This window comes from Candidatus Accumulibacter necessarius (genome assembly GCF_036625085.1).
On record NZ_JAZKUM010000008.1, the window covers coordinates 113,191 to 170,251 of the forward strand.

The 57,061-nt window shown below is 62.0% G+C and carries 53 protein-coding genes (2 of these 53 running past the window's edge); 27 read left to right on the top strand and 26 right to left on the bottom strand.

What is annotated here, in order from left to right; translation table 11 throughout:
* Positions 1–1,002 carry the 5' portion of a M16 family metallopeptidase gene (locus tag V5B44_RS20340; protein ID WP_332360877.1) on the bottom strand. It extends 294 nt beyond the left edge of the window, so 1,002 of the gene's 1,296 nt are visible here — the first part of the coding sequence; the start codon lies at positions 1,000–1,002; its stop codon lies beyond the left edge, outside the window.
* A 10-nt stretch (positions 1,003–1,012) separates the two neighbouring features.
* Positions 1,013–2,428 (bottom strand): M16 family metallopeptidase, encoded by a 1,416-nt coding sequence (locus tag V5B44_RS20345; protein ID WP_332360878.1) that lies wholly within the window; start codon positions 2,426–2,428, stop codon positions 1,013–1,015.
* Between the two features lie 47 nt (positions 2,429–2,475).
* Here V5B44_RS20345 and ftsY point away from each other — a divergent pair, with 47 nt between their 5' ends.
* From ftsY to ftsX, 3 genes are read left to right on the top strand one after another with little or no spacing between them, the layout of a single operon-like run.
* Positions 2,476–3,468, top strand: a complete 993-nt coding sequence (ftsY, locus tag V5B44_RS20350) for a signal recognition particle-docking protein FtsY (RefSeq protein WP_332360879.1) — start codon at positions 2,476–2,478, stop codon at positions 3,466–3,468.
* Entirely contained in the window at positions 3,465–4,154 is a 690-nt protein-coding gene (locus V5B44_RS20355) for a cell division ATP-binding protein FtsE (protein ID WP_332360880.1), read from the top strand. The genes ftsY and V5B44_RS20355 overlap by 4 nt, the downstream gene beginning before the upstream one ends.
* On the top strand, positions 4,151–5,050 hold the full coding sequence (gene ftsX, locus V5B44_RS20360; RefSeq protein ID WP_332360881.1) for a permease-like cell division protein FtsX: 900 nt from the start codon (positions 4,151–4,153) through the stop codon (positions 5,048–5,050). Before V5B44_RS20355 ends, ftsX begins: the two co-directional genes overlap by 4 nt.
* A gap of 90 nt (positions 5,051–5,140) precedes the next feature.
* On the opposite strand, the gene V5B44_RS20365 is transcribed toward ftsX, so the two are convergent.
* Positions 5,141–5,515: a diacylglycerol kinase gene (locus V5B44_RS20365; RefSeq protein WP_332360882.1), complete on the bottom strand. Its 375-nt coding sequence runs from the start codon at positions 5,513–5,515 to the stop codon at positions 5,141–5,143.
* Positions 5,516–5,665: 150 nt separating this feature from the next.
* On the opposite strand from V5B44_RS20365, the gene rpiA reads away from it, so the two are divergent.
* Positions 5,666–6,328, top strand: coding sequence for a ribose-5-phosphate isomerase RpiA (gene rpiA / locus V5B44_RS20370; RefSeq protein WP_332360883.1), 663 nt, complete (start codon positions 5,666–5,668; stop codon positions 6,326–6,328).
* Between the two features lie 28 nt (positions 6,329–6,356).
* On the opposite strand, the gene V5B44_RS20375 is transcribed toward rpiA, so the two are convergent.
* From V5B44_RS20375 to V5B44_RS20390, 4 genes are all read right to left on the bottom strand, one after another.
* Positions 6,357–6,629, bottom strand: coding sequence for an oxidative damage protection protein (locus V5B44_RS20375; RefSeq protein ID WP_332360884.1), 273 nt, complete (start codon positions 6,627–6,629; stop codon positions 6,357–6,359).
* A gap of 96 nt (positions 6,630–6,725) precedes the next feature.
* Entirely contained in the window at positions 6,726–8,045 is a 1,320-nt protein-coding gene (argA, locus tag V5B44_RS20380; RefSeq protein WP_332360885.1) for an amino-acid N-acetyltransferase, read from the bottom strand.
* A 1-nt stretch (position 8,046) separates the two neighbouring features.
* Positions 8,047–9,747, bottom strand: coding sequence for a polyphosphate:AMP phosphotransferase (pap, locus tag V5B44_RS20385; protein WP_332360886.1), 1,701 nt, complete (start codon positions 9,745–9,747; stop codon positions 8,047–8,049).
* Positions 9,740–10,501: a 16S rRNA (uracil(1498)-N(3))-methyltransferase gene (locus tag V5B44_RS20390; protein ID WP_332360887.1), complete on the bottom strand. Its 762-nt coding sequence runs from the start codon at positions 10,499–10,501 to the stop codon at positions 9,740–9,742. The genes pap and V5B44_RS20390 overlap by 8 nt, the downstream gene beginning before the upstream one ends.
* A gap of 56 nt (positions 10,502–10,557) precedes the next feature.
* Between V5B44_RS20390 and V5B44_RS20395 the strand changes: the two genes are divergently transcribed.
* Positions 10,558–11,109, top strand: a complete 552-nt coding sequence (locus tag V5B44_RS20395) for a thioredoxin family protein (RefSeq protein ID WP_332360888.1) — start codon at positions 10,558–10,560, stop codon at positions 11,107–11,109.
* A gap of 63 nt (positions 11,110–11,172) precedes the next feature.
* Complete coding sequence (locus V5B44_RS20400) at positions 11,173–11,967, top strand: inositol monophosphatase family protein (RefSeq protein WP_332361013.1); 795 nt, start codon at positions 11,173–11,175, stop codon at positions 11,965–11,967.
* On the opposite strand, the gene V5B44_RS20405 is transcribed toward V5B44_RS20400, so the two are convergent.
* Positions 11,956–13,101, bottom strand: coding sequence for a PLP-dependent cysteine synthase family protein (locus V5B44_RS20405; protein WP_332360889.1), 1,146 nt, complete (start codon positions 13,099–13,101; stop codon positions 11,956–11,958). The genes V5B44_RS20400 and V5B44_RS20405 overlap by 12 nt on opposite strands.
* Positions 13,102–13,237: 136 nt before the next feature.
* Here V5B44_RS20405 and apbC point away from each other — a divergent pair, with 136 nt between their 5' ends.
* The 3 genes from apbC (at position 13,238) to V5B44_RS20420 (ending at position 17,349) form a co-directional block, all read left to right on the top strand.
* Positions 13,238–14,329 (top strand): iron-sulfur cluster carrier protein ApbC, encoded by a 1,092-nt coding sequence (apbC, locus tag V5B44_RS20410; protein WP_332360890.1) that lies wholly within the window; start codon positions 13,238–13,240, stop codon positions 14,327–14,329.
* Between the two features lie 113 nt (positions 14,330–14,442).
* Positions 14,443–15,009: a dCTP deaminase gene (gene dcd, locus V5B44_RS20415; RefSeq protein WP_332360891.1), complete on the top strand. Its 567-nt coding sequence runs from the start codon at positions 14,443–14,445 to the stop codon at positions 15,007–15,009.
* A 102-nt stretch (positions 15,010–15,111) separates the two neighbouring features.
* Entirely contained in the window at positions 15,112–17,349 is a 2,238-nt protein-coding gene (locus V5B44_RS20420; protein WP_332360892.1) for an arginine/lysine/ornithine decarboxylase, read from the top strand.
* 91 nt (positions 17,350–17,440) lie between these two features.
* Here V5B44_RS20420 and V5B44_RS20425 read toward each other — a convergent pair whose 3' ends face one another.
* A complete protein-coding gene (locus V5B44_RS20425) occupies positions 17,441–18,877 on the bottom strand; it encodes a hemolysin family protein (protein WP_332360893.1) in 1,437 nt (478 codons plus the stop codon).
* A gap of 392 nt (positions 18,878–19,269) precedes the next feature.
* On the opposite strand from V5B44_RS20425, the gene hisG reads away from it, so the two are divergent.
* From hisG to V5B44_RS20440, 3 genes are all read left to right on the top strand, one after another.
* A complete protein-coding gene (gene hisG, locus V5B44_RS20430) occupies positions 19,270–19,914 on the top strand; it encodes an ATP phosphoribosyltransferase (protein ID WP_332360894.1) in 645 nt (214 codons plus the stop codon).
* Positions 19,911–21,224 carry a histidinol dehydrogenase gene (hisD, locus tag V5B44_RS20435; RefSeq protein ID WP_332360895.1) on the top strand — a complete coding sequence of 438 codons (1,314 nt, stop codon included), beginning with the start codon at positions 19,911–19,913 and terminating at the stop codon, positions 21,222–21,224. The genes hisG and hisD overlap by 4 nt, the downstream gene beginning before the upstream one ends.
* Before the next feature lie 439 nt (positions 21,225–21,663).
* A complete protein-coding gene (locus V5B44_RS20440; RefSeq protein ID WP_332360896.1) occupies positions 21,664–23,595 on the top strand; it encodes a methyl-accepting chemotaxis protein in 1,932 nt (643 codons plus the stop codon).
* A gap of 94 nt (positions 23,596–23,689) precedes the next feature.
* Here the strand turns inward: V5B44_RS20440 and V5B44_RS20445 are convergent, their stop codons facing one another.
* The 4 genes from V5B44_RS20445 to V5B44_RS20460 are packed head-to-tail and all read right to left on the bottom strand — an operon-like array spanning position 23,690 to position 28,224.
* The gene (locus tag V5B44_RS20445) at positions 23,690–24,913 is read right to left on the bottom strand and encodes a multifunctional CCA addition/repair protein (RefSeq protein ID WP_332360897.1); all 1,224 of its coding nucleotides are present in this window, start codon (positions 24,911–24,913) and stop codon (positions 23,690–23,692) included.
* Positions 24,914–24,931: 18 nt separating this feature from the next.
* Positions 24,932–25,216 carry a glutathione S-transferase C-terminal domain-containing protein gene (locus tag V5B44_RS20450; RefSeq protein ID WP_332360898.1) on the bottom strand — a complete coding sequence of 95 codons (285 nt, stop codon included), beginning with the start codon at positions 25,214–25,216 and terminating at the stop codon, positions 24,932–24,934.
* Positions 25,217–25,262: 46 nt separating this feature from the next.
* Positions 25,263–26,228, bottom strand: coding sequence for a complex I NDUFA9 subunit family protein (locus V5B44_RS20455; RefSeq protein ID WP_332360899.1), 966 nt, complete (start codon positions 26,226–26,228; stop codon positions 25,263–25,265).
* A 40-nt stretch (positions 26,229–26,268) separates the two neighbouring features.
* Complete coding sequence (locus V5B44_RS20460) at positions 26,269–28,224, bottom strand: lytic transglycosylase domain-containing protein (protein ID WP_332360900.1); 1,956 nt, start codon at positions 28,222–28,224, stop codon at positions 26,269–26,271.
* Positions 28,225–28,269: 45 nt separating this feature from the next.
* Here V5B44_RS20460 and V5B44_RS20465 point away from each other — a divergent pair, with 45 nt between their 5' ends.
* Positions 28,270–28,893, top strand: coding sequence for a 5-formyltetrahydrofolate cyclo-ligase (locus tag V5B44_RS20465; protein WP_332360901.1), 624 nt, complete (start codon positions 28,270–28,272; stop codon positions 28,891–28,893).
* A 97-nt stretch (positions 28,894–28,990) separates the two neighbouring features.
* On the opposite strand, the gene V5B44_RS20470 is transcribed toward V5B44_RS20465, so the two are convergent.
* A complete protein-coding gene (locus V5B44_RS20470; protein ID WP_332360902.1) occupies positions 28,991–29,833 on the bottom strand; it encodes an HDOD domain-containing protein in 843 nt (280 codons plus the stop codon).
* Positions 29,834–30,087: 254 nt separating this feature from the next.
* Here V5B44_RS20470 and V5B44_RS20475 point away from each other — a divergent pair, with 254 nt between their 5' ends.
* The 5 genes from V5B44_RS20475 to dnaE all read left to right on the top strand — a co-directional run bounded on the left by V5B44_RS20475 (position 30,088) and on the right by dnaE (position 39,044).
* A complete protein-coding gene (locus tag V5B44_RS20475) occupies positions 30,088–32,259 on the top strand; it encodes a UvrD-helicase domain-containing protein (RefSeq protein ID WP_332360903.1) in 2,172 nt (723 codons plus the stop codon).
* Positions 32,260–32,467: 208 nt separating this feature from the next.
* A complete protein-coding gene (locus V5B44_RS20480) occupies positions 32,468–33,442 on the top strand; it encodes a quinone oxidoreductase family protein (RefSeq protein WP_332360904.1) in 975 nt (324 codons plus the stop codon).
* A complete protein-coding gene (locus V5B44_RS20485; RefSeq protein ID WP_332360905.1) occupies positions 33,442–34,785 on the top strand; it encodes a TAXI family TRAP transporter solute-binding subunit in 1,344 nt (447 codons plus the stop codon). The genes V5B44_RS20480 and V5B44_RS20485 overlap by 1 nt, the downstream gene beginning before the upstream one ends.
* Positions 34,782–35,405, top strand: a complete 624-nt coding sequence (locus V5B44_RS20490) for a ParA family protein (RefSeq protein WP_332360906.1) — start codon at positions 34,782–34,784, stop codon at positions 35,403–35,405. Before V5B44_RS20485 ends, V5B44_RS20490 begins: the two co-directional genes overlap by 4 nt.
* A gap of 168 nt (positions 35,406–35,573) precedes the next feature.
* A complete protein-coding gene (gene dnaE / locus V5B44_RS20495; protein ID WP_332360907.1) occupies positions 35,574–39,044 on the top strand; it encodes a DNA polymerase III subunit alpha in 3,471 nt (1,156 codons plus the stop codon).
* Between the two features lie 132 nt (positions 39,045–39,176).
* Here dnaE and lysA read toward each other — a convergent pair whose 3' ends face one another.
* Both lysA and V5B44_RS26865 read right to left on the bottom strand, forming a co-directional pair.
* Positions 39,177–40,433 (bottom strand): diaminopimelate decarboxylase, encoded by a 1,257-nt coding sequence (gene lysA / locus V5B44_RS20500; protein ID WP_332360908.1) that lies wholly within the window; start codon positions 40,431–40,433, stop codon positions 39,177–39,179.
* Positions 40,430–40,627 carry a lipoprotein gene (locus tag V5B44_RS26865; protein WP_434735497.1) on the bottom strand — a complete coding sequence of 66 codons (198 nt, stop codon included), beginning with the start codon at positions 40,625–40,627 and terminating at the stop codon, positions 40,430–40,432. The genes lysA and V5B44_RS26865 overlap by 4 nt, the downstream gene beginning before the upstream one ends.
* A gap of 36 nt (positions 40,628–40,663) precedes the next feature.
* On the opposite strand from V5B44_RS26865, the gene cyaY reads away from it, so the two are divergent.
* Positions 40,664–40,987 (top strand): iron donor protein CyaY, encoded by a 324-nt coding sequence (gene cyaY, locus V5B44_RS20505; protein WP_332360909.1) that lies wholly within the window; start codon positions 40,664–40,666, stop codon positions 40,985–40,987.
* 100 nt (positions 40,988–41,087) lie between these two features.
* Here cyaY and V5B44_RS20510 read toward each other — a convergent pair whose 3' ends face one another.
* The 5 genes from V5B44_RS20510 to V5B44_RS20530 all read right to left on the bottom strand — a co-directional run bounded on the left by V5B44_RS20510 (position 41,088) and on the right by V5B44_RS20530 (position 46,165).
* A complete protein-coding gene (locus tag V5B44_RS20510; RefSeq protein WP_332360910.1) occupies positions 41,088–42,449 on the bottom strand; it encodes a carbohydrate porin in 1,362 nt (453 codons plus the stop codon).
* Positions 42,443–42,718 carry a hypothetical protein gene (locus tag V5B44_RS20515; protein WP_332344888.1) on the bottom strand — a complete coding sequence of 92 codons (276 nt, stop codon included), beginning with the start codon at positions 42,716–42,718 and terminating at the stop codon, positions 42,443–42,445. Before V5B44_RS20515 ends, V5B44_RS20510 begins: the two co-directional genes overlap by 7 nt.
* Positions 42,711–44,591 (bottom strand): ferrous iron transporter B, encoded by a 1,881-nt coding sequence (feoB, locus tag V5B44_RS20520; protein WP_332360911.1) that lies wholly within the window; start codon positions 44,589–44,591, stop codon positions 42,711–42,713. Before feoB ends, V5B44_RS20515 begins: the two co-directional genes overlap by 8 nt.
* Positions 44,588–44,869 (bottom strand): FeoA family protein, encoded by a 282-nt coding sequence (locus V5B44_RS20525; RefSeq protein ID WP_332360912.1) that lies wholly within the window; start codon positions 44,867–44,869, stop codon positions 44,588–44,590. The genes feoB and V5B44_RS20525 overlap by 4 nt, the downstream gene beginning before the upstream one ends.
* A gap of 303 nt (positions 44,870–45,172) precedes the next feature.
* Positions 45,173–46,165: a cytochrome-c peroxidase gene (locus V5B44_RS20530; RefSeq protein WP_287631822.1), complete on the bottom strand. Its 993-nt coding sequence runs from the start codon at positions 46,163–46,165 to the stop codon at positions 45,173–45,175.
* Between the two features lie 362 nt (positions 46,166–46,527).
* Here V5B44_RS20530 and V5B44_RS20535 point away from each other — a divergent pair, with 362 nt between their 5' ends.
* The 4 genes from V5B44_RS20535 (at position 46,528) to V5B44_RS20550 (ending at position 49,345) form a co-directional block, all read left to right on the top strand.
* Positions 46,528–47,889, top strand: a complete 1,362-nt coding sequence (locus tag V5B44_RS20535; protein ID WP_332360913.1) for an ATP-binding protein — start codon at positions 46,528–46,530, stop codon at positions 47,887–47,889.
* 5 nt (positions 47,890–47,894) lie between these two features.
* Positions 47,895–48,461: a response regulator transcription factor gene (locus V5B44_RS20540; RefSeq protein ID WP_332360914.1), complete on the top strand. Its 567-nt coding sequence runs from the start codon at positions 47,895–47,897 to the stop codon at positions 48,459–48,461.
* 2 nt (positions 48,462–48,463) lie between these two features.
* Entirely contained in the window at positions 48,464–48,868 is a 405-nt protein-coding gene (locus tag V5B44_RS20545) for an RNA-binding S4 domain-containing protein (protein WP_434735498.1), read from the top strand.
* 69 nt (positions 48,869–48,937) lie between these two features.
* Positions 48,938–49,345: a DUF2784 domain-containing protein gene (locus V5B44_RS20550; protein WP_332360915.1), complete on the top strand. Its 408-nt coding sequence runs from the start codon at positions 48,938–48,940 to the stop codon at positions 49,343–49,345.
* A 90-nt stretch (positions 49,346–49,435) separates the two neighbouring features.
* Here the strand turns inward: V5B44_RS20550 and xerC are convergent, their stop codons facing one another.
* The 5 genes from xerC to pyk form a co-directional block, all read right to left on the bottom strand.
* Positions 49,436–50,350, bottom strand: coding sequence for a tyrosine recombinase XerC (gene xerC, locus V5B44_RS20555; protein WP_332360916.1), 915 nt, complete (start codon positions 50,348–50,350; stop codon positions 49,436–49,438).
* 10 nt (positions 50,351–50,360) lie between these two features.
* A complete protein-coding gene (locus V5B44_RS20560) occupies positions 50,361–51,014 on the bottom strand; it encodes a DUF484 family protein (protein WP_332360917.1) in 654 nt (217 codons plus the stop codon).
* Positions 51,011–51,841 (bottom strand): diaminopimelate epimerase, encoded by an 831-nt coding sequence (dapF, locus tag V5B44_RS20565; protein ID WP_332360918.1) that lies wholly within the window; start codon positions 51,839–51,841, stop codon positions 51,011–51,013. The genes V5B44_RS20560 and dapF overlap by 4 nt, the downstream gene beginning before the upstream one ends.
* Before the next feature lie 6 nt (positions 51,842–51,847).
* A complete protein-coding gene (locus V5B44_RS20570; RefSeq protein ID WP_332360919.1) occupies positions 51,848–52,357 on the bottom strand; it encodes a GNAT family N-acetyltransferase in 510 nt (169 codons plus the stop codon).
* A gap of 101 nt (positions 52,358–52,458) precedes the next feature.
* Positions 52,459–53,871: a pyruvate kinase gene (gene pyk, locus V5B44_RS20575; protein ID WP_332360920.1), complete on the bottom strand. Its 1,413-nt coding sequence runs from the start codon at positions 53,869–53,871 to the stop codon at positions 52,459–52,461.
* Positions 53,872–54,732: 861 nt separating this feature from the next.
* Between pyk and V5B44_RS20580 the strand changes: the two genes are divergently transcribed.
* The 4 genes from V5B44_RS20580 to V5B44_RS20595 form a co-directional block, all read left to right on the top strand.
* Positions 54,733–54,951, top strand: coding sequence for a DUF6116 family protein (locus tag V5B44_RS20580; protein WP_332360921.1), 219 nt, complete (start codon positions 54,733–54,735; stop codon positions 54,949–54,951).
* A 398-nt stretch (positions 54,952–55,349) separates the two neighbouring features.
* The gene (locus tag V5B44_RS20585; protein ID WP_332360922.1) at positions 55,350–55,862 is read left to right on the top strand and encodes a MarR family winged helix-turn-helix transcriptional regulator; all 513 of its coding nucleotides are present in this window, start codon (positions 55,350–55,352) and stop codon (positions 55,860–55,862) included.
* On the top strand, positions 55,859–56,032 hold the full coding sequence (locus tag V5B44_RS20590) for a hypothetical protein (protein WP_332360923.1): 174 nt from the start codon (positions 55,859–55,861) through the stop codon (positions 56,030–56,032). The genes V5B44_RS20585 and V5B44_RS20590 overlap by 4 nt, the downstream gene beginning before the upstream one ends.
* Positions 56,001–57,061, top strand: the 5' end (the start) of a protein-coding gene (locus tag V5B44_RS20595; protein ID WP_332360924.1) for a molybdopterin-dependent oxidoreductase. It continues 1,264 nt past the right edge of the window; only the first 1,061 of its 2,325 coding nucleotides appear in the window; the start codon lies at positions 56,001–56,003; its stop codon lies beyond the right edge, outside the window. Before V5B44_RS20590 ends, V5B44_RS20595 begins: the two co-directional genes overlap by 32 nt.

The window sequence follows — 57,061 nt, forward strand, 5'->3', positions numbered from 1 at the left end:
GCTGGCCTGCGTCTTCTTGGTCTGCAACCCGATCTGAAAGGGCCCCAACTGCTGCAGCGGCAGAAAGTAGCTGTGCGCGCTGTAGGCCAGACCGCGTTTGTCACGTACCTCCTTCATCAGACGCGAGACAAAACCGCCCCCGCCGAGCGAATAATTGCCAACCGCCAACGCGAAGAAATCCGGATCGCCGCGCCTGAGTGCCGGCAAGCCGAGCAAAAGGTGCGCCTGCAGCGCCGGGTGAGCAATTCGCTGCTCGCCACCGGCCGGCAATTGGACAATGGGGATGCCCGCCATGGCACCCCCGGACGGCAAACCGGCAGTCAGTTGCTCTGCCACCGACGCCGCCTGTGCGCGCGACAGATCGCCGACGATGGCAACGGTAGCCTGGTTTCCCGAGTAGTTCGCGCGATGAAAGGCAATGACATCGTCGCGCAGGATGGCCTTCACCGAGTCCGGGGTCGCCTGTCGCCCATACGGATGAGCGGGATAGAGCGCCGCCCAGAAGGCTCTGCTGGCGATCACATCCGGACGTGTCAGGCTCTCCTTGAGAGCGGCCACCGTACGAGCCTTCTCACGTTCGAGAACCTCCGCCGGAAATATCGGCCGACTCAGGATGGCAGTCAGCATATCCAGCGCCGGACCACGCTTGTCAGCCATCGACAGCGTACGTAGCCTCAGCGAAGCCCGGTCCGTGTCCACCCCGCCCGATAGCTGGGCACCCAGATCGGCCATGCGGTTCGCAATCTGCGTCTCATCCATACCGCTGACACCGAGGTCGACGAGTGCTTGCGTCAAGGACGCCACGCCCGCCTTGCCTTCCGCCTCATGCGCGGTTCCGGCGGCAAAGTCGACCTGGACGTCGACAATCGGCAAGCTGTGGTTCTCGACAAACAGCACGCGTGCACCCGAAGACGTTTGCCAACTTTCAATCGTCGGTCCGGCATGGGTGAGTGCGGCGGCCAGGAAGAGGCAGAGACAAGTCAGAAGCTTGGCGGGATTCATCGGCAGGCTCTCAGTGCCGAGGTGCGAAGGGCGAACGCGGACGCAGTACCTGTGGTAATGGCTGCGGGTCGAGTTCGGCTAGCGTCAACTGCTCGTCACGGAAATACTTTTTCGCAACCGCCTGGACCTGCTCGGCAGTAACTTTCTGCAGTTTTTCGATCATGCGCCGGTTCATCGTGTGATGAATGCCCACCGATTCCAGTTGGCCGATCTCCATTGCCTGCGCAAACATCGAGTCCAGTTTGTAGATCTGCCCGGCAATCAGTTGTGCCTTGGCGCGCGCCAGTTCGTCAGCAGCCACGCCCCGGTCTTGTACCGCGGCGATTTCGGCACGCAGACCGGCCTCGAGTTGGGGCCGACTTTTCCCTTCGCTGGGCGAGCCGTACAGGTAGAAGATTCCTGGACCACGTGCAGTCGAATCATAGCTGGCCGCCGCATTCACCGCCAGACGCTGCTCCCGCACCAGATGCCTGGTGAAGCGGGCTGCTTCGTGGCCAGCGAGAACTGCCGACAGCATTTCAAGCGCATAAGGGTCTACATCCTCGTCCACATTGCGGATCACCGGCGCCTTGTAAGCCATCATTACCATCGGCAAGTCTGCCGGCGCTTTCAGCGTCAGCCGACGAATTCCTGCCTGGACGGGCTCGTCCTGCGGCTTCCTAACGGGCAACGAGCGTGCTGACAAGGCTCCGTAGTGTCGTTCGGCAAGCTGAAACACGGTCTGGTGATCGACGTCACCGACCACCACCACGTAAGCGTTGTTCGGGGTATACCATTGTTCGTACCAGAAGCGTGCATCCGCTACGGTCATGTTTTCAAGGTCGCTCATCCAGCCGATCACCGGCACGCGATAGGGGTGCGCCTGAAAAGCAACGGCAGCCAGGTGCTCGAAAAGCAGCGATTGCGGCTGATCGTCGGTGCGCAACCGCCGCTCTTCCATAACCACCCGGATCTCCTGCGCAAACTCATTGGCATCGAGCGTCAGATGGCGCATGCGATCCGCCTCCAGCTGCATCATCTCGGACAGCTTCTCCTTCGGCACCTGTTGAAAATACGCGGTGTAGTCGCGGCTGGTAAAAGCGTTGTCACGCCCGCCAGCGGCGGCGACCCGACGATTGAACTCACCTGGGCCGACGCTTGGCGTCCCCTTGAACATCATGTGCTCAAGCACGTGAGCAACACCGGTGGTGCCATTGGTCTCGTCCATGCCACCGGCCCGGTACCAGACCATATGGGCGACAGTGGGCGCCCGACGGTCCTCCTTGACGATGACGCGCAAGCCGTTTGCCAGCTGCCGCTCATGGGTGCTGGCCATTGCTGCCGCTGGTGCTACCAGCAGCAGCAGTAGGACAATCGATCTCGGGTGACGCATGGGCCGCAGTCGCTTCTGATAGAATTCCGGGGTGTCGGGCGTTTGGGCCGGCATCTTACCACTGCCGACGTACCCGAGCGTCTTTGAGACACGGAAGCACCATGTTTGGTTTCCTCAAGAAGTCCCCCGGTCAGCAGCCAACGCCTGCCGGTTCATTGATCGTCGACAGCGTTACCCCCATGGCGCCGGCACCTTGGCGGCAACGACTGAAGGCCGGCCTGGCGCGGACGAGGGCACAGTTCGGCGGCAGGCTGAGAACGCTTTTTTCCCGCGGCAAGGTCGACGACGAGCTGCTCGAAGATCTGGAAGCGCTGCTGCTGAGTAGCGATGTCGGCCTCGATGCCACCCAGCACCTGCTCTACCATCTCAAGATGCGCGCCAAACGGGACGGGCTGGATACGCCGGAAGCGATTCAGCGAGCGCTATCGGAAATCTTCTACGAACTCCTGCAGCCACTCGAGGAAGTACTGGATCTCGCCGCTCATCGTCCCTTCATCATCATGCTTGCCGGCGTCAACGGCGCCGGCAAGACAACCTCGATCGGCAAGCTGGCCAAGCACTTTCAGGCGCAGGGCCTGTCGGTCCTGCTGGCCGCTGGCGACACCTTCCGCGCCGCGGCGCGTGAGCAGTTGCAGACCTGGGGCGAGCGCAACAATGTAACGGTCATCTCACAGCAGTCCGGCGACCCGGCGGCGGTGATCTTTGACGCCATTGCTGCAGCCAAAGCGCGCGGCATCGACATCGTCCTGGCCGACACTGCCGGCCGCCTGCCGACGCAGTTGCACCTCATGGACGAAATTGCCAAGGTCCGGCGCGTCATCCAGAAGGCCGATCCGTCCGGCCCGCATGAAACCCTGCTGGTCCTCGACGCCACTTTTGGCCAGAACGCACTGCAACAGGTGATGGCTTTCGACAAGGCGATCCAGGTCTCCGGCCTGGTACTGACCAAGCTCGACGGTTCAGCCAAAGGGGGAGTGGTCGCCGCGATCGCCCGCCAATGCCCTAAGCCCGTTCGCTTCATCGGCGTCGGCGAAGGCATCGACGATCTCCGGCCGTTCAATGCCCGCGATTTTGTAGACGCACTGTTCGAGTGATTGCTGCCAACGAGGTCACCAAGCGCTACCCGGAAGGCCGCGAAGCGCTCCGCAATGTCAGCTTCGCGATCACTGCCGGCGAAATGGTCTTTCTCACCGGCCACTCCGGGGCCGGCAAGTCGACACTGTTCAAACTCCTGACCGCAATCGAGCGCCCGACCTCGGGCAGCATCGTCATCAATGGCCAGAACCTTGCCGCGCTGCGCAGCAACGCGATTCCCTACCTGCGCCGCAAGCTTGGGCTGATCTTTCAGGATCGCAAACTGCTGTTCGATCGCAGCGTCCTTGACAACGTGCTGTTGCCGCTGGCTATCGTCGGCCACCCACCCAGGGAAGCACTTCGCCGGGCACAGGCGGCCCTGGCCAAGGTGGGGCTGCCGAATCGCGAGCGGACGTTGCCGATCGCGCTCTCCGGCGGCGAGCAGCAACGTCTGGCAATTGCCCGCGCGGTCGTCAATCGGCCGGCAATCATCCTCGCTGACGAACCCACCGCCAACCTCGACGCTGTCTCAGCTGCCGAGATCCTCCATATCTTTCGCGCCTTTCAGCAGGTCGGGGTGACCGTTGTCATCGCCACCCATGACCCGCTGTCACTGCCCAGCTACCGGCCACGCATTCTGCGCCTCGATAAAGGCGCCATGAGCGAACCGGCGCATGATCAAGCCGCGGAAGGGGCTGTGCCGTGAGCATATGGCTCGCCCAGCACCTTGCCGCCCTGCGCGATTCTTTGCGCCGCCTGGCGGCAGCGCCGCTCACTTCGCTGCTGTCGTTGCTGGTGATCGGCGTCGCCCTGACTCTGCCGACCAGCGGCTGGCTGGCGCTCGACAACCTGCGCAAGTTGACCGGCGACACACCGGGCGTGCAACAGATCAGTATTTTCCTGACCCTTGATGCCGGCAAGCGAGATTTCGCCGACATCGAGTCCCGGCTGCAGGAGATCCGGGCAGGAAGCTGGCGTTTCGTGCCGCGCGAGGAGGCCCTCAAGCGCCTGCAGGCATCCGAAGGGATGGCCGAGATCGTTGCCAGCCTACCGCGCAACCCTCTGCCAGACGCCTTTGTCATCACCCCGGGGGATGCGCAGCCGGAGCGACTAGAGCGTCTGGCAAAGACCTTCTCGGGCTGGCCGAAGGTGACGCACGTCCAGCTTGACTCGGCATGGGTCAAACGCTTCGACGCCCTGCTTCGCCTTGGCAAGCTCGTCGTCATGCTGCTCGGCATCCTCTTCGCCGGGGCACTGGTGACCCTCACCTTCAACACCATTCGCCTGCAGATCCTCGCCCAGGCGGCCGAGATTGAGGTCGCCAAACTGATCGGCGCCACCGACACCTACATCCAGCGCCCTCTGCACTATTTCGGCATGCTGCAAGGTCTTCTCGGCGGCCTGTGCGCCGCCCTGCTGGTCACTGCCGGCTTTCACCTGCTGACCCCACCGGTGGCCGAACTGACGCGACTATATGGTGCCAACTTCGCCCTGCAAGGACTGTCAGGAAGTGACGTCCTGATCCTGGCGGCGATTGGCAGTGCCCTGGGCTGGTTGGGCGCGAAAATCTCGGTGCTGATTCATCTCCGCCGCATCGGCTGAGAACGCCAAGGTTCGCCACCAGCCAGCAAGGCACCGATGACCTGCCGCGCTGCGCCAATGTCCGGGCACGGTGCCAGCAATCGCCACGTCTCAGCCGAATAGAACACAGGCCCAGACGACGCCTACGTTGAGCAGGGCCAAGAGGACAGCAGCGCTACCGATGTCCTTGGCGCGCTTGGCCAATGGGTGCTGCTCCAGCGATACCCGATCGACGACCGCCTCGATCGCTGAGTTGAGCAGTTCAACGATTAGTACCAGCAGCAGACTGCCAATCATCAGTGCCAGTCCGGCACCATTCGGCGAGAGCAGCAAAGCCAGCGGGACAAGCACTGCGGCGAGCAATAGCTCCTGCCGAAAGGCATCTTCCGCGTTATAGGCCGCGCGCAGTCCGGCCCGCGAATAGTGAAACGCGTTCCATACCCGCCGTAAGCCGGTCTTCCCCTTGAACGGGCTTTCATCAGTCACGAGACTCTCCCTGTCATCGTCCGAGACTGGCCAGTATAAGCGGTTGGTCCGCCACCCGGCCTGCGCTGTCGCGCGTCGTGAGCCCTGGACTGTCATCACTCCCGGCGCTTCGCTACAATGCCGTGATTACCACGAACGACAAGGATTGCCATGACCCAGGACGAACTGAAAAAGGCCGTCGCCCACGCGGCCGTCGCCCACGTCGTAGAGGGAGAAATTGTCGGCGTTGGAACTGGCTCGACCGCCAACTGCTTCATCGATGAACTGGCTCCGATCAGACACCGCATCCGCGGCGCTGTGGCGAGTTCGGAAGCGACACGGAGACGACTGGAGGAGCACGGCATTACGGTCTTCGACCTCAACGACGTGGACCAGATTCCACTCTACGTGGACGGGGCCGACGAGATCAACGTGGCAATGCAGATGATCAAGGGCGGCGGCGGTGCGCTGACGCGAGAAAAAATCGTTGCCGCAGTATCCCGAAAATTTGTCTGCATTGTCGATCGATCAAAACTGGTACCGGTGCTCGGCCGGTTCCCGTTGCCGGTTGAAATCATTCCGATGGCGCTTGGCCATGTTCAGCGCGAACTCGCCCGGCTCGGCGGCAAGCCGCTTCTGCGCAAGGGCTTCGTCACCGACAACGGCAATCTGATCGTCGACCTCCACGGACTCCAGATCGTCGACGCGGTGGCGCTCGAAACACGCATCAACCAGATCGTTGGAATTGTCAGCAACGGCCTTTTCGCTTGCCGGCCGGCTGACGTTTGCCTGCTGGGCACGGCAACCGGGGTGCAAACGCTGACCGCGGTCTAAACCCGCAAGCCCGCGATCAGGCCATCGCTCATCTGGCTGGTGGCACGTAGCCCTGCACCTTGTCGGCACCGCTCCCGAAGAAATGCCTTTCCATCTGCTCGGCCAGGTATTTGCGATGCGCGGCATCGGCCAGATTGAGGCGATTCTCGTTGATGATCATGGTCTGCATGCGAACCCATTGCTGCCATGCTTCCTTGGATACCGCTTCATAAACCCGCTTGCCCAACTCTCCCGGATAAGGAGGAAAGTCGAGACCCTCAGCCTCGCGACCGAGCTTCACACAATTGACCATTCTTGCCATGCAATCAACTCCTCAAAGAATCCATTAGACTTTGCCCAGACGAACTGGCGACGCTTCGCCTTGACCGTCGGCGGCCCGGCACCAACCTGACAGCCCTTACAGCTCCTTGATCAACACGCTGGAACGACGTTGCAGGTTATAGACCAGTCGCTTCTCGGCCGGCAACTCATCAATCTGACGGACGGTGAAACCTCGCTCCTTGAACCACTGCGAAGTCACCGTCGTGAGTACGAACAGGCTCTTGACACTGGCAGCACGAGCTTGTCCCTCGATCCGCTTCATCAGCATTGCGCCGTAGCCCCAGCGACGATAATGCGGATGGACCGCCAGGCAGGCCAGTTCGGCCCGCCCCCCACCGTAAGGGTAAAGGGCGGCACACCCGACAATCACGCCATCGTGTTGAACGATCGAGAAACGTGAAATCTCCCGCTCAAGCAGTTCGCGCGAACGGCGGACCAGCGTGCCGTCCTCCTCAAGCGGCTCGATCAGCGCTACCAGGCCACCGATGTCGTCAGGTCGCGCGTCACGCATTTCCTCCAGCGATTCACGGGTGATGACCGTGCCGACCCCGTCATGGGTAAACAGTTCGCGCAGCAGGGTGCCATCCTCGTCGTAACCAACCAGGTGCACGCGACCGACACCGGCACGACTCGCCCGTACGGCGCAAGGCAGATAGCGCTTGAGGTCGGCCGATAACCAGTCACCGAGACTGATCAGCCGCTCGGCAGCCTCGACGGTCAGTTCGTCGAGCAGGGCGCCGTCAATATCGGTCGCGCCCCGGCTATCGCTCAGGAAAATGAGCTTGTCAGCCAGCAGCGACGTAGCCACCGCCTCGGCCACTTCCTCCATGGCCAGGTTGAAAATCTCGCCCGTGGGACTCGACCCGATGCAAGACAGGAGAACTATATTGCCAAGCCCCAGCTGGGCACGGATGCCCTCAGCGTCGATCTTGCGTACCTGACCCGAATACTGCAGGTCAACCCCATCGACCACACCAACCGGCTTGGCGGTAATGAAGTTGCCACCAACAACACGGATCGTGCTGTTGGCCATCGGCGTATCGGCGAGGCCCTGCGAGAGCAGGGCCTCAATTTCGACGTAGATGCGACCCACCGCGTCGATCACGCAACTGATTGCCTGGGCATCGGTAACGCGGTAGTTGCCGTGGTAGACCGACGGCAGCCCCCGTTCACGCAGCGCACTCTCGATCTGCGGCCGCGCCCCATGCACCAGCACCAGGCGCACGCCGAGGGCGGCCAGCAGGTTGACGTCGTAAGCCAGCGTGCGCGCCAGTTGGCCGGCAATTGCCTTGCCGCCGAAGGCAATCAGAAAAGTCCTTCCGCGAAAGAGATTGACGTAGGGCGCAACCGATCGAAACCAGGCAACGAAAGGGGCAGAACTCAGATCGTCAGCCATTTCAGACCGTGGCGCTGGCCTTCCCGCTTGCCTCCGCGGCTTTGAGCGCTTTCGCCTCCTTCGCCGCTCTCACCTTCTCGGCTCTCAGATCTTTCGCCTTCTGGGTTTTCGACTCTTTGCCGCTATCCGCTTTCGTATCCTGCGTTTCGTCGCCAGCCAAATCCTTTACCGACCCCGCCTTGCCTGCCCTGGGCGCAGCGACCTTGACCTCCTTCATCGGGTCGACTTTCAACTCCCTTTCCAGGCGTTCGCAGATCGTCCGCAGGACCTTGATCCGGGCAAAGTACTTGTCATTCGACTCGACAATCGTCCACGGCGCCGTTCCGGAACTGGTGCGGTCAACCATGTCGCAGACAGCTTGATGATAGGCTTCTGCCTTCTCGCGGTTGCGCCAGTCTTCCTCGGTAATCTTGAACCGCTTGTGCTCAATCTGGGCACGCTCCTCGAAGCGCTTGAGTTGCTCCTCGTCGCTAATCTGCAACCAGAACTTGATGACAATGCCGCCAGCGTGCCAAATGTCGTGTTCGAAGTCGTTGATTTCAGCGTAGGCACGCAACCAGTCCGCCTCGCTGCAGAATCCCTCGACCCGCTCGACGAGTACGCGACCAAACCAGGTGCGGTCGAAAATGACCACTCGCCCGAGCCGCGGCATGTGACGCCAGAATCGCCAGAGGTAAGGTTGTGCACGCTCCTCTTCGGTGGGCGCAGCGATCGGGATGATCTGGTACTGCCGCGCATCCATGGCCGACATTACCCGGCGAATGGCGCCGCCCTTGCCGGCTGCATCCGAACCTTCGAAAGCAAGAATCAAGGCCCGCTTCTTGAACTCCGGGTGGCGCATCAGTTCGGCCAGGCGCCCCTGCCAGGTCGCAAGCTCGGTCTCGTAGACCTTTTTTGTCAGGCTCTGCGTCATGTCGAGCGAACTCAGCACGTCCAGACGGTCGACCCGGGGCGAGAAGGGCGGGGCCACCGGCGAGTTCTGGTCGCGTTTGTCGGCCAAACGCTTCTGGAGCGACTCGAGAATCGTCTTGCCAACGGTCAGAGAGCGATAACGATCGTCGGTTCCTTCGACAATGATCCACGGCGCCCAGGGCGTATTGGTGGTACGCAGCAGGTGGCCAGCAACCTCCTGCATCTTGTCGTAGGTTTTCAGGCGATCCCAACTCGCCTTGGTCACCCGCCACCTGGTTAGCGGATTCGTTTCGATGGTCTTCAGGCGTTCACGCTGAGCATCCTTGGAAAGGTGGATCCAGAACTTGAGTACCAACGCACCCTCGTTGACCAGCATTGCCTCGAAGCGGTTGAGCTGGTCCATCCGCTGGTCGAAATCGGATCGCGACATGCTGTTGTTGATTCGCTCGGCAATCGGCTGCGAATACCATGAGCCGGCGAAAATCCCGGTTCGCCCCTTCGGCGGCAGCGCCCGCCAGTAACGCCACATCGACGGGCGAGCACGCTCCTCCGCTGTGGGCGCGTAAAAAGCATGGGTCGAGAGATAGCGTGGGTCCATCCACTCGTAGAGGACATTGATGGTCTCTCCCTTGCCCGACCCATCGACGCCGCTGATCAATATGATCACCGGAAAGCTTCCGTTCTCGCGCAACCGCTCCTGTGCTTCCAGTAACGCGGCTCGCAACTTCGGCTCCTCGACACGGAAAGTTTCCTTGTCGATCTTGTGTCCCAGCTCTGCCGATTCAAACATCAGTAGTCTCCTCCTTCAAGTCACCCCACAAAAACTGGATTGCCGCCAGGGCGGCCAGGCCAGCCGTCTCCGTACGCAGGATCCGCGGCCCGAGACGCACCGACAGAAAGCCAGCCAATCCTGCCAACCGGGCCTCCTCAGGTGCCAGCCCTCCCTCGGCGCCAACCAGCAGTTCCACCGCCCCCCCCACTGGCGGTCCCTGGACGTTCGCCAGCGAACATCCCGCCGCCGGTGCCAGCATCAGGCGCACCCCACCGGCTGGCGAATTTCGCGCCAGCCAGTGCTCGAGGCGCTCGGGAAGCAGGACTTCCGGCAACCGGTTGCGCCCGCATTGTTCACAGGCTGAGACCACGACGCCCCGCCAGTGCTCCAGTCGGCGCAGGGCACGCTCACCCTCGAGCCGCAGCACACTGCGTCTCGAGATCACCGGAACGATGCGGTCGACCCCGAGTTCAACGGCCTTCTGCACCGTCAAGTCCATCTTCTCGCCAGCCTGCAGCGCCTGCACCAGCGTGATCGAAAGCGGTGGTTCACGCTCCGTGGCAAGCCAGCCCGACACCTCGACACGGACTCGCGTACGCTCGATGCCCGCTATCCGAGCGCGATATTCGCCGCCGGCACCGTTGAAAATCGTCAGGACATCGCCGCCGCGCAAGCGAAGAACATTGATCGCATGATGCGCCACCCGCTCCGGCAAATCGAGATTCTGGCCGACTGCCAGCGGCATCGGGCAATGAAAGCGGGGACAGTTCACCGTGGTATTATAAGAGTTTCCCTGTTCCGTGTTGGTTGTTTGGAGACTGCTGTGTCATGGCACTGAATACCCCGGTTTGTGACTTTGGCTGGCAGGCCGTCGACTTCGAACTGGACGATACCGCTGGTTCTCGGCATACCATCGCCACGCTGCGCGGTCCGAACGGCCTGTTGCTGATGTTCATCTGTAACCATTGTCCCTACGTCAAGGCGATCATCGACCGCATCTGCCTTGACGCACGCGCACTACAGACCCTCGGCGTCGGCGTCGCCGCCATCATGAGCAACGATCCGTCCGAATACCCGGAGGATTCGCCGGAAAACATGGCACGCGTAGCCCGGCAACTCGATTTTCCGTTTCCCTACCTCTACGACCCGACCCAAGGCGTCGCGCGTGCCTATGGCGCCGTTTGCACGCCGGACTTCTTCGGTTTCAACCGAAACCTCGAGCTCCAGTACCGCGGCCGCCTCGATGCCAGCGGTCGCCTGCCGGCACCGCCTGATGCCCGACGGGAGTTGGTCGAAGCGATGCGGATGGTCACTGAAACTGGTCGCGGTCCGCAGGAGCAGATTGCCAGCATCGGTTGCTCGATCAAGTGGCGTCACTGATTCAGCATGCGCGAGGGAGACAGCGCGGTTGCGCCGACACTTGCTGACAGCGAACTCAAGCGCATGCTCGACGCTTGCGTCGCCTTGGTGCGTGAAGTCGCGCAGCGCGAAATCATTCCCCGCTTCCTGCGAGTCAGTCATGGCCAGCGCAAGGACGATGGCTCGCTATGTTCGGAAGCGGACCTCGCTGCGCAACATTTTCTCCTCGGGCGCCTGACCGAGATCCGGCCCTGCCCGATTATCGGCGAAGAGATGACGCCGGCCACCCAGCAGGCCAGTTGGCGAGACGGCAGTAGCGACGACCTCGGGCTATGGTGTATCGACCCGATCGACGGCACGACCAATTTCATCAACGGCCTGCCATGTTTTGCCGTCTCGATCGCCTGGATGCGCGCTCGGCGCGCGCGCCTGGCGGTAACCTATAACCCGATCACCGACGAAATGTTCTATGCGCGGGAAGGGAATGGCGCCTACCTCAATGGCCGCCGACTGCCACTGCGCCAGGTGACCGCCGATATCGGGCGGGCCGTTGGTGGCGTCGACTTCAAGCGGATCCCGAAGGAACTGGCTGACCGGATTGCCGTCAGCCCGCCTTTCTATTCGCAGCGCAATTTCGGCAGCTCGACGCTTGACTGGTGCAATCTGGCTGCCGGCCGGCTCGATCTTTACCTGCACGGCGGCCAGATGCTTTGGGATTACGCCGCCGGCAGCCTGATCCTGCGCGAGGCAGGTGGTCAGATGTGCACGCTGTTGCATGACGACTACGACGCTGACGACGTCTGGCGACGCCCAGTCATCGCGGCGCTGCATCCGACCGTCTTCGCAGCCTGGCGCGACTGGGTCCGCTCAGGTCGGTAGGAGCACTAGGTCGCCGGCAATCTGCCATCTGGCAGGCAGTTCCCGGGGAAGCTGCCCGGAGTCGAGTGATGCCGCCAGCGCGGCACGCTCGGCGCGACAGTTCAGGCCGTTCTGCCGCAACCACTCGTCGCTGTAATAGGTATGGCCGTAGCGTTGACCGGAATCACAGAGCAGGGTGACGACCGAACCCTGTTCACCGCGTTCCCGCATCTGCGCGATGCACGCCAGAGCGGCGATCAGGTTGGTACCGGTCGACGGGCCGACAGTGTGTCCCAGACGCGCCGACAATTCCTGCATCGCGGCCAACGACCAGACGTCCGGCACCTTTACCATGGCGTCGATCACCTCGGGCAGAAAGGACGCTTCAACACGTGGCCGGCCGATTCCTTCGATTCGCGAATATTCATGCAGGCAGAGATCCGGCTGGCGGCTGAGGTAATGGTCAAAGAACACCGACCGTTCGGGGTCGGCAGCACAGATGCGCGTTGGTCGCGCACAGTAACGTACGTAGCGGCCGAGTGTCGCGACGGTGCCACCAGTGCCGGCACTCGAAACGAGCCAGTTCGGAACAGGATGCTTTTCCAGCCGCATCTGCTGGAAAATCGATTCGGCGATGTTGTTATTGGAACGCCAGTCGGTCGCCCGCTCCGCGTAGGTGAATTGGTCCATGTAATGGCCACCGAGTTGGTCTGCCAGGCGCTGCGATTCGCTGTAGATGGTCATCGGATCGTCAATCAGATGACAACGCCCGCCCTGAAACTCGATCGCCGCGATCTTCTCGGTCGAGGTCGACGACGGCATCACGGCGAGAAAGGGCAAGCCGAGGAGGCGGGCAAAGTAGGCCTCCGAGATCGCCGTCGAGCCACTCGATGCTTCGACCACCGTGCTGCCTTCGCGTAACCAGCCGTTGCACAGGGCGTAGAGAAACAATGAGCGCGCCAAGCGGTGTTTGAGACTGCCGGTGGGATGGCTAGATTCGTCCTTCAGATACAGGTCAATGCCCGGAAAGCCGCACAGTGGCAGGGGAATCAGGTGGGTATCACTGGAGCGCTGGAAATCCGCTTCGATGCGGCGAATGGCAGCCGGCACCCAGATTCTTTCGCTGCGTCTCGCAGCTACACTGTTCGTTTGCATGCGCAGAGCTTAGCAGCTGATGGGCGCCACTCAAAGCCGCGGGAAGCACATCCCGGCCGGTAGCACGTGTACTCTGCCGATATTTGCGGTAAACTGTACTAAAATACTCGGGTATCCATCACAGGAGCTTTGAAAAATGGCTGTAACGAATGAAGCCGTACAGGCGGCGCTCAAGGACTTGATCGATCCCAATACTCACAAGGACTACTTGTCCACCCGCTCGGCAAGGAACATCAAGGTCGATGGCGCCGATGTCTCGCTCGATATTGAACTGGGTTATCCGGCGAAAACCCAGCTTGACGAGGTGCGTCGCGCCGTCATCACCAGGCTGAGGACCATTCCCGAGATTGGCGATGTCAGCGTCAATGTCAGCGTCAAGATCGTCGCCCACACCGTGCAGCGCGGCTTGAAGCCGCTGCCCGGCGTCAAGAACATCATCGCCGTCGCCTCCGGCAAGGGTGGCGTCGGCAAGAGCACAACGGCGGTGAATCTGGCGCTGGCGCTGTCCCAGGAAGGCGCGACGGTAGGCCTGCTCGACGCCGATATCTACGGCCCGTCGCAGCCGCAGATGCTTGGCCTGGTCGGCCAGAAGCCCGAGTCGAAGGACGGCGTGTCGATGGATCCGCTGCTGGCCTACGGCCTGCAGGCGATGTCGATCGGCTTCATGATTGACATCGATTCCCCAATGGTCTGGCGCGGCCCGATGGTGACGCAGGCGCTCGAGCAACTGCTCAAGCAGACCAACTGGCAGGACGTCGACTATCTGGTGGTCGACATGCCTCCGGGAACCGGCGACACACAGTTGACGCTGGCGCAAAAGGTACCGGTGACCGGCGCCGTGATCGTCACCACCCCGCAGGACATCGCGCTGATCGACGCACGCAAGGGTCTGAAGATGTTCGAGAAGGTCGGCATCCCGATTCTCGGGTTGGTGGAGAACATGAGTATCCACATCTGCTCGAAGTGTGGACACGAGGAACACATTTTTGGCCAGGGCGGCGGCGAGCAGATGTGCAAGGACTACGACACCGAGTTTCTCGGTGCCCTGCCACTGGAGCTATCGATTCGCGAGTTGACCGACTCCGGCAAGCCAACGGTCGTCGGCGCACCGGATTCCCGTGCCGCGGACATCTACCGAACGATCGCGCGTCGCCTAGCGGTGAAGATTGCCGAGCGCGCGAGGGACATGAGCGCCAAGTTTCCCAGTATCGTCGTCCAGAATACCTGAAAGGGCGGCCTGGCCATGGCCTCCGGAGCACACAGCTCCGGATAAGTTTATTCCCGTGCCCGGACACCGTAGAATGGAGACTTTCCGTACTAAGGATGTTCGGGTGACCAGCAATGTCAATCAAATCGGATAGGTGGATCCGCCGCATGGCGGAGCAGCACGGCATGATCGACCCTTTCGAACCGAATCAGGTACGCGAGATCGATGGTCGCCGGATCGTCTCCTACGGCACCTCGAGCTACGGCTACGACATCCGCTGCTCAAACGAATTCAAGCTGTTCACGAATCTCAACTCGACCATCGTTGACCCCAAGAACTTTGATCCGAATTCCTTCGTCGAGGTGAAGAACGACTTCTGCATCATCCCGCCGAACTCCTTCGCCCTCGCCCGTACCGTCGAGTACTTCCGCATTCCGCGCAGCGTCCTGACCGTCTGCCTCGGCAAGAGCACCTATGCGCGTTGCGGCATCATCGTCAACGTGACGCCCTTTGAACCCGAGTGGGAGGGCCACGTAACGCTCGAGTTTTCCAACACGACGCCCTTGCCGGCAAAGATTTACGCCAACGAGGGCATCGCGCAGGTACTGTTCTTCGAATCCGATGAGGAATGTGAAACGTCTTACAAGGACCGCGGCGGCAAGTACCAGGGTCAGAAGGGCGTCACCTTACCGAAAATGTGACCCGCTTTCGCCGCCAGGCGCAGCAAGCGGCAAAGATGCAGATGACCTCTGCCGTCGCCGCGCTGCCGTCCTTTCATTCCTGATTTGGTAATGGATCCTCGCATGAATTTCAATTTCCCGGTAATCGTCATCGACAAGGACTACCGCTCGGAAAACACCGGCGGATTGGGTATCCGGGCTCTGGCCAAGGCGATCGAAAAGAAGGGCTTCGAAGTCTTCGGAGTCACCAGCTATGGCGACCTGACTTCGTTTGCCCAGCAGCAGAGTCGCGCTTCGGCCTTCATCCTCTCGATCAATGACGAAGACTTCAGGCACGGCAAGTCCGACCAGACCATCGCCAGCCTGCGCGCGTTCGTCAAGGAAATCCGCTGCCGCAACGAGGACATCCCGATCTTCCTCTACGGCGAGACACGCACCTCGCGCCATATTCCGAACGACGTACTGCGCGAGTTGCATGGCTTCATCCACATGTTCGAGGACACGGCCGAATTCATCAGCCGCTACGTCATCCGCGAGGCCAAGGCCTACCTGGAAAGCCTGGCACCGCCCTTCTTCCGCGCCCTCACCCACTATGCCGAGGATGGTTCGTATTCCTGGCACTGCCCCGGTCACTCGGGTGGGGTGGCCTTCCTGAAGAGCCCGGTTGGCCGGATGTTCCACCAGTTCTTCGGCGAGAACATGCTGCGCGCCGATGTCTGCAATGCGGTCGAGGAACTCGGCCAGTTGCTTGACCACACCGGCCCGGTTGCCGCCTCGGAGCGCAACGCGGCACGCATCTTCAATGCCGATCATCTGTTCTTCGTTACCAACGGCACGTCGACGTCGAACAAGATCGTCTGGCACTCGACCGTCGCGCCGGGCGATATCGTCGTTGTCGATCGCAACTGCCACAAGTCGGTTCTCCATTCGATCATCATGACTGGCGCCATCCCGGTCTTCCTGATGCCGACCAGAAACCACTACGGCATCATCGGACCGATCCCGAAAGAGGAGTTCCGCTGGGAAAACATCCAGAAGAAAATCGAGGCACATCCTTTTGCGCGTGCGGTCAAGGCCAAACCGCGCGTCCTGACCATCACGCAGAGCACCTACGACGGTATCCTCTACAACGTTGAGGAAATCAAGGAAATGCTTGACGGCGTGATCGACACCCTGCATTTTGACGAAGCCTGGCTGCCGCACGCAGCGTTCCATGACTTCTATGGCGATTATCATGCCATCGGGGCGGACCGTCCGCGCTGCAAGGACGCCATGATCTTCTCGACGCAGTCGACGCACAAACTGCTGGCCGGTCTTTCGCAGGCGTCACAGATTCTGGTACAGGAGTCTGAAGGGCGAAAACTCGACCGTGACGTCTTCAACGAGGCTTACCTGATGCACACCTCGACCTCACCACAGTACGCAATCATCGCCTCCTGCGACGTCGCGGCAGCCATGATGGAGGCGCCCGAAGGGACGGCTCTGGTCGAGGAATCGATTGCCGAAGCGCTGAACTTCCGCAGCACGATGCGCAAGGTCGAGAAGGAATGGGGCGCCGACTGGTGGTTCAAGGTCTGGGGTCCGGACGACCTTGCCGGCGAGGGACTGGCCGAACGTTCGGCGTGGATCCTCAAGCCTGGCGAACGCTGGCACGGCTTCGGCATGCTGGCCGAAGGCTTCAACATGCTCGACCCGATCAAGGCGACGATAATCACGCCGGGTCTCGACGTTGACGGAAACTTTGCCGAGTGGGGAATTCCGGCGGCGATCGTCACCAAGTACCTGGCGGAACACGGGATCATTGTAGAGAAGTGTGGTCTGTATTCCTTCTTCATCATGTTCACGATCGGCATCACCAAGGGTCGCTGGAACACGATGGTCACTGAACTGCAGCAGTTCAAGGATGGTTACGACCAGAACCTGCCGCTATGGAAGGTGATGCCGGTGTTCCTGGCAAAGAACCCACGTTACGAGCACTACGGGCTGAAGGACATCTGCAACCAGATCCACGGCATCTACGCCGGCAACGACGTGGCGCATCTGACGACCCGGATGTACCTCTCGGACATGGAGCCGGCCATGAAGCCAACCGACGCTTTTGCCTGCATGGCGCACCGCGAGATCGACCGCGTCCCGATCGATGACTTGGAGGGGCGGATCACCAGCACGCTGCTCACGCCCTACCCACCGGGAATTCCGCTGCTGATCCCGGGCGAGCGCTTCAACGCGACGATCGTTCGCTATCTCCGGTTCGCACGTGACTTCAACGAACGCTTCCCGGGCTTCGAAACGGACGTCCACGGCCTGGTGAAGGCAATCGTAGGCGGCAAAGCGGTCTACTCGGTGGACTGCGTTCGCTGAGCAGTCGGGTCGGGATTCGCCTCGACCGGCACGCTGCAAACCTGTACCAGCACAACCTCAAGTCGGTTCGGCGTCAGTTTTCTCGGCACGCCTACTGCGGCGCTTCGGTAGGTGCGGTATGGGTATCCGCTGCGGACGAGTTTTCGACCAGGCGAACGACTCCGTCCTCGCCAACGGCGGTATCTTCGAACCTCAACAAGGTGATCCGGTGGTTGTCCATCTCCACCACCGTCAGTCGACCGCCTTCGAGTTCAACGGAATCGCCCACGTTCGGCACGCTGCCGAGCCTCTTGTAGAACAGACCCGCGAGGGTGACGTAGTCGTCATCGCGCGGGAAAGGAAAGTCGAGCAGCACGTCGAGATCGGAAACCCGCATCGATGCGTCGATTTCATACTGACTGCCGACCAGCTTCTTGACTCGTCTCGCCTGGCGGGTGAACTCGTCCTCGTAGTCGCCGACGATTTCTTCCAGGATATCTTCGAGCGTGATGATGCCTTCCGTTCCGCCATATTCGTCGATCACAACCGCCATCTGCTGCCGGGTACGCTTGAATTCTTTGAGCAGATCGCTCAGTGACTTGCTGTTGGGAACGATGTACGGTGCCTGTACAAACTCGCTGACCGGCCGCTGGCTGACCTCTTCCAGCGTCTGGCCGGTGCTTTCGGCCATCACCGTCAGCAACTCCTTGATCGCCACCACGCCGGTGATCCGGTCGAGGCTCTTGTCATAGACCGGAAAACGCGCATGCGGCACGTCGCGGAATACCCGCAGGGCATCGGCGAGCGTGTCTTCATTCGACAAGGCCCGGATCCGTGTACGCGGGACCATCGCCTCGCGCACCGAGTGCTCGTCGAGTTTGAAGACGCCGCGGATCATCTCGGTTTCCTCCTTGTCGAGCGTACCGTCCTTCTCGCTCGCCGAGAGGATCATCCGGATTTCCTCGACCGACATCGTGAAGTGGCTCTCCCCGTGGCCCTCGAGATTCCTCTGTCCGAAAAGCCGCAGGAGCGCATTCGACGAAAGCTTCATGACGTAAATCAGCGGCTTGAACGTAAGGTACAGGAGGTTGATCACCCCGCCGACCGCCATGCTCAACTGCTCGGCCTTGTGGAAGGCGAGAACCTTGGGCGCCAGCTCGCCGGCAACCACATGCAGAAACGAGATGACGATAAAGGCGAAGACATAGGACATGGTATGCGCCGCCTTGACCAGTGCTTCGCTGTCACCGAACAGGGCAAAAGTGGAAACAAAGGTCGAATCGGTCAGGGTACTGATCGTCTCCATGCCGACAGCACCCAGGCCAAGCGAGACCAGGGTGATTCCGACCTGGGTCACCGAGTAGAAGCGCTCGGGCTCGTTGTGCAGCATCTCGACCCTGGCCGCCCGCTTGTCGCCTTCTTCGGCCAACTGCCTGATGCGGCTGCGGCGTGCCGAGGAAATGGCGATCTCCGAGCCGACAAAAAAAGCGTTACCGGCAACAAAGGCCAGAATCAGCACGAGGTTGAGATAAAGAGTCATTTGTTCCATGTAAGTCTCCTTCGGTATCTGCCGTAGCTGAAAACCCGATTGACCCCTTGGTGACACCGAGAGGAACGATCAGATGCAACGCCAACGTTGCGCGGGACAGCATAACTCTTGCTTTTCTGTAAGGTTTTTCCCTCGCTGCGCTTCGGCGCCCGAATAATACGCCATTTATGCCGAAACTTTAGCCTTTCGTAGCCCTGCAGGTTGCCAGCGGCAGGCAAAGACCACCGTGTTGCCTGCCGCCTCACAGCGTGAGCGAGCCATCACGGCCGCTCTAGATCGCTGCCGCACGGCTACTAGCCGTACCCCCCTCAACCTCGGCACGCGCTGCGCTTCAGCTGCCCCAGGCGCTTCATTGCGGTAGAATGCCGGCTTTGTCCCGCAGGGAAAAAGCCGTGAACGGCATCACCATCGCTCTGTCCAAGGGCCGGATTTTTGACGAGACCCTGCCGCTGCTGGCAGCAGCCGGGATCGAGCCGCTCGAGGATCCCGAGACCTCGCGCCGGTTGATCATCCCGACCAGCCGGGAACACGTGCGAGTGGTCATCGTTCGCGCCACTGACACGCCGACCTATGTGCAATACGGTGCCGCCGATCTCGGCGTCGCGGGCAGGGACATTCTGCTGGAGCACGGTAGCGACGGCCTCTACCAGCCCATCGACCTGCAGATCGCCAAATGCCGGATGATGGTCGCCGTCCCTGCCGGTTTTGACTACGCGCACGCCGTGCGCCAAGGAGCGCGCCTCAAGGTGGCGAGCAAGTACGTCAATATCGCCCGCGAACACTTCGCCGCCAAGGGCGTGCATGTCGACCTGATCAGGCTCTACGGCTCGATGGAACTGGCGCCACTGGCCGGTCTCGCCGATGCCATCGTCGACCTGGTGTCCACCGGCAGTACGTTGAAAGCCAACAATCTGCTCGCCGTCGAGCACATCATGGACATCTCGTCACGACTGATCGTCAATCAGGCGGCACTCAAGCTGAAGCGCGAGATGCTGGCACCGATTCTCGAAGCCATCGCCGGAGTCGTTGGGAAATGATCGGGATCAAGCGCCTTTCCAGCACCGACAGCGACTTCCGGCAGCAGCTCGATGCCCTGCTGGCTTTCGAGGCGGCGCAGGACCAGTCCGTCGAAGGCACGGTCACCGGCATTCTTGCGGGGGTCAAGGCTCGTGGTGATGCGGCCGTGATCGAGTACACCCGCCGCTTCGATGGCCTGAGCGTCAGTTCGATGGCCGAACTCGAACTATCGCGGAGCGCGTTACAGCAGGCGCTTGCCGACCTGCCGTCAGCGCAGCGACAGGCGCTCGAAGCGGCCGCCGGACGCGTCCGCAGCTATCACCAGCGACAGACCCTGCAAAGCTGGCAGTATGAAGACGAGGGCGAAGAGACGCGCGGCACCATGCTCGGGCAAAAGGTAACGCCGCTTGATCGCGTTGGCCTCTACGTCCCCGGCGGCAAGGCGTCGTATCCCTCATCCGTGCTGATGAACGCCATTCCGGCTCGCGTTGCCGGAGTCCGAGAATTGATCATGGTGGTGCCAACGCCGGCTGGGGAGCACAACCCGCTGGTACTCGCGGCGGCCGCTTTGGTCGGCGTCGATCGCGTGTTCACCATCGGCGGCGCGCAGGCGGTTGCCGCGCTGGCTTATGGTACAGAGTCCGTGCCGCAGGTGGACAAGATCGTCGGTCCCGGCAATGCCTACGTCGCTGCAGCCAAGCGTCGTGTCTTCGGCATCGTTGGCATCGACATGGTCGCCGGTCCATCGGAGATCCTCGTTATTTGTGATGGACAGACCGACCCCGACTGGGTGGCGATGGATCTGTTCTCGCAAGCGGAGCACGACGAATTGGCACAGTCGATATTGATCTGTCCGCATGCCGCTTTTATCGACCGCGTTATCGTGTCGCTCGAGAAACTTCTGCCAACAATGCCGCGCCAGCTGGTGATTCGTTCCGCACTGGAGAATCGCGGTGCTCTGATCCAGGTGCGCGATCTGGACGAGGCTTGCCAGATCGCCAACCGCATTGCCCCTGAACACCTGGAGCTGTCGCTCGCCGATGCCGAAGTCTGGGTGGAGAAAATTCGGCACGCCGGCGCGATCTTCATCGGCCGCTATACTTCGGAGTCGCTCGGTGACTACTGCGCGGGCCCCAATCACGTCCTGCCGACATCTGGCAGTGCCCGCTTCTCGTCGCCGCTAGGGGTGTACGACTTCCAGAAACGGACCAGCCTGATTCGCGTTTCCCAGGCCGGGTCGAAAACCCTCGGCCGCATCGCGGCAACCCTGGCGTATGGTGAGGGCTTGCCAGCACACGCGAGGTCGGCCGAGTATCGCGTCGAGAGTTGACGGGGACGTCAGCGCCATGGGCGGCAATGTGGTTTGTTCCGCTTAGGCCAAGCCATCCCGTCCCGAATCCCTTGCTGTGGACGGAAAGACTGCCGGCAGTCACTGCAGACCTGTATCTCACAATGATCCTAGAAACCGCAGTGGCCAGCGTCGGCCGGGTAAGGCTCGGACGCAACTTCAACGCCCATGCGGCCGAAACGGCGGAGCGAATTAACAACCGCTTCCATCTTTGCGCCAATCTCCATCGCTTCAATCCTATTCTTCGGTGGAAGTACACGCACCGTTCAGGCACATGCCACGTTGCACAAAGCGCTTTCTGGCGGCGTTTAGTCGATTGCTCTAATATTGTCCCGCATAGGGTCAGAGTGACGTGAGTGATATTATGAATTGGTCCACGAATCAGCAGATCTGGGTACGATTGGTCGGAACGATCTGGGCAATGCTCTTCCTCTTGCTAAGTGCCATGATCATCTGGGCGTATGTCGAGCAAAAGGCTAATGCCGAGACCCAGGCGCGAGACTTTGCAGGCAGCGTCCACCAGATGACGATGGCTTCCCTTACCGGCATGATGATCACCGGTTCGATCGGGCAACGCGCCCTTTACCTTGAGCAGGTCAGGAATGCGGGTAGCATCCAGGCGCTGGAGGTGTTCCGCGGCGATCAGGTCACCAAGCAATTTGGGCCCGGCGCGTCGGATGAGCTCGCCACGGAAGCCGATGAACAGCAGGTGCTGGCGAGCGGCAAGCCCGTCTTTCAGCTCAACACCGACAAGGGCTTTCTCAAGGCGGTCATTCCGGCCGTGGCGCAAAAGGACTATCTCGGCAAGAATTGCCTGATGTGTCACCAGGTCCCCGAGGGTACCGTGCTTGGCGCAGTCAGCATGAAGATCTCGCTGGAAAAGGCAAACAGTCAGACTCGGCAGTTCGTTTCGATGTTTGCGGGTCTTGCGCTGCTGCTGAGCATCCCGTTCCTGCTCGTCGTCTTTCTGTTCATCCGGCGCTCGGTCACACGACCGCTTGCAAATGCGGTAGCGATTGCCGAGTTGGTGGCCGAAGGACGGCTCGATAACGATATCCGCATTACGTCGCACGATGAAACCGGCGCGCTGCTTGCGGCGCTAACCAAAATGCAGGACAAACTCCACGCTGTCCTGAAGGAAGTTGATGACTGCGGGCGCAACATGGGGCAATCGGCTTTCCAGGTTGCTGCAATTTCAAACGACATTGCTGACGTGAGCAGACAGCAAGAAGGCCACTCGGGCGAAGTGACAACTGCCATGCAGCAGGTGCACCAGATCTCCTCTGAGGTGCAGGCACAGGCGGTTGACGCAGCAGACCGCTCGGATCAAGTCGAAAAACTGGCACGAGAAGGGATCGATAACGTGCGGCAGAACATCGGCTCAATGGAAGAAACCACCTATCAGGTCAGCCGTGCATCGGTTGAAATTCAGGAACTGGAGCAATTTGCCCAGTTGATCCACAGCATTGTCAAGGTAATCAAGGAAATAGCCGGACAGACGAACCTGCTGGCACTGAATGCCGCTATTGAGGCTGCGCGTGCAGGAGAAGCGGGCCGTGGGTTTGCCGTTGTCGCGGACGAAGTGAGGAAGCTTGCCGAGCGCACTACCCGGTCGGCAACAGAAGTTAGCGAGATCATTGGGCAACTCTCCGGCAAGGTGCAACAGGTGGTTGCCACAATGAACGTCGTCGTCCAGAAGGTGAATATCACTCAGGAAGAGGCGCGGAAAACGGCCAATACCATGGAAGGGATTGCGATAACGGCCGTTGATACAGCAAGCGCTAACCAGAGGATTTCCTGTGTGAGCCAACAACAGGTGGACCAATTAGGATTGCTTAGATCAACTCTTGAAACCTTGTTTGCCGTATTGCGAGAGAGTGGGTGCAAAGTCAAGACGACGGCGGCAATAGGCGAAGACTTGCGAGCTGTTACCGGAAGGCTAAACGGCATCATGTCCGGCTTCACCTTCACAGGAGGGCTTGAAATCGAGGCTGCACAGCATGAGAAGCGTCGTGTGCCGCGGGCAAACAACAGCTTGCGTGTAAGGATTACACAGGGCGGCACAACGTTCGAAGCCGTGGCAAGCGATTTTTCCTTGAAGGGATTACGCCTCAGGCTCATCCAGCCGGTACGTGAACGCGAACAACTCGATCTTGCCGTCTACCTGCCCAATGACGACCTGGATCAATATGAAAAGCAAGAACCTTTGCGCATCAGAGGAAGCATAGCCTGGCAAAGGAAGGACGGGGAAAACTACCAATGCGGTGTGGAATTCCAGAACGTGGACGAGGCAAAAGCCAAGTCTATAAGAAGATGCTTTGAGTTCTACAACAAGAACGCCGAATTTGAGTAGGCCGCCGAAGACCACCCGTTGCAATCATCAAGGTTACCTTTGAATTCGTTATGCAAGGTTGTGATTGTCGCAAGTCGAGTTTTGGAGGCGCCGCTCAACTCCCGGATGCTGACTGTGCCCGTTTGACTGCAGCCACCCGAGCCTCGTGGATGCGCCCAGGGATCTGTCCTCCCTCGCTGCAACCGCGTGCGACAGTTGCGGCATCGACGTTGCGCACGGCGGCCAACGCTTGTCGCAAGATCGCTGGCGCAGCGTAAGGAACGTCGCGCCAGCCGAGGCGACCGTGAAAGTCACAGGCGCAGGCTGAGAGCAATTGCTCAAAGCGGTCTGGCCGGCGCAGGCCGTCCGTATTTTCCAGGAGTCTGACGATCGTTGCTGGTGCCAATTCGCGCGCCCGATGGATGTCGCCGTGGTAGCGAGCCACCAAAACAGCCAGCTCACGGCAGTCCACCGGCACCTTGAGTCGCGCACAGATCTGGCCTGCCAGCTCGACACTTCGCGCTTCATGACCCGGATGACGCGGCAGATCGGTGTCGGGCGTCGTACCCTTGCCGAGATCGTGCAGCAGCGCCGCCCAGCGGACCGGCAGAGCGCAACCGTTTTGCGCCGACAGATCGACGACCATCATCACATGCACGCCGGTATCAACCTCCGGGTGGCAGTCGGCGCGCTGTGGTACGCCGAACAGCCGGTCGAGTTCGGGCAGCAGGCGGGTCAGCGCGCCGCAGTCGCGCAGGACCTGGAACATCCGTGACGGCCGTGCTTCCATTAGACCCTTGGCGAGTTCCTGCCAGACGCGTTCGACAACCAGGTGGTTGACTTCACCGTCATCAACCATCCGGCGCATCAGAGACACGGTTTCCGGCGCAACGGTGAAATCCACGAAGCGAGCGGCAAAGCGGGCCAAGCGAAGGATGCGCACCGGGTCCTCGGTAAAGGCGGGACCGACATGACGGAGGACGCGCGCGGCCAGGTCGTCGACCCCGCGGTAGGGATCAATCAGCGAACCATCGGCAGCGCGCGCAATCGCGTTGATCGTCAGGTCGCGGCGGGCCAGATCATCGGCCAGGCTGACATCCGGTGCGGTATGAAAGGAAAAGCCCTGGTAGCCATGACCAGTCTTACGCTCGGTGCGCGCCAGCGCATACTCCTCATGCGTCCGCGGGTGCAGGAAGACCGGAAAATCCCTGCCCACCGGCCTGAAACCGCCGGCCAGCATCTCCTTCGGCGAGGCACCAACGACGACGTAATCTCGATCCTTGACCGGCAAGCCCAACAGTTCGTCACGGATCGCTCCGCCGACAGTGAAAATCTCCATGATCGCAGCAGCCAGCGCCTAGAGCGGCTCAGCCAGCGCCCCGACCTGCCATTCGCGCATTGCCGGCAGGGTTTCAACCCTGGCCTGCGCAACAGGTGGCAGGCTGACGTCATAGGGGAGAAAACGCCAGATCACCTGTGCGTACATGGCGTCAGCAATAGAGAACGGACCGAAAAGCAAAGAGCCACGGGCAGCAAAGCGACTTCGACAACTCTCCCAGATGCCAACTATGCGCGCGATATCGGCACCGACCTCCGGAGTGACTGCCTGGCCAGGCTTGCTGGCACGAAGTTCAATCGCCATCGGCTGACGCCGGGAGGGAAATCCGACCGGGCCCCTGGCGGTCCGCTCAACGACCGGCCCGATAGCGATAGCGGTCGAGGCGAAACTGTGGGAGCTCGGTCGTCGCCAGATAGGTGGGAGCCACCGCTTCCAGCGCCTTTGGCTGCCAGCCCGGGTAGTTGTGCAAGCCATCGCTGATGCTATCGACTTCCATCGAGCGCAGGTTATCGGGCGACAGCGGCGGATTCGGCAACAGCCACATCAGGCCCGCCTGCAGGTAGGCCCAGCCACCGGTTCCCAGATCGATGATCCGGGGTGATTTGCCAACGAGCTGTGCCGTGTAGTCCACCAGTTCGCGCAGGGTATAGACCTTTGGTCCGCACAGGTCGTAGGTCTGTCCAAACGTCGACTGATCGGTCAGGCAGTCGGCAAAGGCCTCGGCGACGTCACCGACATAGACGGGCTGAAAGCGTGCCTTGCCGCCGCCAAGAGGCAGGATCGGGAACAGCTTGATCAGCTTGGCAAACATGTTCAGAAAGGCGTCGTCAGGCCCGAAAATGACCGACGGACGAAAAACCGTGACGTCCAGCTCATCCATGGCAGCGCGCACCAGCGTCTCACCCTCGCCCTTCGAGCACAGGTACTCGGATGGCGCGTCGAGCGCAGCCTTGAGCGCGCTCATGTGGACCAGGCGACTAACCCCGCTTTCCCGCATCGCGGCGACGATCTTCCGCGGCAGATCCACATGTGCCGCAGCGAAGCCCTTGCCGTAGGGCAGGCGAGAATCGCTGTCGTGCAGAATGCCGACCAGATTGATCACCGCATCCTGTCCCTGCATCAGCTGGGCGAGGACGTTTGGATCATGAACGTTGGCCTCGACCATGCTGACAGTCGGCAGCATGATGAGCTTCTTGGTGTTTTCCCGATGACGGGTAGGTATCGTCACCCGCACGCCACGTTCCGAAAGGCGACTGGCAATCCAACCGCCGACAAAACCACTACCGCCAATCAACAGCACGTTCTCGAGTTCCATAGCATCCTACCGATGAAGTAAACGTCCGGGAAGCATCATTTTAAGGCAAATCCTCTCCCTTGACCTCGCCGCCGGTGCGTGGAGCGATAACGCCCAGTCGGCTCTTGAGGGTTTGCGGTTTGCCATCAAACAGGGCCGCGTAATAGAGGGAGTTGTTCATCACCTTTTTCACGTAATCGCGGGTTTCGGTGAAGGGAATGGTTTCGGCATAGACCGCACCCTCCAACGGACGGTCTGCACGCCACCTGCGCGCGCGCCCCGGTCCGGCGTTGTAGGCGGCCGAGGCAAGTACCGGGTGATTGTCGAGACTTTCAAGGACCAGGCGCATGTAGGTGGTACCCAGAAGCAGGTTGGTTTCGGTGTCGTTGACCCTGCCCTGATGGAAATCCTTGAGACCGATCTTGTTGGCCACCCATTTGGCGGTCGCCGGCATCAGCTGCATCAGGCCGGAAGCACCCACAGGCGACTTTGCGCTGGTGATGAAGCGGCTTTCCTGGCGCATCAGACCATAAACCCAGGCGTCGTCAAGCGCCTGATTCTGAGCAGCCGGTCGAACCTGGTCGCCATACGGCGCCAGGTAGCGCAACGAGTAGTCGTGTTCGGTGCGAGTGCGGTCGGCGGCCGCAATCGCTCGGTCGTAATTGCCCGCGCGCAGGGCAATCTCGGATGCCGCCAGGAGTTCCCTGTCGCTCATCCCGCGCAAAGCCCAGTTCCATTCCCTGACGCCCTCCGTACGCAGGTTGAGGCGAAAGAAGGCCTGAGCACGTTGGACCCCAGGGATCGCGCTGACCTGCAACAGTTCTTCCCTGCTCGGGGGCGACGCCTTGGGCGGTGTCATGGTTGTCCGGCCCAGTTCATCATTCGCCAGACTACCGTAGAAGTCCGGCTGTCCAGCGATCCGGGCGAAGAGCGCGTTGGCCTCTTCGAGCCGTCCGCCGGCACGGTAAGCGCGGCCCAGCCAATAGACCCAGGCCGACTGCGCGGCGAGCGCGGGAGGCATTTTCTCTATCGTCGAGCGGACGCTGCCCCAGTCCTGCGCCCGCAGTGCCGCGCGGACCTTCCACGCCGCTGCGTCATCCGAAAGGGCGATATCACCGGCCTGCCGGTACCACTCCATCGCTTCCGCCAGATGCCGCTGCGCCGCCTGCCAACCGATCTGACTCCATGCCCAGGATTTCTCGCCGGTCTTCAGCGACGGCGCGATCCTTTCGAGTTGATCTGCCGCCATGCGCGGGTCGTTGCGCGCAATGCGCTGGATGGCCAGCGTCGCCAGTTCGCGCTGCATGCGGTTAGCCGAGAAATCGCTCGGCAATTTGATGAGCCAGGGCAGCGGCGTGTCCGCGACGGTCTGGGCCAGCTTCTTGTCGGGCGCCTGGCTGGCTGGCAGGTAGTTCATGGTGTAGATGGCTGCCGATATCTTGTTGGCTTCGAACTGGCGTCGGATGCGCGCCCATACCGCGTCGGCCAGCACGCGCTTCTCGAGGATCAGCGCTTCAAGGACCGGGTAGCAGGGCTCCGGCGGTTCGAGCAGGGTCAGCCAGAGTGGCAAGGCGGCGTCGAGCACGCTTGCATCACCCTGTGCCTGCCGGCTCTGCAGCGCATAACAGGCCAGGTCCTGATCAGGCTGTGCGAGCCGTGGAAACTCGGCATCAAACGCTGCCCACTGCTGCTTCCGGGCGAGCTGGCGGAGCCAGTCTACGCGAAGCTTCTCGGCCAAATAGGTGTTTTCGTGGCGGGCCAGAAAGGTGCCAACAGTCGCTGGCTCGCTATCCTTCAGATCAAGCAGGAGCTGCCAGTATTCAACGTAGGGGTCAAGCTCATGGCCCTGCAGCGAGGAAGCAAGACGCTCCAGTCTGGCCCGATCGCCGGCTCTGGCAGCGTCGCGCGCGACCAGGAATTGCTCGTCGGCGGTCAGCGCAAGGGCAACGGCCGGGCCCAGAAAGAGGTGGAGGTGGAGGTGGATGAGGACGAGGAGGATTGCGCGGCGGAACTTCATGATAAGCTGGGATTCTTGTAAAAACACTGCGTTTCAGCATACCACATGGCTGCTCGGTTGACGCCTGCAATCAATGCCGAAAGCTGCGCAAGCACTCGCTTCGCTGACCGATGCGCGCTGCGCAAGGCGCTGATCGAGCGCCGGCGCGCCCTGTCCGCAGAGGACTGTGTCGGCCTCTCGAACAGAATCTGTGCGCTCCTGCAGGCGGCCTTCCCGGAGTTCTCGGGCATGCGGGTCGCCTTTTGCTGGCCGTTCAAGCAGGAGCCGGACCTCAGGCCGCTGATCGAAAGCTGGTTCAGGGCGGGCAAGAAGGGCTTCACCGCATTGCTGCCGGTGGTGATCGATGAGCATCGGGCGCTGGTCTTTCGCGCTTGGTCGCCGGCTATGTTGATGGTCAGCGACCACTACGGCATTCCGGCACCGGCGGCGGGCGATTTCCTGATCCCCGAGGTGGTGCTGATCCCGGTCAATGGCTTCGATGCCGCGGGCTACCGCATCGGCTACGGCGGCGGTTATTTCGACCGCACGCTGGCGTCGCTCTCCCCCCGTCCGGTCGCAGTCGGCGTCGGCTTCGAACTGGCACGACTGGACTCGATCTGCCCTGAGCCGCACGATCAACCGCTCGATGCGATGGTCACCGAGGCCGGCGTCTTTCGGCCATCCAGATAGTCATCTCCCCGTTCGGCGCCGCTGGAGGCCAGCGGCTGGCCAAGCCTGAGATAGCCCCGTTCGGTCGTGGCAACCGGCAGGCGGTCGCTGACTTCGCTCAGCCGACCATCGTCGTCAGATCTTCGCGCAGGTCGCAGTATTCGTCTTCCTGCAGACCCAGATGATCGAGCGCCCGATCTCCCATTCTTTCCCAGCTGCTGTTGCTGCGCAGGCGGAAGTACTCGTCATGAAAATGCTCGGCCAGGGCGTTGATGGCAATCAACGTCAGTGCCTGCGAGCTGACGACTTCCTTGTCATCGAAGACCGAGGGGTCGTGGTGGTAGAGAATCCCTTCACAAATGGCCTCGGGCAGGAACCATCCCTTGGCTACCAGATAGCCAAGCGTCGCATGATCGGTGGCGTGACGCTCCTCCTCCACGGCCGTGAAGGGTCGGTCGCTGAGCTTTTCTGCAAGCGCCAGAGTCTGCCGGTAATCCGGAAACTTCTGCATCAGGATTGGAATGCCGACGTCGTGGAAGAGGCCGAAGCAGTAGGCCTCGTCCCGAGGGCCTCGGGGAATGGACAACGAAATGTGGCTGGCGATGCCAGCCACTTTCTCGGCACTGTCCCAGAAGCGTTCCAGGGATCCCGCCTTGCCGGCAATAGCAGTTTTCAGCACGAGGCCGGTGACGATCTGCGCGGCCGACCGCATGCCGAGCAGGCTGACCGCCTGTGCGACCGAGCTGATCCTGCGGGACAGGCCAAAGAACGGGGAGTTCACCGTTTTCAGTACGGCCGCCGAGAGGCCAACATCGCCGCTGACCAGACGAACGATGACCCGCGGGTCGGGGTCGTCTCTTGTGAGTTCGTTTTCAAGTTGCACCAGCACCTGGGGCCTGGCTGGAATCGAGATGCCTGTCAGCGTTCTCTTGATAACCTCCGGTGGTAGCAACTTCGACATTTCTTTCCTCGCCATGTGGCGGTGTCGTCACCGCCAGGAGACCCCGCATCCAGCCTGATGCCGCGCCTGTTCCGACCACCGCCGGCAGCCTTCTTGCTCCCGGCCACCCGAAGCTGACCAAATCCATGTCCATCGAAGGCCTATTTCTGGTGCCAGCCGCATTGTAATCAGCAATCGCCAGCCCTGTCACGCGAAGCTTCCGGCTACGTCACGGCGGATATAATCGTGCCTACTCCGCCAGGGAATCCTGATCCATGTCCGATCTGCTCGCCAATCTTAATGCGCCACAACTCGCAGCGGTCACGTTGCCGCCGCAGCACGCCCTGATTCTTGCCGGTGCCGGCAGCGGCAAGACGCGCGTGCTGACCACCCGCATTGCCTGGCTGATCTCGACCGGACAGGTCGGCCCGCAGGGTATTCTGGCGGTGACCTTCACCAACAAGGCGGCAAAGGAAATGCTGTCGCGCCTGGCGGCGATGCTGCCGATCAACACGCGCGGGATGTGGATCGGTACCTTTCACGGTCTCTGCAACCGCTTCCTGCGGGCACACCACCGCGAAGCAGGGCTGCCCGCGCAGTTTCAGATTCTCGATTCGGCCGACCAGCTGGCGGCGATCAAGCGCCTGCTGAAAACCCTCAACGTCGATGACCAGAAGTACCCGCCACGCGAGTTGATGCATTTCATCAATGCGCACAAGGAACAGGGCCTTCGTGCCGCCCAGGCGGAAGCCTATGACCACTACACCAGCCGCCGCGTTGAACTGTACACCGAGTATGAGGCGCAGTGCCGGCGTGAGGGCGTGGTCGACTTCGCCGAGTTGCTGCTGCGCTCATACGAGCTGCTGCAACGAAACGAGCCGCTCTGCCAGCACTATCAGGCGCGTTTTCGGCACATCCTGGTCGACGAGTTCCAGGACACCAACCGCCTCCAGTATGCCTGGCTGAAACTGCTGGCCGGCCGCGGCAGCGTGACCCCCGAGGCGCCGCCGGCGTGCATTTTCGCGGTCGGCGACGACGACCAGTCGATCTACGCTTTTCGCGGTGCCGAGATCGGCAACATGCGCGACCTGCAACGCGAGTTCGAGTTGGCGAACGTGATCCGTCTGGAACAGAACTATCGTTCGCATGGCAATATCCTCGACGCAGCCAACGCGCTGATCAAACAAAACCGTGGTCGCCTCGGCAAGAACTTGTGGACTGAAGCCGGCGCTGGCGAGCCGATCCGGGTTTTCGAGGCCTATTCGGATGTCGATGAGTCGCGTTTCATCGTCGACGAGGTTGCGGAACTCGTCCGCGAGGGTGTTCCCCGTCATCAGATTGCCCTGCTTTATCGCTCGAACGCGCAGTCACGCGTCCTTGAGCATCACCTGTTCACGGTAGGCGTGCCGTACCGCGTGCATGGTGGCCTTCGCTTCTTCGATCGGCAGGAGATCAAGCATGCGCTCGCCTACCTGCGCCTGATCGCCAATCCGGATGACGATACGGCCTTTGCCAGGGTGGTCAATTTTCCAACTCGCGGTATCGGCACGCGCAGCATCGAGGCGCTCCAGGAGGCGGCGCATGCTGCCAATTCGAGCCTTTACAACGCCGCCGCGAGCCTTGCCGGCAAGGCCGGGACGTCAGTCGCCAGGTTCGCCCGCTTGATCGAAGCCCTGCGTGCCGACACGCAGGCCCTTCTCCTGCCGGAAATGATCGATCACGTGATCGAGGCAAGCGGCCTGCGCCAGCACTATCTGGCCGACAGGGAGGGCCAGGACCGACTCGAGAACCTTGACGAACTGATCAATGCGGCAGCCGCTTTCCTGCACGAAGAAGGGGATCCAATCGATGATGGCGAGGCCACGCTGGATGGCGGGCCGCTCGCTTCCTTTCTGGCGCATGCCTCGCTGGAGGCTGGCGAGCACCAGGCTGGCGAGGGAGAGGAAGCAGTGCAGTTGATGACCGTCCATGCTGCCAAGGGGCTGGAGTTCGACGTCGTCTTCATCACAGGTCTCGAACAGGGTCTTTTCCCGCACGAGAACGCAGCACAGGAGCGCGACGGGCTGGAGGAGGAGCGACGGCTGCTGTACGTGGCCGTTACCCGCGCCCGTCACCGTCTCTATCTGAGCCACGCGCAGACCCGCTTGCTGCACGGACAGACGCGCTACTGCCTGCCTTCGAGTTTTCTCGACGAACTGCCGGCAACGCTGCTGCGCAAGACCAACCGGGGAGCCACCGCCGCCACGCCGGCCGCGAGCGCTGGCTGGCAACCACCAGCCGTCGCCGGCGGTCTGCGGATTGGCCAGAATGTCCGCCATGCCAAGTTCGGTCTCGGGGTCATCGTGTCTACCGAAGGCTCAGGGCCGGAAGCCCGCGTACAGGTCAATTTCGGCACCAGCGGCATGAAGTGGCTGGCGCTCGAGTACGCCCGGCTGACGCCGGCCTGACGCAGGCCGAGAACGAACGGACAGGAGCGGACGCCCAGCTCACGCCATGACGAATGTCTGGGGTGTTTGCCCACCGTTCGTGTGGATAAGCCTGTGGAAGACCTGGCTGCAGAGAAGGCAAGTGGCGGCCAGCGATGGCTTTTTTGCGCTTGCCTAGAAAGCGGGCGCGACACTAGACTGTCGCGTTACGTAAAGTGAGGAGATCGTGATGCCATTTGCCATTCGTATTCATCAGACCGGTGGCCCCGAAGTCATGTGCTGGGAAGAAATGGAAGTCGGCGATCCGGCACCCGGTGAGGCACGCGTGCGTCACCAGGCCGTCGGTCTCAACTACATCGACATCTACCATCGCAGCGGCCTTTATCCGCTGCAGTTACCGAATGGCCTCGGCCTGGAGGCTGCCGGCGTGGTCGAGGCCGTCGGCGCCGGGGTCAGCGAGCTTTGCCCGGGTGATCGCGTTGCCTATGCGGGTGGTCCGGTCGGAGCCTACAGCCAGGTGCGCTGCCTGCCCGCCGACCGGCTGCTGAAGCTGTCGGATGCGGTGGACTTTCGCACGGCAGCGGCGATGATGTTGCAGGGCCTGACCAGTGCCTATCTGCTGCGCCGCACCTATCGCGTGCAGCCCGGTGACTTCGTGCTGATCCATGCCGCAGCGGGCGGCGTTGGCCTGATCGCCTGCCAGTGGGCAAAGGCGCTCGGGGCAACGGTGATCGGCACCGTTTCTGGCCCGGCCAAGGCGGCGCTGGCGGCCGCGCATGGCTGCGACCACGTGATCGACTATACGCACGAAAACTTTCCTCGCCGGGTACGTGAAATCACCGCCGGCGAGGGAGTGGCAGTGGTCTACGATGGAGTTGGCAAGGACACCTTTGCGGGCTCGCTTGACAGCCTGCGAACCTGCGGCATGCTCGTCAGTTTCGGCAACGCATCGGGTCCGGTCCCGCCATTCGACCCGCTGCTGCTGTCGCAGAAAGGCTCGCTGTTCCTGACCCGGCCGACGCTGATGCATTATACGGCCAGGCGCGGTGACCTGGTGGCGCTGGGCGCCGAGCTGTTCGACGTGGTCGGCTCGGGCAAGGTGAGAGTCGAGATCAATCAGACTTACCCGCTGGTCGAAGTGGCCACCGCGCATCGCGACCTCGAAGCACGCAGGCATACCGGATCGACGATCCTGCTGCCCTGATGGAGCGTTTGCGTGCCCGGCTGGTCGCTCTCCGTTACATGCTGGCGACGGCATGGCCGATCGTCCTCATCACGGCAATCGGTTTCATCGTCGCCTATCAGTTCGTCGCGCCAGAGCCGCCCCGGCGCATAACGATCACCACCGGCAGCGAAGCCGGCGCCTATTATGCCTATGCCCGGCGCTATGCGTCCGTGCTGGCTGCGAGGGGCATCACGCTCGAGGTGATGACATCGGCGGGTTCGCACCAGAACCTCGAGCGCCTCGAGAAAGGTGAAGCTGACGTTGCTTTCGTGCAGGGGGGGATTGGTGCCAGGGCATCCAGCGACGACGACGATGAACCCGGCCCCCTGCGTTCGCTCGGCAGCGTGGCCTACGAGCCCGTGTGGGTCTTCTATCGCGGCGAGCAGCGAGTCGATAAGCTGTATCAACTCGCCGGCCGGCGCGTCGCCGTCGGCGAGGACGGCAGTGGTATTCGGGGTCTCGCGCTGCAGTTGCTCGAGGCCAACGATATCAAGCCCGACAGCCCCGATCTGCTGCCGCTGGCTGGGCTGACCGCAGCCGAGGCGCTGCAGCAGAGCGAGATCGACGCGGCCTTCATTGTCGCCGCTCAGGAAGCGCCTGTCGTCCAGGTCATGCTGCGTTCGCCGGGACTGCGGGTGGTCGGCTTGAGCCAGGCCGACGCCTATCTGCGCCGTTTCCCTTTTCTGTCGAAGGTCGTGCTGCCGCGTGGGGTCGTTGATCTGGTACGCGATGTGCCACCGCGAGATACGGCGCTGCTGGCAACCACGGCCAATGTCATCGTTCGCGACGATCTGCATCCGGCGTTGGCCAGTCTGTTGCTGCAGGCAATGACCGAGGTTAACGGCAGGGGCGGTTTTTTCCAGCGTGCCGGCGAATTCCCGGCTTACAAGGATCAGAGCTTTCCCCTGTCGACCGACGCTGCGCGCTATTACCAGTCCGGGCCACCCTTCCTGCAGCGCTATCTGCCTTTCTGGCTGGCGGTGCTCGTCGAGCGCCTGTTCGTGATGATCCTGCCGCTGGTCATGGTCCTGCTGCCACTGTTGAAATTCGCGCCGGCAATCTACAGTTGGCGAGTACGTTCGAAGATTGTCCGTTGCTACGGTGATCTGAAGTTCCTCGAAAATGATGTCCGCCAGCACTACAACCCGCCACAGCATCAGGAGTACGTGGCCCACCTTGAGCGCATCGAGAACACAGCCAGCACACTCAATATTCCACTGGCCTTCAGCGATCTGCTTTACACTCTGCGGGAGCACATCAACCTGGTTCGTGAGGAGCTTCACCTGCTCGCCACGACTCATGACAAGGACCAAGAACAATGAAATCCTTCCTGATTGCGAATCCAAAAGGGGGTTCCGGAAAATCAACACTGGCGGTCAATCTGGCTGGTCACCTCGCGCGCAGCGGACACCGGGTAATGCTTGGTGACGTCGATCGCCAGCAGTCCTCGCGGGAATGGCTGCGGTTGCGGCCATCGGTCCTGCCTACGATTCGCAGTTGGGAGATCGAGCCCGGGAAAACCGCCAAACCACCCAAAGGTACCACCCACGTCATCCTCGATACCCCGGCGGGTTTGCACGGCAAGGCGCTCGACACCGTGATCAAACAGGTGAATCGGGTCCTCGTCCCGGTACAACCGTCGCTGTTCGACATTCTGGCGACGCGCGATTTTCTCGAGGTGCTGCTGGCAGAAAAAGCGGTACGCAACGAACAAGCCTTCGTTGCCGTGGTCGGCATGCGCGTCGATCCGCGTACCCGTGCGGCGGCCGAGCTCGAACGCTTTCTCGCCAAGTACGACCTGCCGGTCCTCACCCATCTGCGCACAACACAGCTCTACGTGCAGACAACCATGCATGGGATGACGATGTTCGACCTCTCGGCATCGCGCGCGGCCAGAGACATGGAGCAGTGGCAGGCGATCATCGACTGGGTGAATAGCTAGGCTGCTGCAGGCCGGCCAACCGGGTCGATTCCCGGTCGCCGGCGGGTACTGCAGCCCGGCGGCCAGGCGTGGGTGAGCGCCCGCAGACGGTGGCCGAAGCCGGCAACCGCCATGACTTCAGGTCGCGATCACCGTCTCCAGCCAGCCCCCTGGGGGTAGAATGCCCGGATGCCTGAAACCCCCTTTATCCATCTTCGCCTGCACAGTGAGTACTCGGTCACCGACGGCATCGTCCGTCTTGGCGATGCCGTCGCTCGTGCTGCCAGCTACGGCATGCCGGCCCTGGCGCTGACCGACCTCGCCAATCTGTTCGGTCTGGTCAAGTTCTATTCGTCGGCGCGCAGCAAGGGCGTCAAACCGCTGCTCGGCAGCGATGTCTTCATCGCTAACGAGACCGAGCCCGATCGCCCCTATCGCCTGTTGCTGCTCTGTCGGTCGCGACAGGGTTATCTGCAGCTCTGCGAATTACTGTCGCGTGCCTATCTTGCGCCGCGTGTTCGCGGGCGGGCCGAGATCACCCGCCGAATGCTGCAGGATGTCGGTGTCGATGGACTGATCGCGCTCTCCGGCGGCATTGCCGGCGACGTCGGCGAAGCTCTGTTGCAGGGAAATCGAGATCAGGCGGCGACCCGCGCCGAACGTTGGGAGGCACTCTTTCGTGGCGCCTTCTACCTTGAAGTGCAGCGCTATGGACAGGCGCAGCAGGAGGCGCTGGTCGCTGCCACCGCGGATCTGGCGGCGGAACTGGAATTGCCGCTGGTCGCCACGCATCCGATCCAGTTTCTCGAACGTGATGACTTCAAGGCGCACGAAGCACGGGTCTGTATTGCCGAGGGCTACATGCTCGGTGATGCCCGGCGCCCACGCCTGTATACCGAGGAGCAGTACTTCAAGTCGGCCGACGAAATGACGGTACTGTTTGCCGATCTGCCCGTGGCGCTCGAGAACTCAGTGGAAATCGCCAAGCGCTGCAATCTGCAGATTACGCTGGGCACGAGCTACCTGCCGGACTTTCCGACGCCCGATGGAGTGACGCTTGACGATTTCCTTCGTCACGAAGCCGCAAGGGGCCTGGAAATCCGCCTGCAGCAGCTCTTTCCAGACCCTGTCGAACGAGCAACTCAGCGCCCCGCCTACGACGCTCGGTTGCAGCTCGAAACCGATACCATCGTGCAGATGGGATTCCCCGGCTACTTCCTGATCGTTGCCGATTTCATCAACTGGGCCAAGCACAACGGCTGTCCCGTGGGGCCGGGACGCGGTTCAGGCGCCGGTTCGGTGGTCGCCTACGCTCTCGGAATCACCGACCTTGATCCGCTGCGCTACGCGCTGCTCTTCGAGCGCTTCCTCAACCCCGAGCGGGTGTCGATGCCGGACTTCGACATCGATTTCTGCCAGGACAACCGCTGGCGGGTCATCGAGTACGTGCGCCAGAAATACGGTGCGGCGGCAGTTTCACAGATTGTCACTTTCGGTACCATGTCGTCGAAGGCGGTCATTCGCGACGTCGGTCGCGTGCTCGACCTGCCGTACAACTTCTGCGACCAGCTGTCCAAACTGATCCCGGTCGAAACCAACAAGCCGCTGTCACTGGCCAAAGCAATCGCCGCCGAGCCGCAACTCAAGGCCAGGATCCAAGACGAGGAAGAAGTCAGAGACCTCTTCGACCTGGCCGCCCGCCTCGAAGATCTGACGCGCAACGTCGGCATGCACGCCGGCGGGGTTCTGATCGCCCCGGGCAAGCTCACCGACTTCTGCCCGGTCTACTCGGCCGATGGCGGCGGCTCAGTGGTTTCCCAGTACGACAAGGACGACGTCGAGAAGGTCGGGCTGGTGAAATTCGACTTCCTCGGCCTGCGCAACCTGACGATCATCAAGCTGGCGGTCGACTACGTCGAGAAGCTGAGCGGCGAACGTCCCGATCTGGCAGCGCTCTCCTTCGACGATCCGAAGGCTTACCAGATCCTCAAGGATGGCAACACGACGGCGATCTTCCAGGTTGAATCGGAGGGCATGAAGAAGCTGGTCAGGAAGCTCGCGCCGGACCGCTTCGAGGACATCATCGCGGTGCTCGCACTTTACCGGCCGGGCCCGCTCGGTTCGGGAATGGTCGACGACTTCATCCTGCGCAAGAAGGGTCAGCAGAAGATCGATTACTACATCGACGATCTGAAGGTCTGTCTCGAACCCACCTACGGCGTCATCGTCTATCAGGAACAGGTGATGCAGATTGCGCAGATCATCGGCGGCTACACGCTCGGCGCCGCCGATCTCCTGCGCCGCGCGATGGGCAAGAAGAAGGCCGAGGAAATGGCGCTGCACCGTGACCTGATGCGCGACGGGGCGAGCAGGAAGGGCTACGACGAGAAGCTGGCGATGCAGCTTTTCGACCTCATGGAAAAGTTCGCCGAGTATGGCTTCAACAAGTCGCATACTGCCGCCTACGCTGTTGTCACCTACCACACCGCCTGGCTGAAGGCGCACCATTGCGCCGCCTTCATGGCAGCCACGCTGTCGTCCGACATGGACGTCACCGACACGGTCAAGATCTTTCACGACGACGCCATCGCCAACGGCCTGCGAATCCTCGGTCCGGACGTGAACGCTTCCGAATACCGCTTCACACCGGTTGACCGAGGCACGATTCGTTACGGTCTCGGGGCGGTCAAGGGAACCGGCGAACAGGCGGTCACCGCGATCCTCAAAGCGCGCGAGGCGGGTGGTCCGTTCAAGGACCTGTTCGATTTCTGCCGGCGCGCCGACAAGCGGCTGGTCAACCGACGCACGATCGAAGCGCTGATTCGTGCCGGCGCCTTCGATCTGCTCGACGACCATCGCGCCCGTCTGATCGCCTCGGTCGGCGTTGCCATGGACGCTGCCGAGCAGGCCGAGCGCAACGCCATGCAGGTCAGCCTGTTCGATATCTTCGAGGCAAGCGACGACGGCGGCGAGCATGGCCCGCAATACGTCGAAGTGCCGCGCTGGAGCGAAAGACAGCAGCTGAATGAAGAGAAACTGGCACTCGGCTTCTACTTCTCTGGCCACCCCTTCCATGGCGTTCAGGCCGAGGTGTCCCGCTTCGTTCGCAGGCCGCTGGCGGCGCTCGAAGCCCGCAAGGAAACGCAGTTGCTGGCTGGCCTGGTGGTCGGCGTACGCAGCAAGTTCACGGCGCGCGGCAAGATGGCGTTTATCCAGATAGACGACGGCACCAGTGCGCTCGAAGTCTCGGTGTTCAATGAACTGCTGGAAGCCGAGCGGAGCAAGATCAGGGAAGACGAGGTGCTGATCATCGAAGGCCGCGTGCAGCGTGACGACTTCGCCGGCGAAGGCCGGGTGAAAATCATCGCCGAACGGCTATTGACGCTTGCGGAAGCGCGCGGCCGGTTTGCCCGCCATCTTCGCCTGTCGCTCAATGGCCAGGCCAGCGGTAGCAACGCGCGCACCGCTGCGCACCGCCTGCGCACGCTGCTGGCACCTTATACGCCGGGAGATTGCCCGGTCAGACTGGCGTATCACAACGGTGATGCGATCTGCGAGCTGGCTTTTGGCGACGCCAGTCGTGTCCGCCTTGAAGACGATCTGTTGACGGCATTGCGCGAATGGTTGAGCAGCGACAATGTCAGTGTGGACTATCTTTGAGATCGCTTTCCCGGCCGGAAATTGCCTGCTGCTCTCGGCGCAGCCCCGCAGTTGCGAGCGCTCGGTCAGGTGCTGGTGCTGATCGACCAGACGCTATTCGATTGTTCGCAAGGTGACTGGCGCGGCGCGACTTCAACCAGCATCAGGCGGCAATCGCTGCTCCAGAGCATAAAGCTCTTCGGCCGTCTCCCGACGGCGGACGAGATGGGTCTGCGTGCCGTCGACCATCACCTCGGCAGCACGCGGTCGGCTGTTGTAGTTCGAACTCATGGCCATGCTGTAGGCCCCGGCCGACATGATCGCCAGGAGATCGCCAGCGGCGAGCACGAGTTCGCGGCCACGGCCGAGAAAATCACCTGATTCGCAAACCGGACCGACGATGTCCCACGGTAGCGCAGCCCCTTGCCGAGGCACGACCGGAACGATGTCGTGCCACGATCCGTACAATGCCGGACGCGCGAGGTCGTTCATCGCCGCATCGACGATGGCGAAGTTCTTGACCTCGCCGGGCTTCAGGTACTCGACTCGGGTTAACAGCAGACCGGCATTGCCGACCAGGCGGCGCCCCGGTTCCAGCAGGATTCGCAGATGCCGCTGCTTGAGCTTCGCCAGCATGGGAAGCAGATAAGCCTTGACGGTCGGGGCCTCTTCGTCGCGATATTGGATGCCGAGGCCACCGCCGAGGTCGATGTGATGCAGGACGATGCCGTCGGCCGCCAGTTGATCGACAAGCACGAGTACCTTGTCGAGCGCTTCGGAGAAAGGTGCAGGATCGAGCAACTGCGATCCGATGTGGCAGTCGATACCGCTGATTTCGAGGTTGGCCAGGCGCGCTGCCTGCCGGTAGAGCGCCAGCGCGTCTTCGTAGGCGACGCCGAACTTGTTCTCCTTGAGACCGGTCGAGACATAGGGGTGCGTCCGGGCATCCACATCCGGATTGACCCGCAGGCTGATCGGTGCCGTCCTGCCCAGCTTGCCGGCGACGGCATTGAGACGTTCGAGTTCGCCGGCCGATTCGACGTTGAAGCAGAGGATGCCGATGGTCAGCGCGAGTTCCATCTCGGCAGCCGTCTTGCCGACGCCCGAGAAGACGATCTGCCGCGGGTCGGCGCCGGCAGCCAGAACGCGCTTGAGTTCGCCCGCGGAAACGATGTCGAAACCTGCGCCGCGCCGCGCCAGAACGTCAAGCACGGCGATGTTGGAGTTGGCCTTGACGGCATAACAGACGAGCGAATCGATGCCGCGCAGTTCCTGCTGGAACTCGTCAAGCGCTGTCTCGAGCGCGCGCCGCGAGTAGACCCAGCACGGCGTGCCAAACCGGGCAGCGATGTCGGGCAGTGGGACAGATTCGGCATGCAGGACGCCGTTCCTGCCGGCGAAAGCACTCATCGGGCAGGGTCTCCTGCCGTGTTAGGATCCTTGGGATCCTTGGCACTGGTAGCCGTTGTCGGCGATGGAACTGCCGTCGGAGCAACCGGCGCAGTTGCTGTTGCCGGCTTGGGGGGGAGCGTCAGCCCTCCCCGGTTACCGCAGCCGCCAAGTGTGATGGTCGCCAGAAAAGCCAGCGCAAGATATAGCCGCATAGGTCACTAGGTCAAAACAGGGGATGTTAGCACAGGATGAATGATAGCGAATTCAACGCGCTCGCCGACGCAGCGCTGAAGCAGATCGAAGCCGGTCTGGAACGAAGTGGCGCCGACATCGATTTCGAGATGGTCGCCGAACAGGTGTTGGAAATCGAATTTGCCGATGGCAGCAAGATCATTGTCAATCGCCACGACGCGGCGCAGGAGATCTGGGTTGCCGCCCGGTCGGGCGGCTTTCACTACCGCTGGGACGGTCGTCGCTGGCTCGATACACCTCGTGACGAGGAGCTGATCGCCGCACTGTCGAAGCTCATTTCGCAACAGGCCGGGCAGGTAGTATCGCTTCTTCAGCAGTAGATTGGGCAACTGCTTGACCTTGTCAGTCTGCGATATTCATCGACCGTTGTTTCGCCTGCGTAATCTTTCGGCAGGACATTCCTGCGGGTAGTACTCGCAGTCACATCGTCAATTGCAGACGTACCCCCGCGACGGTCGAGTCCGGCAGGTAAAAACCCGGGTTGAGGATGCGCTGGATGAGCGGCTGCACCACCACGCCGGGCAGAACCTGCGCCTGGTAGGTCAGCTCGACGACCGTTTCGTTGTTCGACGACAGCGGAACACCGGCTTCGCTCGCCAATTGCAGCTGCCCTTGCGGGTCGGCATGGGCGCGTGTCGCGGCAAGGCCGAAGGTGTCGTTCTCGCGGCCGGCGAAGGGCCCGCGGAAGCTGAGACCGGCGCTGACCGAATAGCCAAGCGTGCTGGTCCGGCCGTCGGTGAATCCGTAGCGGGCGAAGAGTGTCAGGTCGCGTTGCGTTTCCGGCACGCGATAGACCGTCTGTTCCGCCAGCAGATAGGCACCCCAATGGGTCGAGGAGAGGGGTTCGCCGGCAGCATCGACGGCTGACAGTTGCGGGAAACGTGGCGAGAAACGCCAGAGCCCGACGGCCAGCTTGCTGATCGGCGAATAGTCGCCATCGTCGTCAGCGCCGCCGGGCGGGTCGACGAGCAGTCCGGACTTGAGCGGACTGAAGCCGACTTCGCCGATCAGCATGCTGCCAACGCCGCGCCGCCAACTCATGTTCGGGCCGGCCGTGTCGATGCGCTCGCTCGCGATGCCACGCGTGACCGCCAGCATCGCATACCAGGCGGGATCGGGATCGAGGCGCAGACGTGCGCCATAGCTGCTGGTCGCATAGATCGATGGGCCAGCGAGACTGCCGAAGTCGGCGGCTTCGGCCGCCATCCCGAACGACGGATGGACAAAGACAGCCGACGAATCGGTGACGTAGAACTCGCTGTCGATCGGGTAGAGACCGGCACGCAGCGACGCCCGGTCATCCAGGAACGATTGCTGCAGCCAGGCCTCGAAGACGCCGCTGCGGTTAACCGGCGCCTCCAGGTTGTCGACGCCCATGAAGCTGCCGACCTTGTTCAGGTTGAATCTGCCGCCGCTGTTGCTGATCAGCGCGAGATACGCCGAACCGCCCTGCCAGCCGATCAGCTTCTCGCCATCGAGCTGGACGGCGAGGTTGAGGTTGCCCATGTAGGCCCCGCCGCGCTGCAACCCGCCTCGGTTGTTGCGCAGGTAGTCGGCGGTGTACGCCAGGTCCACCTGGACACCGGCGTCGAAGAGGCGCTGACGGGCGCCGCCCCAGTCGCCGCTGAGCGTGGATTCCGGCCAGGCGGGCGCCTCGGCGGCGACGCCAGCGGTCTCTGCCGCATCGTCGGCCCGGACGGCACTGGCAAACCCCGACGCCAGCAACAAGGCGAGCAGCATGGTTTTTTGTTGCCGTCTCGGTTCATTCGTGCGTCTCAGCATTTCCTTGCTTCCTTGTTTGTCGTGATCATGACGGTGCTGGCTGGGCGCTGCCTGCTCGCGCAGCCGGTGCAGGGACCGCAGCCACCATGGGGACGGGCCTGAGTTGCCTGGCTTGGCGTTGCTGCCTGGACCTGCGCCAGCCCGATCCGCTGCCCGAGGTCCCGGCAACGCTGGCCCAGCGCGTCGCACCAGCGGCCAGGTAGCAGGCGCCAGCCCATATAGGCGGCGGCGCAGAGGACGACGCCATGAGCGACCAGTTCTTCAAACATGGGGCCCCCCGGTGAGAAAAAGCGCCAGGCGGTAGGTCATGAAAGCCGCGCCGTACGCCAGGACGAACAGATAGCCGGCCATCAGCAATGGGTAACGCCACGAGTTCGTTTCGCGCTTGACCACAGCCAGGGTGGACAGGCATTGCGGCGAGAAGACGTACCAGGCAAGCAGAGAGAACGCCGTCGGCAATGACCAACCTGCCGCCAGCATGGGCGCAAGCTGTTCTGCCACATCATCGCCGGTGGCCGAGAGCGCATAGACCGTGCCGAGGGCGCCGACAGCGACTTCGCGGGCAGCCATGCCGGGCACCAGGGCTATCGAGATCTGCCAGTTGAAGCCGATCGGCGCGAAAACGACTTCGAGCGCACGGCCAAGCATGCCGGCATAGCTGTACTGGATCGCCGGGCCGATGGCGCCATCCGGGGGCCCCGGGAATGACGAAAGGAACCACAGCACCACCATCAGCGCCAGGATGATGTTACCAACGCGCATGATGAAGATACGGGCGCGCTCGACCAGACCGAGCAACAGATTGCGCGCGTGCGGCCAACGGTACGAGGGCAATTCGAGCATCAGCGGATGCTGCAGACTCTTGCCGACGGTCAGCTTGAGTACAGCCGCCACGGCCATGGCGCTCGCCACCCCGGCTACGTAAAGCACGAACAGCACCAGTCCCTGCAGATTGAACACGCCGGCCACGGACGTTTCAGGGATGAACGCCCCGATTATCAACGCATAGACAGGCAAGCGCGCGGAGCAGGTCATCAGCGGAGCGATCATGATGGTTGCCAGCCGGTCGCGCCAGTTGGTGATCGTGCGCGCGGCCATGATGCCGGGGATGGCGCAGGCAAAGCTCGACAACAGCGGGATGAACGAGCGACCCGAGAGGCCAACGGTGCCCATCAGACGATCCAGAAGGAAGGCCGCCCGGGGCAGGTAGCCCGAATCCTCGAGGGCCAGGATGAAGAGGAACAGGATCAGGATCTGCGGCAGGAAGACCAGTACGCTGCCGACACCGGCGACGATGCCATCGACCAGCAGGCTGCGCAGAATCGTATCCGGCATCTGCACGCTGAGAAAGCCGCCGAGCGCTTCGACGCCGCCCTTGATCAGCTCCATCGGCAGACTGGCCCAGCTGAACACCGCCTGGAACATCAGGAACAGCGTTGCCGCCAGGATGAGCATTCCCCAGAGCGGATGCAGAACCAGACGATCGATCTTCTCGTCCAGGCGGGTGTCGAGTGCCGGCTGGCGCACGGTTGCGGCAAGAATCCGTCGCACTTCGTGCTGCGTGGCGGTGACGTCGGCCACGTCGGGCGGCAGCCAAGTCGGGGGGTGTGGTACATGATCCGGCACAGCCGCTTCGAGTTGGGCGATCAACTCGCTTGCCCCGCCGCGCTTGACGGCTACGGTCCTGACCACCGGCATGCCCAGTTCGCGCGCCAGCGCGGGCACATCGATCGCGATGCCCCTTTTGCTTGCCAGGTCAGTCATGTTGAGTGCCAGGACCATCGGCAGGCCAAGGCGCTTGACTTCCAGAACAAGCCGCAGGTTGAGCTTGAGGTTGGTCGCATCGCTGACACAGACCAGCATGTCCGGGCGCTGCTCAGCGGCGAGCGTGCCGAGGACCACGTCGCGCGTAATCTGCTCATCGATGCTGACGGCGTTGAGACTGTAGGCGCCGGGCAGGTCGAGGATGCAAAACTGCCTGCCCGATGGTGCCGTGAGTTGCCCCTCCTTGCGATCGACGGTGACCCCGGGATAGTTGGCGACCTTCTGACGGCTGCCGGTCAGCAGATTGAACAGCGCTGTCTTGCCGCAATTCGGATTGCCGAGCAGGGCAAGCCGCGATGTTCCATTTGGTGTGCTCATGCCACCACTCCACACAGCGGAGAAACCAGCACCCGTTCGGCTTCGAATCGTCGTAAAGCGAACATCGTGTTGCCCACCCTTACCGCCACGGGGTCGCCGCCTGGACAACCGCGGGCGACGACGCGCACCCGCTCGCCGTCAATGAAACCGATCTCGAACAGCCGCAACGCCAGCTCGCGCTCAGCCAGTTCGCCGCCTGTTGGGACAGGCGCGGTGCTGACGATTGCTTCCTGACCCGTTGGCAGGTCAAACAGGGTGATCAATTGCCCGGGATTCATGTGATTCGCCTCCATCCTTGATGTGCCTCGTCATTTGCATTCATGCGAAAACTCCCGACCACACATGCCTACTGGACGAATCTGCGAAGCTGCCACGTTCGCGACGCAACACTGGCGGGTCTGATCAACACGCGTCTATTCTATATGCGAATCATTCGCATTACCATGGGCTGGCGGGACTTTTTCGGAAATGGCCGGAAAAGCCCGAGCCAGAAGGGCAGGTATTCGCTTGCGGAATACTGCTGCGGCTACAAAAGAAACGCCCCGGCACAAGCCGGGGCGTTTCTGGGACGAGGCGGTTCCTTACTTGTCGAAGGGCGTCGGCCGCGGGGTGTTGTCGGCGGACGGCGGCAGCAGGGGCATCTTGAAACTTGGCTGGTCGCCAGTCAGGGTCTTCAGGAAAGCAACGATCCTGGCATTTTCCTCAGGCGTAAACTTCTTCCCGAGCTGCACGCGGCCCATGGTTTCGACCGCTTCGCTCAGGGTGTCGGCAGCGCCGTCGTGGAAATAGGGATAGGTCAGCTCGACGTTGCGCAAGGTCGGCACCTTGAAGTTGAAACGGTCGGCGTCCTTGCCGGTCACCGCGGAGCGCCCCTCGGCCGGGCTGGAGGCCTTGTACGGTTCGACGACGCCCATTTTCTGGAAGGAATTGCCGCCGACCGCGGCGCCATTGTGACAAGCGACGCAGCCGCTGTCCTTGAAAAGCGCATAGCCTTCCAGTTCGGTCTTGTTGAGCGCCTTCTTGTCGCCCTTCAGCCACTTGTCGAAACGCGAATTCGGGGTGACCAGGGTCTCCTCGAAAGCAGCAATGGCCTGAGTGATGCGGTCGACATCGACCTTGTCAGAACCGAAGACCTTCTTGAATTCAGCCGCATAGCCGGGGATGGACTGCAGCAGGCTGACCGCTAGCTCATGCGTGAACGCCATCTCACCCGGGTTGGCGATCGGACCACCAGCCTGCGCCTTCAGATCCTTGGCACGGCCGTCCCAGAACTGAGCGACGTTGAGGCTGGAGTTGAGCACGGTCGGCGAATTGATCGGGCCCTTCTGCCAGTTGTGGCCGATCGACGTCTTCAGGTTGTCGGAGCCTCCCATGGACAGGTTGTGGCAGGAGTTGCAGGAGATGAAGCCGGACTTTGAGAGGCGAGGGTCGAAATAAAGCTTCTTGCCCAGTTCCACCAGGGCCGGGTTGGTGACCTTGGCGGCGACGATCGGCTTGATCGGCTCGTCGCTGGCGGCCCAGGTTGCAGAAATGCCGGCCATGGCAAGACTGGCGATGAGGATACGTCCTTTCATGATGACTCCCTGACTGAGTTGAAACGAGAAGGTGGTGGCGCCGCTCGGAGAAGGCAGGCGTCGGTCCGCTAAGCCGCCAGTGGAACCTGCAGCAATTACCACTCCAGCAATATAGTTATGCCATCTGTCGCGCCTTTGATCCAGGTCAACGACCAATCAGAATGCTTCGGCGGTCAGGTTGAGCCGACGCTCAGGGCGCGGAGGAGTCCCGCCCGCGGTAGATATTCAACCAGCACGCTGCCGGACTGCGCGGCCATCGGTCGCCGCAAACAATGTGCGACAGATTGGCGCAGTTGCAGTCACGGCGGCGACCAGAGCGTAAAATTCGCCGCTTCGACTCCTGCTCGGTTGCACATCAACCCATGCCCCGAATCAATCAGGCCCAGCGGCCTGCTTTTCTGTTGGCTACCGCGAGCTCGCTGAAGCGGTTGGTGGCGCTGCGCCGGATTGAAGTACTCACGCAGGCCATGGTGCTGGTACTGGCCGTGGCGTGGCTGAAGATTCCGCTCGAGGTCGTGCCAATGACGGCGGTGATTGCGTTGCTCGCCGCCGTCAATCTATGGACCCAATGGCGAGTCGACACCGGTGGCCCATGCTCCCCAGGAGAAGTGTTCGGCCATCTCGCAATTGACGTCGGCTTTCTCGCGGTGCTGCTCTACTTTGCCGGTGGCTCGGCCAACCCCTTCGTGTCGCTGTTCCTGCTGCCGCCGACGCTGGCCGCTGCCATGCTGCCCGCCAGGTACGCCTGGGCGATGGCGACACTGACTCTGCTTGCCTACACCTTTCTGATGTTCTGGAAGCTGCCGTTGCCGCCGCCGCAGGGCGATCTGGCGCAGATCGACGAACTCCTCGCGCGGGCTACCGGCATCGCCACGGAACACATCGCGCACGGCAGCGGCTTTGCTCTTCACGTGCTTGGCATGTGGCTCAACTTCGTCATCAGTGTCGGCGTCGTCGTCGTCTTTCTGACACGCATGGCGGCCGCCCTCAAGGAGCGTGAGCGCGAACTCGCCGCGGCCCGCGAGGACGCGCTGCGCAACGAGCAGATTCTCTCCCTCGGCACCCTCGCTGCCGGCGCTGCGCACCAACTGGGGACGCCGCTCGGCACGATGGCCGTGGTCATCCGCGAACTCGAACTGAACCACGGTGGCAATGCTGAACTGAAAGAAGACTTGCTGCTGTTGCGTGAGCAGGTCGATCGCTGCAAGCAGACGATTTCGCAGATCCTCGCCTCGGCCGGTCAGGAGCGCGTCGAAAGCCAGCGCTCGCTGGCTCTCGACGCCTACCTGCATCGTCTGCTTGACGAGTGGCAGATCATTCGCCCGCACGCCCTCGTCAGCGTCACCTTGCATGGTGAACAGCCAGCGCCGCTGATCGCTGCCGACCGCACGCTCGAGCAGGCGATCCTCAACCTGCTCGACAACGCTGCCGACGCCAACGGCGCAAGCTCCGAAGCGCTGCGTTTTTCAGCCCAGTGGGATGCCGATATTTGCCGCATCGAGATTCTCGATCGTGGGCCAGGCCTCGATGGCGAATCGGCACAGCGACTGGGCGAGGCATTCTTCACCACCAAGGCCGAAACGCGCGGCCTGGGTATCGGCCTGTTTCTCACCAACGCCACTGTCGAGCGCTTCGGTGGCAAGGTCGAACTTTTCAACCGCGATGACCCGCAGGGTGGCGCCTGTACCCGCGTCACCCTGCCGCTGAACCGACTGAAGGCCTGATACCCATGCTTGAACAAACACCGAGACTACCCGACGACGAGCGGTCGACGCTGCTTCTGGTCGACGATGACGACGCTTTTCGACGGGTGCTCGCGCGCGCACTTGATCGTCGGGGCTATGCCGTGACTGTCGCCGCCAACGTTGCAACGGCCCTCGTCAAGGCACACGCGCAAGCCCCTGAGTACGCCGTCATCGATCTCAAGATGCCGGGGGAATCGGGCCTGGTGCTGGTCGAGAAACTGATGGAACTCGACCCGAACACGCGCGTGCTCATGCTCACCGGTTACGCCAGCATTGCCACCGCGGTCGAAGCGATCAAGCTCGGCGCCATCCATTACCTCGCCAAACCCTGTGATGCCGACGAGGTGGTCGCGGCGCTCAACAAGAGCAGCAGCGGCGACTCGGCGATACCGGTCTCGGATTCGCCATTGTCGATCGACCGCCTCGAATGGGAACACATCCAGCGCGTGCTGGCCGAGCATCAGGGTAATATCTCGGCGACCGCCCGCGCCTTGAAGATGCACCGCCGAACGCTGCAGCGCAAGCTCGGCAAACACCCGAGCCGGGAATAGCCGTGACCAATAGCCCCGAGATAGCGCTGGCGCGCATGCGAATCGACAAGTGGCTGTGGGCAGCGCGCTTCTACAAGACGCGCTCGCTTGCGGCCCAGGCGATCGCCGCCGGTCACGTCAAGCTTGATGGCCATACCGTCAAAGCGGCTCGCGAACTTCATGTCGGCGACCGCCTCGATGTGGCGACCGGTGAGGTCCCCTGGACTGTGGTCGTTCGCCGGCTCAACGAACAGCGCCGCCCGGCCATTGAAGCGCAGCAACTTTACGAGGAAACCGCCGAGAGCAGCACGCGGCGTGCGGCGCTCCGGGAAGCAAGACAACTCGCACCGGTTCCCGGCAGCGAACTGCGCGGCCGGCCAACCAAGAAAGCCCGAAGGCAGATCCGGGGCTTCAACGAAGGCTTCTGAGCTTGCCACCATCGCACCAGCCTCCTGCTTGTTCTCGAAGCGCATGAGAAAGATGTCTGGAGCCGCCGCATGAGCTATCGTCTGCTGGCCGACGGCGTCGTCTTTGTGCACTTCCTGTTCATCGCCTTTGTCGTTGGCGGTGGCTTGCTGGTACTGCTCTGGCCACGGCTGGCCCTGCTGCACATTCCGGCCGCCTGCTGGGGCGCCCTGATCGAATTGAGCGGCTGGATCTGTCCGCTGACACCACTGGAAAACGGCTTTCGTCAGGCGGCCGGCGAAGCCGGTTATCAGCAAAGCTTCATCGAATATTACCTGCTGCCGATCATCTATCCGGCCGGACTGACGCGCGGCCTTCAGTTGGCCATGGCGGCGGCGGTGATCGTCATCAACCTGTTTATCTACGGGTGGCTTATGCATCGACGCCGGCAGGCTCGATCCCGCGCAGAGCAGGCCGGGAACGACCGCGGATTTCCCTAGCAAGGGCGGCTGACAGCCTGCCGAACATTGAACGGTCCTGACCGGCGCAGAGCAACCGCCAGCTACGGCCGCACCTGCACAGGGTGTCTGCTACTCTGGCTTACGCCTGGCGCGGGGGTGCGCCTGATCGTAGACCGCGGCCAGATGCTGAAAGTCGAGGTGGGTGTACACCTGCGTTGAGGCGATACTGGCGTGGCCCAGCATCTCCTGCACCGCGCGCAGATCGCCAGAGGACTGCAACACGTGCGAGGCGAAAGAATGGCGAAGCATGTGCGGGTGTACCCGTGCCGGCAGCCCCTGCACCAGGCCACGCCGATGCAGCCGCAACTGGATCATGCGCATGCCCAGACGGGTACCGCGCTGGCTGACGAAGAGCGCCGTTTCGTCGGCTGTCGCCAGCCTGCTGCGCTGCCCAGCCCAGAGCGACACCGCTGCCCTGGCCTTGCTCCCCACGGGCACGAGGCGCAGCTTGCTGCGTTTGCCGAGGACGCGCACCTCGCCGGCCAACAGATCCTCCAGACAGGAAAGGTCGAGCGCCGCGAGTTCGGCGAGGCGCAGGCCCGAAGAGTAGAACAGCTCGAACATCGCCTGATCGCGCAACTGCAGCAGGCTTTCGCCTTCGGTTTCCAGCAGGCGGCTGGCTTCATCGGGCGATAGCGCCTTTGGCAGCGCTTTCGGGCTCTTTGGCGGCCGGACGCTGTCTACCGGGTTGCGCGTGACGGTATCATGTTGGCCAAGCCAGCGATAAAAGCCTCGCCAGGCTGAAAGCGTGCGCCCAAGTGAGCGGCCGCCCAGCCCCCGGGCATGCAGCTGGGCAACGAAACGACGGACATGATGCGCCTCGATGGCGGCGAAGCCGCAGTCGCCAGCCAAGTCTCCGATCAGACTGCAGAGCAGTTCGAGGTCGTGCCGATAGCTCCTGACTGTATGCGCCGACAGTCGTCGGTGCTGGGCGAGTTCGTCCAGGTAGGCGTTGACGCGGGTGGTGCGGGCTCCAATAGTCATTGCTCGGTTGTCAGCTCAGCACGCGCGCCAAGGCGGCCGACGCCATTTCCCCGAGACGCTCGAGGTAAATCGTCCCCATGCCGGCGTAAAAGCGCTCGCCATCCTCACTGCCGAGCGCGATCAACCCGATCGTGCCACCACCATGGCGCATTGCAATCAGCCCTTGCGAGCGAACATGGGTCGAAGCCTCACCGAACCACGAAGAGGTCTCGAAGCCGCTCGTCGAACCACAGTAGGGTTGGGTCAGCGTTTCAGCAAATGTCTGCAACTCCTGGCTGACATCGGCAAATTCAGGCAGCTCGTCACTGCCCTCGGGGCGATGCCAGAGACGCACGGCAACGTGCGGCACGGCGAAATCGTCACGGAGGTGGAAATTCAAGGTGTGCAATACCGACTGAAAACTTCTGGTGGCAATCATCGCAACCGCCAGTCGGTGCATCTTTTGGCTGATCGCATCGTTTTCCTCGCCGAACTGCAGCAACTCGCCCATCTTGCCTTCGAGTTGCTTGTTCTTGTCGCGCAGTGCCAGCATCTGCCGTTCAGTGATCGATATCGTTCGACCACCATGCGGATGAGGCACGACCAGGTTCGCGATCAGATCCGCGTGCTGCTCGAAAAATCGCGGATTCTCCTGCAGGTAACGCGCTACTTCTTCCGATCTCATAACTCAATCTCTCCCTTGAAGACGGTGACGGCGGGGCCAGTCATCAGAACCGGGCTGCCTGTCCCGTTCCAGGCAATGCTCAGCTCGCCGCCGCGCATGGCAACGCACACCGGCGAATCAACCAGGCCGCGGGCAATCCCGGCCACCACGGCAGCGCAAGCGCCCGTTCCGCAGGCCAGTGTTTCACCCACGCCACGTTCAAACACGCGCAGGCGAATCGTGTGCCGGTCCACGACCTGCATGAAGCCCGCGTTAACCCGCTGCGGAAAGCGCGGATGCGACTCGATCAGCGGCCCCTGGCGGTCGACTGGCGCGGTGTCGACATTGACAACCAGCTGGACGGCGTGCGGATTTCCCATGCCAACAGCAGTGATGGCGATTTCATCGTCAGCGAGCGGGAGCACTTGCAGCAGGTCGTCGGTGGCACTGACAAATGGAATCTGATCCGGGGCGAAAACCGGCAGACCCATGTCGACGGTCACCGCACCATCTTCCTCAAGTCGCGGAACGATCACGCCGCGCAGGGTCTCGACGCGAATCTCGCGCTTGTCCGTCAGACCCTGCTCATGCACGAAGCGGACAAAGCAGCGTGCACCGTTACCACACTGCTCGACCTCGCCGCCATCGGCATTGAAAATCCGATAGCGGAAATCAACGCCGGCCAGCCCGGCCTGCTCCACCAGCAACACCTGGTCGCAGCCGATGCCGAAATGGCGGTCAGCGAGGAAGCGCAATTGCTCAATTGTCAGTTCGACCGACTGGCGAACACCGTCAAGAACGACAAAGTCGTTGCCCAGTCCGTGCATCTTGACAAATGTCAGTTTCATCGTCATTCAGGATGGTGCAGCCTGCGCAAGCAGTGACCTGGCCATTATAAAGTCGTCCATGAGGAAGCCGTTGCCAATATCGACGCAGACCGATTCGCGTATGGCGAAGCCCTGCTTGCCGTAGGCCGCGATGGCCGGTTCGTTGCGCTTATTGACCGCCAGAATCAGCGTCGGGCAGCCGACCGTCCGGGCGTGGGAAACCACCTGATCGATGAGTCGGGCGCCAATTCCCGATCGCTGCCGGGCCGGGTCGACGTAGAGCTTGTCGAGCTTCATCTCGCCGCCTCCGGTGACCATGCACGACGAAAACCCGGCCAGCTGGCCATCGACACTCGCCTGATCCCACCAGACCTGCGGCATCGTCAGTTCCTCAAGCAGGCGCTGCCGGCTATAACGCTGCTCGAGCATGAAGTCGATCTGCTCCTGGGTGATGATCCCGGGGTAAGTCTGCTGCCAGACCAGGCGTGCGAGCGCGATAACGGACTCGACATCGGCAGGGGCAACGGGTGCGATCAAGACGTCCAATTGGCTGGCTTTGCCAGTCGGGTCTGAGGCGCGTGTCGCTTGACCCGGCGCTCGTCTGCCGCGGCGGCGGTTGTTGCCTGATTCACCCCGCTTCACGCGCGGACGATTCGTACGCTGTCGGTGCTGCCGGCACGCGGTCCGGCAGACCCAAAGACGAACGCCACCAGGTCGCCCTCGCGTACGATCCCCGCGGCACGGGCAGCCGCTATGGCCAGTCGCAATTGCTCGTTGGCATCGAGGTTCTCGGGTAGTACGAGCGGCTGCACGCCCCAGACCAGCGAAAGTCCACCAAGCACCTGGGCATTGGCCGAGATACCGGCAATCGGGACCCTGGGTCGGAACGCAGCAACCCGATGCGCCGTTTCACCGCTGCGAGTCGGGCACAGGATCGCGGCCACGCCTAGCTCCTCCGCTGCTTGCACCGCGGCGTGCGCGACCGCCCACGCCACACGGTCGCCATCGGCCCCTGCGGCTTCCGGAACGACACGTTGGCGCGGCCAAGCCTCGGCCGACTCGGCAACTTCGCCCATCATGCGCACGGTTTCGTTCGGAAACAGCCCCACCGCTGTTTCTTCCGACAGCATCAAGGCGTCAGTGCCGTCGAGCACCGCGTTGGCCACGTCGTTGACTTCGGCGCGCGTCGGCAAGGGTGAGCGCGTCATCGACTCGAGCATCTGTGTCGCGGTGATCACCGGCTTTCCGGCCATATTGCAGAAACGGATGATCTCCTTCTGCAGCAGCGGTACGCTTCGCGCCGGCATCTGGATGCCGAGGTCGCCGCGCGCGACCATCACCGCGTCGGCCACGCGGACGATATCGGCGAGGTTGTCGATCGCTGCGGCGGTCTCGATCTTGGGCACCAGCGCCGGCCGCATGCCGCGCTTGGGCAGCATGGCGCGTACGCGCTCGACATCTTCGGCCCGGCGTACGAACGAGAGACCGAGGAAGTCCACCTTCGCGGCAATCGCCATCTCGAGCGCCAGTGCGTCGCGATCGGTAAAGGGCTCGACGTGCGCCTCGGCACGCGGCAGGTGCATGCCCTTGCGCGATCGTAGCGTGCCGCCGCGCACGACTTCGGTGCGCACGTCATTACCGACCGAGGCCAGCACGCGCAGTACGATCGCACCATCGGCGAGGTAGACATCGTCATCGGGGCGTACCCAATGCGCCAGGTCGGTCAAGGTCGTGGCGACGTGATGTGCATCGCCCTTGCCGTCGTCGCTGCCGCTCAGGATGAACTCCTGGCCGCTGACGAGTTCCACCTCGTCGCCTGCCACCAGGCCTGAACGGATTTTCGGACCAGGCAAGTCGACCAGCACGCCGATATTGCGGCCGAGGACCTGCGCCAGCTCGCGCACCCGGCGGACGTTGTTGCTGTGCGTCTCCATGTCGGCATGCGCCGCGTTCAACCGCACGACATCGACGCCGGCTTCCAGCAGCTGGCGCAGTGGCCCGGGTGCAGCGGTGGCGGGGCCAATCGTGGCCACAATCTTCGTTCGGCGCATCACTTGCTCCTCGAATGGGTCGGCATCCAGCCTCGGCTGCCGACCAACAAAAAAGCCACCCCAAGGAGTGGCCTAACTGATTGCTTTCGCTGGTGCCCCCAGTCCGAATCGAACCAACACCTGATGATTACAAATCAAAAGATCGATCACCATTTTCTGTTGATTGCCGTTCATGAAATCGACAGAGGAAACAAAACGCAAGCAAAATCAGGTAGTTATACGGGAAAAACCGTTGTTTGACGGTGATCCATGTGGCCATGAGCTGGCCACATGGAATTCTGTCTAGCCAAACCCGGAGCCGGAAACACGAACCGCGAACGCTTGACCCCCGACAGAGTCCGCCACTTTACGCCGCCCGAAGGCGCTGGACAAGCCTTAGCTTTCCTATCCGACACCGATGCGCCGCGGCTGGCGGTTCGCGTCACCGCCGGCGCCAGCAAACCGCGAGCGCTACAACCTGCGCTGACTGTGCGGGGGATATTGCGACCTTCTCCAGGCCCAATTCGATGCGAGTCTGCCCGCTGCCCTGATTCCCTTAGACATCGAGAGCAAGGCTCTATGCCGTTTCGGGTGGACGCGATTCCAGCCATTGCCGCGCGCCGGAAGCCGGAGATGGCCCGCAGGCTTGAAGGCTGGCTGAGTGGCGAGCACAGCGCAAGCCTTCGAGGTGCTGCTGGCCCAAGGCTGGCGCCGATTGTCGATGCACTTCATGAATCGTGTAGACTCTGACTGACTGATTTTGCGCGGAGTACACCTGCCCGACTCCCGCCAGACATTCTGATTATCCCGAGAAAACCCCGGCTCTGCCGGGATCGGGCAGCTCGGATAAGGAAAAGAGACTCGCTGGAACACTGGAAACGCATGTATAAACTTGTTGTTGCTCCACTGATCGCCTACCTCGCCAAACTGCGCTTCCCAGCGCTATTTGCCATCACCGCCGTCTTGTTCATCGTGGACTTCTTCATCCCGGACGTCATCCCGTTCATCGATGAAATCATGCTGGGTCTGAGTGCCGCACTCCTGGGGATCTGGAAGAAGCGGAAAGAGCCGGGGCCAGCCGGCGATAACCGCAGTCAATAACTGTTGGCCTCCACTTGACTTCCCTGGCGCGCAGCTTCAGCCGTTGCTCGTCTGGCTGGCCGCTCCAAACCATAAGCGGCCACTGAGTCTTCGTGGTGTGCTGATTGCAATCGACCCCGAAGAGACGGTCAGGGTTTCATGCCCACCGTCGGCAGTGCAGCGTAACCGGCCGGTGAGTGGAAATAACTGAGGGATAAGATCCGTGTAGCGAGGATCGCTGAAGTAAGTATTCTGAAAGGCCGCTCCTCTGTCCATTGCCGCCGCTCTACTACCCCGAGTCGCCCCGGCGCGCTGGCGGGCCGCCTGATTCTTCCCCGTTCGCCATTTATCCCTTGCCCACGACGCGCCGGGGCAACAAAGTCCTTGACATACTTCGTGTGCGAACTATTATGCTTCGCATGCGTACTAAAATCAAACCAACGCCCTCCGATCCCGGAGAGGTCGTCGCAGCGGCCACAACCGGGGAATCCTCGGCGCGCAGGGTGCGTCTGTTCCACCTGCTGGCGCAGGCCAAGCAGAACCTGTTTCGCTCCGCCAACGACCTGTTCCTGAGCGCGATTGGCCACTCGGGCACGCAGGTGGTTGCCTTGTTCGTCATTCAGGAGCAGGAAGGCTGCCAGCTCAAGGATCTCGGTCGCCAGTTGCAGCTCAAGAGTCCGGCCGTCACGGGCTTGGTGAGCCGCATGGCGGAGAGCGGCCTGATTCAGCGCACCCCTTGCAGCGTGGACGGGCGCGCCAGCCGCCTTCACCTCACCCGCGAAGGCAAAGCCGTGCTGGCCAAGGCCGTGCCGGTGTTCGCCACGCTCAATGCCCAACTCACCGACGGTTTCACTGCGGACGAAATTGCCATCGTCGCCCGCTTTCTTCGCCACGGCACCTGTGTGACCTTTCATCAGGAAAAAGGGCCATGAGCCAGTTCCTCGCCAAGGCCAAGACCGGCGCCGACGTGCCGGTGAGCGGCTATGGCACCGCCGGGGCCAAGGTCTTCTCGGCCGTCATCACCATGAACATCAAGCCGCCGCCTGATCAAGCCGCCACCGGAGACTGCCATGTCCGCCACCGCATCCAGCAAGTCCGCTGACGACAGCAAGAAGACCGCCTGTATCCTGTGTAGCATCAACTGCGGGCTGACAGTGAAAACCGCTGGTCGACACATCAGCAAAATCTTGCCCGACAACGACCACCCGGGGTCAAAGGGCTACCTGTGCGAAAAGGCGCAACGGCTCGACTTCTATCAAAATGGCGCTGACCGACTTACTTCGCCTATGCGCCGGCGTCCAGATGGCAGCTATGAGGCCATCTCGTGGGAGGTGGCGATTCGCGAAGTCGCCGACAAGTTCAAGACCATCCGTGCCCGGCACGGCGACGAAAGCGTCATCTACTACGGCGGTGGCGGCCAGGGCAACCATTTGGGCGGCATGTACGCCGACGCCTTTCTCAAGACCCTGGGCAAGCCCTGGCGCTCGAATGCACTGGCGCAGGAAAAAACCGGCGAGTTTTGGGTGCAGGGCAAGATGTTCACCTGCGGCACGCATCCTGACTTCGAGCACTCCGAGGTGGCATTGTTCATCGGCAAGAACCCCTGGCAGTCGCATGGCTTCGCCCGCGCCCGCATCGTCCTCAAAGAGATCCAGAAGGACCCGGCGCGCAAGCTCATTGTCATCGACCCACGGCGCAGCGAAACCGCGGCCATGGCCGACTATCACCTAGCGATCAAGCCGGGCACCGACGCCTGGTGCCTCGCGGCGCTGTTGGGCATCATCGTGCAGGACAAACTGCTCGCCAGCGACTGGCTGGCCGCGCACACGACCGGCCTGGCGGAGGTGATGCCGCATTTGCAGCAGGTTCCTGTGGCTCGCTACGCCCAGTTCTGCGGCGTCGAGGAAAGCCTGTTGCGCGAGGTGGCGGCTGTGATCGCGCGCGCCCAGAGCGTGGCGGCGATGGAAGACCTAGGCATCCAGATGAATCGCCACTCCACGCTCAACAGCTATCTGCAGCGCCTGGTCTGGTTGCTCTGTGGCCACTACGGCAAGCATGGCACAGCGCACCCGCCCGTGCAGTTCTTCTCGCTCGCAGCCGCAAGCAAGGGCGAGTCGGCTGGTGCGACCAA

Coding starts and splice junctions, on each gene's coding strand:
- V5B44_RS20515 (WP_332344888.1), bottom strand. CDS start 42,718: ATGTTTGAAGAACTGGTCGCTCATGGCGTCGTCCTCTGCGCCGCCGCC.
- V5B44_RS20465 (WP_332360901.1), top strand. CDS start 28,270: ATGGCTGCTCGGTTGACGCCTGCAATCAATGCCGAAAGCTGCGCAAGC.
- dnaE (WP_332360907.1), top strand. CDS start 35,574: ATGCCTGAAACCCCCTTTATCCATCTTCGCCTGCACAGTGAGTACTCG.
- apbC (WP_332360890.1), top strand. CDS start 13,238: ATGGCTGTAACGAATGAAGCCGTACAGGCGGCGCTCAAGGACTTGATC.
- V5B44_RS20490 (WP_332360906.1), top strand. CDS start 34,782: ATGAAATCCTTCCTGATTGCGAATCCAAAAGGGGGTTCCGGAAAATCA.
- V5B44_RS20475 (WP_332360903.1), top strand. CDS start 30,088: ATGTCCGATCTGCTCGCCAATCTTAATGCGCCACAACTCGCAGCGGTC.
- V5B44_RS20375 (WP_332360884.1), bottom strand. CDS start 6,629: ATGGCAAGAATGGTCAATTGTGTGAAGCTCGGTCGCGAGGCTGAGGGT.
- V5B44_RS20450 (WP_332360898.1), bottom strand. CDS start 25,216: ATGGCGATTGAACTTCGTGCCAGCAAGCCTGGCCAGGCAGTCACTCCG.
- V5B44_RS20345 (WP_332360878.1), bottom strand. CDS start 2,428: ATGCCGGCCCAAACGCCCGACACCCCGGAATTCTATCAGAAGCGACTG.
- V5B44_RS20400 (WP_332361013.1), top strand. CDS start 11,173: ATGCTCGACGCTTGCGTCGCCTTGGTGCGTGAAGTCGCGCAGCGCGAA.
- V5B44_RS20485 (WP_332360905.1), top strand. CDS start 33,442: ATGGAGCGTTTGCGTGCCCGGCTGGTCGCTCTCCGTTACATGCTGGCG.
- V5B44_RS20560 (WP_332360917.1), bottom strand. CDS start 51,014: ATGAGATCGGAAGAAGTAGCGCGTTACCTGCAGGAGAATCCGCGATTT.
- V5B44_RS20455 (WP_332360899.1), bottom strand. CDS start 26,228: ATGGAACTCGAGAACGTGCTGTTGATTGGCGGTAGTGGTTTTGTCGGC.
- V5B44_RS20535 (WP_332360913.1), top strand. CDS start 46,528: ATGCCCCGAATCAATCAGGCCCAGCGGCCTGCTTTTCTGTTGGCTACC.
- V5B44_RS20445 (WP_332360897.1), bottom strand. CDS start 24,913: ATGGAGATTTTCACTGTCGGCGGAGCGATCCGTGACGAACTGTTGGGC.
- V5B44_RS20580 (WP_332360921.1), top strand. CDS start 54,733: ATGTATAAACTTGTTGTTGCTCCACTGATCGCCTACCTCGCCAAACTG.
- dcd (WP_332360891.1), top strand. CDS start 14,443: ATGTCAATCAAATCGGATAGGTGGATCCGCCGCATGGCGGAGCAGCAC.
- V5B44_RS20530 (WP_287631822.1), bottom strand. CDS start 46,165: ATGAAAGGACGTATCCTCATCGCCAGTCTTGCCATGGCCGGCATTTCT.
- dapF (WP_332360918.1), bottom strand. CDS start 51,841: ATGAAACTGACATTTGTCAAGATGCACGGACTGGGCAACGACTTTGTC.
- lysA (WP_332360908.1), bottom strand. CDS start 40,433: ATGAGTGCTTTCGCCGGCAGGAACGGCGTCCTGCATGCCGAATCTGTC.
- cyaY (WP_332360909.1), top strand. CDS start 40,664: ATGAATGATAGCGAATTCAACGCGCTCGCCGACGCAGCGCTGAAGCAG.
- V5B44_RS20470 (WP_332360902.1), bottom strand. CDS start 29,833: ATGTCGAAGTTGCTACCACCGGAGGTTATCAAGAGAACGCTGACAGGC.
- V5B44_RS20395 (WP_332360888.1), top strand. CDS start 10,558: ATGGCACTGAATACCCCGGTTTGTGACTTTGGCTGGCAGGCCGTCGAC.
- V5B44_RS20585 (WP_332360922.1), top strand. CDS start 55,350: ATGCGTACTAAAATCAAACCAACGCCCTCCGATCCCGGAGAGGTCGTC.
- V5B44_RS20550 (WP_332360915.1), top strand. CDS start 48,938: ATGAGCTATCGTCTGCTGGCCGACGGCGTCGTCTTTGTGCACTTCCTG.
- V5B44_RS20540 (WP_332360914.1), top strand. CDS start 47,895: ATGCTTGAACAAACACCGAGACTACCCGACGACGAGCGGTCGACGCTG.
- V5B44_RS20480 (WP_332360904.1), top strand. CDS start 32,468: ATGCCATTTGCCATTCGTATTCATCAGACCGGTGGCCCCGAAGTCATG.
- ftsY (WP_332360879.1), top strand. CDS start 2,476: ATGTTTGGTTTCCTCAAGAAGTCCCCCGGTCAGCAGCCAACGCCTGCC.
- V5B44_RS20460 (WP_332360900.1), bottom strand. CDS start 28,224: ATGAAGTTCCGCCGCGCAATCCTCCTCGTCCTCATCCACCTCCACCTC.
- V5B44_RS20420 (WP_332360892.1), top strand. CDS start 15,112: ATGAATTTCAATTTCCCGGTAATCGTCATCGACAAGGACTACCGCTCG.
- V5B44_RS20525 (WP_332360912.1), bottom strand. CDS start 44,869: ATGAATCCCGGGCAATTGATCACCCTGTTTGACCTGCCAACGGGTCAG.
- V5B44_RS20425 (WP_332360893.1), bottom strand. CDS start 18,877: ATGGAACAAATGACTCTTTATCTCAACCTCGTGCTGATTCTGGCCTTT.
- V5B44_RS20590 (WP_332360923.1), top strand. CDS start 55,859: ATGAGCCAGTTCCTCGCCAAGGCCAAGACCGGCGCCGACGTGCCGGTG.
- pyk (WP_332360920.1), bottom strand. CDS start 53,871: ATGCGCCGAACGAAGATTGTGGCCACGATTGGCCCCGCCACCGCTGCA.
- xerC (WP_332360916.1), bottom strand. CDS start 50,350: ATGACTATTGGAGCCCGCACCACCCGCGTCAACGCCTACCTGGACGAA.
- V5B44_RS20510 (WP_332360910.1), bottom strand. CDS start 42,449: ATGCTGAGACGCACGAATGAACCGAGACGGCAACAAAAAACCATGCTG.
- V5B44_RS26865 (WP_434735497.1), bottom strand. CDS start 40,627: ATGCGGCTATATCTTGCGCTGGCTTTTCTGGCGACCATCACACTTGGC.
- argA (WP_332360885.1), bottom strand. CDS start 8,045: ATGGCTGACGATCTGAGTTCTGCCCCTTTCGTTGCCTGGTTTCGATCG.
- V5B44_RS20405 (WP_332360889.1), bottom strand. CDS start 13,101: ATGCAAACGAACAGTGTAGCTGCGAGACGCAGCGAAAGAATCTGGGTG.
- pap (WP_332360886.1), bottom strand. CDS start 9,747: ATGTTTGAATCGGCAGAGCTGGGACACAAGATCGACAAGGAAACTTTC.
- V5B44_RS20440 (WP_332360896.1), top strand. CDS start 21,664: ATGCTCTTCCTCTTGCTAAGTGCCATGATCATCTGGGCGTATGTCGAG.
- rpiA (WP_332360883.1), top strand. CDS start 5,666: ATGACCCAGGACGAACTGAAAAAGGCCGTCGCCCACGCGGCCGTCGCC.
- feoB (WP_332360911.1), bottom strand. CDS start 44,591: ATGAGCACACCAAATGGAACATCGCGGCTTGCCCTGCTCGGCAATCCG.
- hisD (WP_332360895.1), top strand. CDS start 19,911: ATGATCGGGATCAAGCGCCTTTCCAGCACCGACAGCGACTTCCGGCAG.